40 protein-coding genes (1 of these 40 cut by a window edge) are annotated in these 57,671 nt (G+C 71.2%); 12 read left to right on the top strand and 28 right to left on the bottom strand.

Going from position 1 to position 57,671, the window contains the following annotated elements; translation table 11 throughout:
• Window positions 1-82: 82 nt before the first annotated feature.
• Complete coding sequence (locus ACWDRB_RS42140) at window positions 83-1,075, top strand: HAMP domain-containing sensor histidine kinase (protein WP_449903652.1); 993 nt, start codon at window positions 83-85, stop codon at window positions 1,073-1,075.
• Window positions 1,072-1,728: a response regulator gene (locus tag ACWDRB_RS42135; RefSeq protein ID WP_192791443.1), complete on the top strand. Its 657-nt coding sequence runs from the start codon at window positions 1,072-1,074 to the stop codon at window positions 1,726-1,728. Before ACWDRB_RS42140 ends, ACWDRB_RS42135 begins: the two co-directional genes overlap by 4 nt.
• Window positions 1,729-1,745: 17 nt before the next feature.
• Here the strand turns inward: ACWDRB_RS42135 and ACWDRB_RS42130 are convergent, their stop codons facing one another.
• From ACWDRB_RS42130 to ACWDRB_RS42115, 4 genes are read right to left on the bottom strand one after another with little or no spacing between them, the layout of a single operon-like run.
• Window positions 1,746-3,137 (bottom strand): glycoside hydrolase family 28 protein, encoded by a 1,392-nt coding sequence (locus tag ACWDRB_RS42130; protein WP_449903649.1) that lies wholly within the window; start codon window positions 3,135-3,137, stop codon window positions 1,746-1,748.
• A 9-nt stretch (window positions 3,138-3,146) separates the two neighbouring features.
• A complete protein-coding gene (locus ACWDRB_RS42125; RefSeq protein WP_449903646.1) occupies window positions 3,147-4,142 on the bottom strand; it encodes a hypothetical protein in 996 nt (331 codons plus the stop codon).
• Entirely contained in the window at window positions 4,139-6,631 is a 2,493-nt protein-coding gene (locus tag ACWDRB_RS42120; protein WP_449903644.1) for a family 78 glycoside hydrolase catalytic domain, read from the bottom strand. Before ACWDRB_RS42120 ends, ACWDRB_RS42125 begins: the two co-directional genes overlap by 4 nt.
• A gap of 15 nt (window positions 6,632-6,646) precedes the next feature.
• Window positions 6,647-8,143 carry an alpha-L-fucosidase gene (locus ACWDRB_RS42115; RefSeq protein WP_449903642.1) on the bottom strand — a complete coding sequence of 499 codons (1,497 nt, stop codon included), beginning with the start codon at window positions 8,141-8,143 and terminating at the stop codon, window positions 6,647-6,649.
• A 132-nt stretch (window positions 8,144-8,275) separates the two neighbouring features.
• Here ACWDRB_RS42115 and ACWDRB_RS42110 point away from each other — a divergent pair, with 132 nt between their 5' ends.
• Both ACWDRB_RS42110 and ACWDRB_RS42105 read left to right on the top strand, forming a co-directional pair.
• The gene (locus tag ACWDRB_RS42110) at window positions 8,276-11,203 is read left to right on the top strand and encodes a glycoside hydrolase family 2 TIM barrel-domain containing protein (protein ID WP_449903640.1); all 2,928 of its coding nucleotides are present in this window, start codon (window positions 8,276-8,278) and stop codon (window positions 11,201-11,203) included.
• A 15-nt stretch (window positions 11,204-11,218) separates the two neighbouring features.
• Window positions 11,219-12,841 (top strand): acyltransferase, encoded by a 1,623-nt coding sequence (locus ACWDRB_RS42105; protein ID WP_449903638.1) that lies wholly within the window; start codon window positions 11,219-11,221, stop codon window positions 12,839-12,841.
• Here the strand turns inward: ACWDRB_RS42105 and ACWDRB_RS42100 are convergent.
• Genes ACWDRB_RS42100 through ACWDRB_RS42090 form a run of 3 tightly spaced genes read right to left on the bottom strand, consistent with a single transcriptional unit; the run spans window position 12,778 to window position 18,376 of the window.
• Window positions 12,778-14,001, bottom strand: coding sequence for a GDSL-type esterase/lipase family protein (locus ACWDRB_RS42100; protein WP_449903636.1), 1,224 nt, complete (start codon window positions 13,999-14,001; stop codon window positions 12,778-12,780). The genes ACWDRB_RS42105 and ACWDRB_RS42100 overlap by 64 nt on opposite strands.
• Window positions 13,998-16,676 (bottom strand): family 78 glycoside hydrolase catalytic domain, encoded by a 2,679-nt coding sequence (locus tag ACWDRB_RS42095; protein WP_449903633.1) that lies wholly within the window; start codon window positions 16,674-16,676, stop codon window positions 13,998-14,000. Before ACWDRB_RS42095 ends, ACWDRB_RS42100 begins: the two co-directional genes overlap by 4 nt.
• Window positions 16,670-18,376 carry a hypothetical protein gene (locus ACWDRB_RS42090; RefSeq protein ID WP_449903631.1) on the bottom strand — a complete coding sequence of 569 codons (1,707 nt, stop codon included), beginning with the start codon at window positions 18,374-18,376 and terminating at the stop codon, window positions 16,670-16,672. Before ACWDRB_RS42090 ends, ACWDRB_RS42095 begins: the two co-directional genes overlap by 7 nt.
• A 347-nt stretch (window positions 18,377-18,723) precedes the next feature.
• Here ACWDRB_RS42090 and ACWDRB_RS42085 point away from each other — a divergent pair, with 347 nt between their 5' ends.
• A complete protein-coding gene (locus tag ACWDRB_RS42085; protein ID WP_449903628.1) occupies window positions 18,724-20,595 on the top strand; it encodes a glycoside hydrolase family 127 protein in 1,872 nt (623 codons plus the stop codon).
• Between the two features lie 105 nt (window positions 20,596-20,700).
• On the opposite strand, the gene ACWDRB_RS42080 is transcribed toward ACWDRB_RS42085, so the two are convergent.
• From ACWDRB_RS42080 to ACWDRB_RS41990, 19 genes are all read right to left on the bottom strand, one after another.
• Window positions 20,701-22,314: a hypothetical protein gene (locus ACWDRB_RS42080; RefSeq protein ID WP_449903625.1), complete on the bottom strand. Its 1,614-nt coding sequence runs from the start codon at window positions 22,312-22,314 to the stop codon at window positions 20,701-20,703.
• 206 nt (window positions 22,315-22,520) lie between these two features.
• Window positions 22,521-23,822 (bottom strand): glycoside hydrolase family 28 protein, encoded by a 1,302-nt coding sequence (locus ACWDRB_RS42075; RefSeq protein WP_449903623.1) that lies wholly within the window; start codon window positions 23,820-23,822, stop codon window positions 22,521-22,523.
• Window positions 23,819-25,825 (bottom strand): hypothetical protein, encoded by a 2,007-nt coding sequence (locus ACWDRB_RS42070; protein WP_449903621.1) that lies wholly within the window; start codon window positions 25,823-25,825, stop codon window positions 23,819-23,821. Before ACWDRB_RS42070 ends, ACWDRB_RS42075 begins: the two co-directional genes overlap by 4 nt.
• Complete coding sequence (locus ACWDRB_RS42065; protein ID WP_449903619.1) at window positions 25,822-26,817, bottom strand: DUF5605 domain-containing protein; 996 nt, start codon at window positions 26,815-26,817, stop codon at window positions 25,822-25,824. The genes ACWDRB_RS42070 and ACWDRB_RS42065 overlap by 4 nt, the downstream gene beginning before the upstream one ends.
• A gap of 2 nt (window positions 26,818-26,819) precedes the next feature.
• A complete protein-coding gene (locus tag ACWDRB_RS42060; RefSeq protein WP_449903616.1) occupies window positions 26,820-28,208 on the bottom strand; it encodes a DUF5060 domain-containing protein in 1,389 nt (462 codons plus the stop codon).
• Window positions 28,205-29,647 carry an ABC transporter substrate-binding protein gene (locus ACWDRB_RS42055; protein ID WP_449903613.1) on the bottom strand — a complete coding sequence of 481 codons (1,443 nt, stop codon included), beginning with the start codon at window positions 29,645-29,647 and terminating at the stop codon, window positions 28,205-28,207. The genes ACWDRB_RS42060 and ACWDRB_RS42055 overlap by 4 nt, the downstream gene beginning before the upstream one ends.
• Window positions 29,644-30,825 carry a sialidase family protein gene (locus ACWDRB_RS42050; protein WP_449903611.1) on the bottom strand — a complete coding sequence of 394 codons (1,182 nt, stop codon included), beginning with the start codon at window positions 30,823-30,825 and terminating at the stop codon, window positions 29,644-29,646. Before ACWDRB_RS42050 ends, ACWDRB_RS42055 begins: the two co-directional genes overlap by 4 nt.
• Window positions 30,822-31,862 (bottom strand): sialidase family protein, encoded by a 1,041-nt coding sequence (locus tag ACWDRB_RS42045; RefSeq protein ID WP_449903608.1) that lies wholly within the window; start codon window positions 31,860-31,862, stop codon window positions 30,822-30,824. The genes ACWDRB_RS42050 and ACWDRB_RS42045 overlap by 4 nt, the downstream gene beginning before the upstream one ends.
• A complete protein-coding gene (locus tag ACWDRB_RS42040; RefSeq protein ID WP_449903606.1) occupies window positions 31,859-32,899 on the bottom strand; it encodes an ABC transporter ATP-binding protein in 1,041 nt (346 codons plus the stop codon). The genes ACWDRB_RS42045 and ACWDRB_RS42040 overlap by 4 nt, the downstream gene beginning before the upstream one ends.
• Entirely contained in the window at window positions 32,896-33,891 is a 996-nt protein-coding gene (locus tag ACWDRB_RS42035; protein ID WP_397369523.1) for an ABC transporter ATP-binding protein, read from the bottom strand. The genes ACWDRB_RS42040 and ACWDRB_RS42035 overlap by 4 nt, the downstream gene beginning before the upstream one ends.
• A complete protein-coding gene (locus tag ACWDRB_RS42030; protein WP_449903604.1) occupies window positions 33,866-34,996 on the bottom strand; it encodes an ABC transporter permease in 1,131 nt (376 codons plus the stop codon). Before ACWDRB_RS42030 ends, ACWDRB_RS42035 begins: the two co-directional genes overlap by 26 nt.
• A 6-nt stretch (window positions 34,997-35,002) precedes the next feature.
• Entirely contained in the window at window positions 35,003-36,001 is a 999-nt protein-coding gene (locus tag ACWDRB_RS42025) for an ABC transporter permease (protein WP_449903602.1), read from the bottom strand.
• Between the two features lie 9 nt (window positions 36,002-36,010).
• Window positions 36,011-37,993, bottom strand: a complete 1,983-nt coding sequence (locus ACWDRB_RS42020) for an ABC transporter substrate-binding protein (RefSeq protein WP_449903599.1) — start codon at window positions 37,991-37,993, stop codon at window positions 36,011-36,013.
• 16 nt (window positions 37,994-38,009) lie between these two features.
• Window positions 38,010-40,340, bottom strand: coding sequence for an Ig-like domain-containing protein (locus tag ACWDRB_RS42015; protein WP_449903596.1), 2,331 nt, complete (start codon window positions 40,338-40,340; stop codon window positions 38,010-38,012).
• Between the two features lie 661 nt (window positions 40,341-41,001).
• Entirely contained in the window at window positions 41,002-41,934 is a 933-nt protein-coding gene (locus ACWDRB_RS42010) for a sugar-binding transcriptional regulator (RefSeq protein ID WP_449903594.1), read from the bottom strand.
• Window positions 41,935-42,102: 168 nt separating this feature from the next.
• Window positions 42,103-42,291, bottom strand: a complete 189-nt coding sequence (locus ACWDRB_RS42005) for a hypothetical protein (RefSeq protein ID WP_449903591.1) — start codon at window positions 42,289-42,291, stop codon at window positions 42,103-42,105.
• Between the two features lie 244 nt (window positions 42,292-42,535).
• Window positions 42,536-43,432 carry a nucleoside hydrolase gene (locus ACWDRB_RS42000; RefSeq protein WP_449903589.1) on the bottom strand — a complete coding sequence of 299 codons (897 nt, stop codon included), beginning with the start codon at window positions 43,430-43,432 and terminating at the stop codon, window positions 42,536-42,538.
• 56 nt (window positions 43,433-43,488) lie between these two features.
• Window positions 43,489-44,811 carry a hypothetical protein gene (locus ACWDRB_RS41995; protein ID WP_449903587.1) on the bottom strand — a complete coding sequence of 441 codons (1,323 nt, stop codon included), beginning with the start codon at window positions 44,809-44,811 and terminating at the stop codon, window positions 43,489-43,491.
• Window positions 44,812-45,188: 377 nt separating this feature from the next.
• Complete coding sequence (locus ACWDRB_RS41990; protein WP_449903585.1) at window positions 45,189-46,508, bottom strand: pectinesterase family protein; 1,320 nt, start codon at window positions 46,506-46,508, stop codon at window positions 45,189-45,191.
• A gap of 175 nt (window positions 46,509-46,683) precedes the next feature.
• Between ACWDRB_RS41990 and ACWDRB_RS41985 the strand changes: the two genes are divergently transcribed.
• From ACWDRB_RS41985 to ACWDRB_RS41965, 5 genes are all read left to right on the top strand, one after another.
• Window positions 46,684-47,199: a hypothetical protein gene (locus ACWDRB_RS41985; RefSeq protein ID WP_449903583.1), complete on the top strand. Its 516-nt coding sequence runs from the start codon at window positions 46,684-46,686 to the stop codon at window positions 47,197-47,199.
• Between the two features lie 166 nt (window positions 47,200-47,365).
• A complete protein-coding gene (locus ACWDRB_RS41980; protein WP_449903580.1) occupies window positions 47,366-48,649 on the top strand; it encodes an ABC transporter substrate-binding protein in 1,284 nt (427 codons plus the stop codon).
• A 101-nt stretch (window positions 48,650-48,750) separates the two neighbouring features.
• Window positions 48,751-49,611, top strand: coding sequence for a carbohydrate ABC transporter permease (locus tag ACWDRB_RS41975; RefSeq protein ID WP_355201073.1), 861 nt, complete (start codon window positions 48,751-48,753; stop codon window positions 49,609-49,611).
• Window positions 49,612-49,613: 2 nt separating this feature from the next.
• Window positions 49,614-50,432 carry a carbohydrate ABC transporter permease gene (locus tag ACWDRB_RS41970; protein ID WP_449903577.1) on the top strand — a complete coding sequence of 273 codons (819 nt, stop codon included), beginning with the start codon at window positions 49,614-49,616 and terminating at the stop codon, window positions 50,430-50,432.
• Window positions 50,433-50,463: 31 nt separating this feature from the next.
• On the top strand, window positions 50,464-51,342 hold the full coding sequence (locus ACWDRB_RS41965) for a nucleoside hydrolase (protein WP_449903574.1): 879 nt from the start codon (window positions 50,464-50,466) through the stop codon (window positions 51,340-51,342).
• A 3-nt stretch (window positions 51,343-51,345) separates the two neighbouring features.
• On the opposite strand, the gene ACWDRB_RS41960 is transcribed toward ACWDRB_RS41965, so the two are convergent.
• Window positions 51,346-52,854 carry a serine/threonine-protein kinase gene (locus ACWDRB_RS41960; protein ID WP_449903572.1) on the bottom strand — a complete coding sequence of 503 codons (1,509 nt, stop codon included), beginning with the start codon at window positions 52,852-52,854 and terminating at the stop codon, window positions 51,346-51,348.
• A 257-nt stretch (window positions 52,855-53,111) separates the two neighbouring features.
• Here ACWDRB_RS41960 and ACWDRB_RS41955 point away from each other — a divergent pair, with 257 nt between their 5' ends.
• A complete protein-coding gene (locus ACWDRB_RS41955; protein ID WP_449903569.1) occupies window positions 53,112-55,466 on the top strand; it encodes an ATP-binding protein in 2,355 nt (784 codons plus the stop codon).
• Between the two features lie 2 nt (window positions 55,467-55,468).
• Window positions 55,469-57,583: an ATP-binding protein gene (locus ACWDRB_RS41950; RefSeq protein WP_449903566.1), complete on the top strand. Its 2,115-nt coding sequence runs from the start codon at window positions 55,469-55,471 to the stop codon at window positions 57,581-57,583.
• A gap of 64 nt (window positions 57,584-57,647) precedes the next feature.
• On the opposite strand, the gene ACWDRB_RS41945 is transcribed toward ACWDRB_RS41950, so the two are convergent.
• A protein-coding gene (locus tag ACWDRB_RS41945; protein ID WP_449903564.1) for a LacI family DNA-binding transcriptional regulator crosses the window boundary here: on the bottom strand, window positions 57,648-57,671 show its 3' portion. It continues 1,050 nt past the right edge of the window; 24 of the gene's 1,074 nt are visible here — the last part of the coding sequence; the start codon falls outside the window, past its right edge; it ends in the stop codon at window positions 57,648-57,650.

Genomic DNA, 57,671 nt, shown 5'->3' with positions numbered 1-57,671 from the left:
GGACGGAGCATGTAGGGACGTCCCGCAGGATGGGGGTCAGGCCGGATCGACAACCGGACCGGGAGACAAAGAGGCTGGTGAAATGACCGAGAGGGCGAAGAGGACGACCGGGAGCCCGGCACAGGCGCTGTTCCGGCGGCTGTTCATGATCAACGGGCTGGTGTTCGCGGTGGCCACGCTCGTCCTCGCGATCTCACCGGCCACCGTGTCCGCGCCCCTCGTGCTGGCCGAGGTGCCGGTGCTGATCGTGGGCCTGGCGCTGATGCTGGCCGCCAACGCGCTGCTCCTGCGCCGCAGCCTGGCCCCGCTGGACGCGCTGACCACGCTCATGCAGCGCGTGGACCTGCTGAGGACCGGTGAGCGGCTGACCGACGGCGGCAACAGCGACCTCACCCACGTGATCGCCACGTTCAACGCGATGCTCGACCGCCTGGAGGCCGAGCGCAGCGCCAGCAGCGGCCACGCCCTGGCCGCCCAGGAGGGCGAGCGGCGGCGCATCGCCCGCGAGCTGCACGACGAGATCGGCCAGAGCCTGACCGTGGTGCTCCTCGGCCTGAAGCGGGTGGTCGACCGCGCGCCCGACGACCTGCGCGAGGACCTGCACGGCGTGCAGGAGACCGTACGCGCCAGCCTCGACGAGGTCCGGCAGGTCGCCCGCCGGCTGCGGCCCGGCGTGCTGGAGGACCTCGGGCTGCACGCCGCCCTGAGCGCCCTGTGCATCGACGTCTCGCAGATGAGCGGGGTCCAGGTGACCCGCGCCGTCCAGCACGACCTGCCCGAGCTGGGCGCGGACGTCGAGCTCGTGCTGTACCGGATCGCCCAGGAGAGCCTCACGAACATCGCCAGGCACGCCCGCGCCACGCGTGCCGAGCTGTCACTGGCCACGCACGACGGGCGGCTGACCCTGCGCGTCACCGACGACGGGCAGGGCGGCGCGCGCCAGGACGGGGCCGGGATCCGGGGCATGCGCGAGCGAGCCCTGCTGATCGGCGCCCGCCTGACCGTCGACTCCCCACCGGGGGAAGGCACCCGCGTCCACCTGACCATCCCGAACGATCGGAGCCCAACGCGGTGAGCACTGCCAAGACCAGGATCCTGCTGGCCGACGACCACGCGCTGGTCCGCCGGGGACTCAAGATGATCCTCGACGCGGAGCCCGACCTGGAGGTCGTCGCCGAGGCCGCCGACGGCGCGGAGGCCGTCACGGCCGCGTCGGAGGACGCGGTGGACCTGGCCATCCTGGACATCGCGATGCCGCGCATGACCGGGCTCCAGGCGGCCCGCGAGATCTCCCGCCGCGCGCCCGGCATCCGCATCCTGATCCTTTCCATGTACGACAACGAGCAGTACTTCTTCGAGGCCCTCAAGGTCGGCGCCTCGGGATACGTGCTCAAGTCGGTCGCCGACCAGGACCTGCTGGAGGCGTGCCGGGCCACGATGCGCGGCGAGCCGTTCCTGTATCCCGGAGCGGTCACCGCGCTCATCCGCGACTACCTGCAGCGTTCGCGCGAGGGTGAGCGCATGCCCGAGAGCATCCTGACGCCCCGGGAGGAGGAGATCGTCAAGCTGATCGCGGAGGGCAACTCGGCCAAGGAGATCGCGGAGACGCTCGTCATCAGCGTGAAGACCGTGGACCGGCACCGGGCGAACATCCTGCAGAAGCTCGGCATGCGCGACCGCCTCGACCTGACCCGCTACGCCATCCGCGCGGGCCTCGTCGAGCCCTGATCAGGGGCGGAACCGTCTCATCCCCCGGAGTCCACGCGGCGGCCGTTGATCCAGACGTCGCGCAGCACGAGTCCCGTCACGTCGCGTACGACGTCGTCCTCGGCCATCTCCTCGAACACGCTGCCGCTCACCCGCACGCCCTTGATCGGGTTGCCCGGATTGCCGATCAGGTTGAACGCCCTGGGCGCCCGCCCGGCCCGCAGGCGGCGCACGTCGATGGCGCCCACGTCGGGGAAGTACGGGCCGGTGTCCTTGTTCTCGTAGTTCAGGGCCACCTCGATCACCGCGTCGGCGGCCTGCCCCACCGTGATGTCCCTGAAGTAGACGTCTCTGACGTAGCCGCCGCGGTCGGGGTTGGTCTTGACGCGGATCGCGCGCTCCAGGCGGGGGCTGCTCATCGTGCAGTTCCAGGCGTAGACCCAGCGCACGCCGCCGGTGGTCTCGCTGCCGATCGTCACGCCGCCGTTGCCGTCGCGCATCACGCAGGAGTCCACGAGGACGTTCATGGAGGGCGCGTTCACCCGGCGGCCGTCGGCGTTTTTGCCCGCCTTGATGGCCACGCAGTCGTCGCCGGTGTTGAACTCGCACCGCTCGATGAGCACGTCCACGCAGGACTCGGGGTCGCAGCCGTCGTTGTTGGGGCCGTTCGGGCTGTCCACGGTGACCTCGCGGATCGTCACGTTGGTGCACAGGACCGGGTGGATGTTCCACATGGGGGAGTCCTTGACCGTCACACCCTCGATCAGGACGTTGCGGCAGCGGTAGAGCTGGATGAGGTTGGGGCGCAGGTAGTGGCCCTCCCCGAACACCCGCTCGGCCACCGGCACGCCCTGCTCGGCCATGGCGGCCAGCAGGTTCTTGTCGGGACGCTCGGACGGCGGCGGGTCGCCCGACCAGTCCCACCAGTGCGTGGCGTCGGCCTGGCCGTCGATCGTGCCGCTGCCGGTGATCGCGACGTTCTCCCGCTCGTAGGCGTAGACGAACGGGGAGTAGTTCATCAGCTCGACACCCTCGTAGCGGGTGTGGACGACCGGCAGGTAGTCGGCGGGGTTCCGGCTGAACCGGATCGTGGCGCCCGCCTCCAGGTGCAGCTCGACGTTGTCGGCCAGGTGGATCGCGCCCGTGAGGTACGTCCCCGCGGGCACGAGCACGCGCCCGCCGCCCGCCGCCGCGCAGGCCGCGATCGCCTGCCTGAAGGCCTCGGTGCACATCGCGGTCCCGTCGCCGACCGCCCCGTGGCGGGTGACGGGGAAGGTGCGGCGGGGGAAGCGGGGCGGCCTGATCCGCCGCAGGATCCGCGGCACCCTGGCCCAGCCGTCCAGGTCGGGGGCCGCCTCCGCGCGCCCGGCCAGCTGGGGGGCCAGCACGGCGCCGGCCGCCACGGCCAGGAAGCTCCTGCGGGACTTCATGGTGCGCTCCTATCCATGGGCCAGGGAGATGCCGCGCCGCTCGACCAGCGTGTGCTCGCCGACCTGGTACGGCTCGACCCGCCGTACCGCCGTGTAGAAGTGGTGGGGCCGCCCGCCGTGGGAGACGAGCGCGGGCTTGTGCGCGTACGTGTCGTCGGCCGAGCCCGGCGGGCCCACGTCGATGAGGATCTCGCCGCTCTTGCGCCAGGTGCGCAGGTCGCGGGAGACCGCGAAGCTCTCCCTCGCGTGCCCGTCGAACGAGAGCCCGAAGTAGAACATCACCCACCAGTCGCCGTCGCGCAGCACGCACGGGTCGGAGGCGAAGCGCTCGTCGAACTCGCCCGGACCGCCGTGCGGGACGACCGGGCCGGGCTCCGGGCGCTCCCAGTGTTCGAGGTCGGGGGAGACGGCGTAGCCGATCTGCTCGCGCCAGCCGTCGTAGGTGCGGTTCTTGGCGTTGTAGAAGCAGTAGTAGAGGCCGTCGTGGCGGAGCAGCCACGACTTGTACAGGCCGCCGCGCTCCCACGCGCCGCCGTCCTGCGGGCGCAGCACCGACCCGACGTCCACCCAGGTACGCAGGTCCTCACTGGCCACGAACCCGATGACCGCCGCCCCCATCTCCATGCCCGCCTCGGGATAGGCGTGGTACGTGCCGACCGCCCGGCCGTCCAGCCGGGTCACCTGGCCGGGGGAGTCGAGGCGGTTGTCGCGCACGATCGACGTGAGCGCCGCGTTGTAGCCCCGGTACGGGTGCGCGGGGTCGCGCGGCAGGATCACCTCGCCCGGCGTCCACGACACGAGGTCCGCCGATCGGCTCAGCGCGGTCTGGTAGCCGGTCCCGTCGAAGCCGACGTACGTCATCAGGTACTCGCCGCCGTCGGAGCACACGAACGGGCAGTCCACGAAGAGGCTGTCGAACCTGCCCGGCTCCCGTGACCCCTCGACCAGCAGCCTGCCGGCCTTGTGCGGGGTCCTGACGCGGGCGGCGTCGTACGTGCCGATCACCTGCCTGCCCCGAACGTCCAGCGCCCGGCCGGCACCTCATAGGCACGGGCCCCGAGCTTGACCGCCGCGTCCGGCACGGCGTGCCGGGCGAGCCCGAGGTCGGGCAGCCGCACCTCGGCCGACGAGCCCGGCGGGACCGCCACGTCGAGCGTGAACTCCCCGTCCGCGCGGGTCCAGGACACCTCGACCCCGCCGTACGGGGTCACGGTGCTCGCCCGCACCGACTCCAGGTCGCCGGGGGCGGCAGGCTCGATCAGCAGCCTGCGGAAGCCGTTCGAGCCGGAGGCCTGGCCGATGCCGCCGAGGCCGCGGTAGAACCAGGCGTCGACGGCGCCCAGCATGTAGTGGTTCTGCGACAGGCCCCTCGTCGGCCCGTCCCACGCCTCGGTGAGCGCGGTGGCGCCGTGCCGTACCTGGTAGCCGTAACTGGGATGGCTCGTCGAGGTGGCGAACGCCCACAGGGCGTCGTGCCGTCCCGCCCGGCCGAGCACCCTGAACAGGGCGGGCAGCGCGATCTCGCCGACCGTGATGCCGCCGCCCGCCACCGCATCGGAGATCCGGTCCAGCACCCGCTCGTCGGTGATCACGCCCATGTCGAGCGCCAGGATCTCCGACGCCTGGCTGCGGGAGCCGGCGAAAGTACGGGAGAACGCGGCGGTGACCTGCTCGGTCAGGGCCCGGTAGCGCTTGGCGTCGTCGTCGCGGCCCAGCACGCCGGCGGCGCGGGCCAGCGTGCCCGCGGCCCGCCAGTAGCCCCAGGTGGAGACCAGCGGGACGGGCGTCGAGTCGTCCAGACCGATCCAGTCGCCCAGCCCGTGGCCGAGGACGCCGTCCTCGGCCTTCGACGTGAGGTAGTCGACATAGCGGCGCATCGCGTCGTAGTGCGTCTCCATCGCCGACGGGTCGCCGTACCAGCGGTAGAGCTGCCACGGGATGCGGACGATCGCGCCGCCCCAGTTGGGGTCGTCCCTGAAGGGCGCGTCGAACACCAGGAACTCCGGCGCGATGTCCGGCACCAGCCCGTCCCCGGTCTGCGCCTCGGCGATGGTGACCAGCAGCTCGCGGTAGTAGGCGGCCACGTCGTAGTTGTAGGCGACGACGTCGAACAGCAGGTGGGTCTGCTCCAGCCAGCCCAGCTTCTCCCGGTGCGGGCAGTCGGTGAGGACGCTGTACATGTTGCCCCGCACCGCGCGGTCGATGATCGTGTGGATGTCGTTGACCAGGGCGTCGGAGGTCTCGAACGAGCCGGTGGGAGTGTTGTCCGCGCGGAGCACGAGCGCGGTCACGGCCTCCGGGCCGACGTGTTCGGGCAGGCCCTGGACCTCGACGTAGCGGAAGCCGTCGTAGCGGAAGCTCGGGTGCCAGGTCTGCGGGCCGTCCTTGGTGACGTACGTGTTGAAGATCGGCGCACCGGTGGTGGGCTTCGACTGGATGACCCGGCCGTAGTCGTCGAGCTGGTCGCCGGGCACGAGCCGCAGGTGGCGGCCGGCCGGGAGGTTCAGGCTCAGCTCGGCCCAGCCCGCGACGACCGTGCCGACGTCGAAGACCGGCGTGCCGTCGGTAGCGGCGAGCCTGGCGGTCGCGGGCAGCCGTTCGGTGACCCTGATGGGCGGGCAGGCGCGCGACCTGAGCACGTCCTTCGTGCCGGGGACGACGGTGGCGGGTCGCCAGGCGGAGGCGGTGCGGCGGGCGTCGTGGTCCTCGCCGCCGTACCAGTGGGAGCGCACGGTCGGGCCCTCGGCGGCCCGCCAGTCGGGGCCCGTGACGAACCGGCCGAACGAGCCGTCGGCGTAGTCCAGTTCGAGCTGCGCGATGGCCCGCGGGGCGGCCTTGGAGCCGAAGAACTTCATGTACCGGTCCTGGTGCGGGAAGACGTGCGCGATCCCCGGGCCCAGCTCGACGCCGAGCGTGTTGCGGCCCTCGCGCAGCAGCTCGGTCACGTCGTGGGTGGCGTACACGACGCGCCTGCCGAAGTCCGTGTACGGCGGCTCCAGCACGGCGTCGGTCACCGGCCCGCCGTTCACCGTGGCGACGTAGACGCCGAGGCCCGCCACGTGCAGCCGGGCGCGGACGACCGGCTGGGCCAGGACGAACTCGCCCTTCAGCAGCGGCAGCGGCCTGCCCTCGCCCGCGCGCGGGTTGCCCTCGTCGTGCCAGTCGGGGTGGGTGATCCACGAGGCCGTCCAGTCGTCCGGGCTCAGCAGGCCCAGCTCGAAGCGGGCGGGCGGGCTCCAGCCGGACCATCGGCCGTCGCCGTCGCGGATCCGCACCCGCCAGCGCGCCGCCGTCCGGGAGGTCAGGGGTCGCCCGTCGTACACCACGCGCTGGCCGGCCGACTCGACCTCGCCGGTGTCCCATAAGTCGGGCTCGACCCGTACGTGGTAACCGGTCTGCGTCGTGGCGCCGGTCAGCTGCCAGCTGAGTGTCGGGCGGGTGATCTCGATGCCGAGGGGGTCGATCAGGTCGCACGTTCGCAGGTTGGTCGCCATGGCAGGGGCTCCAGGTCAGGTGATTTTGAGCATGTACGCGGCTTTCGTGGGTGGCGTCGGGGGCAGGTCGGTATACAGGGCCTCCTCGGCCAGCCGCCAGGCGACGGGGCCGTGGCCCAGGAGCTCGACCCGGGCGGGGCGGCGCTCCAGCAGCCCTTCGCCGGTGCCCATACTGGTGATCGCGGCCGTCCCCTCCTCCGGCCAGGCGAGCAGCGTGGCGTACACCGCGTCGCCGCGCCGGGTGAAGCGGATGTCGCCCGGCCGGTAGGCGCGGTCGGCCTCGTTGTAGCCCTCGTACCCCTTCGTCTCGCCCAGGCCCGTGGCGCCCTCGGCGGCGCGCTTCCACGGCGTCGTGCCGTACACGCCCTCGCCGCACACCCGCAGCCAGTCGCCCACCTCGCCCAGCAGGGTGCGGGCGTGCGCGTCCACGGTGCCGTCGGCGCGCTGCGGGACGTTGAGCAGCAGGGTGCCGTTCTTGCTGACCACGTCGATCAGCGTGTGCACGACCTGCTGCGACGTCTTGCGCGGGTGGAACATCGGGTCGTCGTCCGAGCAGTCGAACCACTCGCCGTCGCTGGTGTCGAACTGCCAGGGGTACGGCTGCGCCGCGTCGAGCTGGCGGCGTTCGCAGTCGAGGACGACGGCGGTGCGGTCGGCGTCGGGGACGTCCTTGACGGTCACCAGGCCGCCGGTCGGGCAGGTGTTGTAGTAGTGGGCGAGCAGGTCGAGACCGCGCGTGCTGACCGGCTCCGACTCGACCACGCTGCCCGCGTCGAACGGCAGGCGGCCGTCGTCGAGATAGACCAGGTCGGGGCGGTAGCGGTCGATCGCCTCGCGCACGCGGGCGTAGAAGCGGTCCGCCACCTGGGGCGGGGGCTTGGCGCCCGGGGCGTGCCTGGCCGGGTAGAGCTCGGCCGGGTCGAGGCCCTCCCACCAGGTGCCGGCGCCGTCGCCCTTGGTCAGCCCCCCGTCGTGCGGCCGGCCGGTGGCCGGGTCGGCGCCGTGCGCGACGTCGAGCCAGCGCCAGGTCCAGTTGTTGTGGAAGCTGAGCCCGAACGGCAGCCCGGCCGCGCGGGCCGCCCGCTCCCAGGCGCCGACGATGTCGCGGCGCGGGCCGACGCGGGTGGCGTTCCAGGCGTGCTGCCCGGAGTCCCACAGGTCGAAGTTGTCGCAGTGGGCGGCCAGGGCGACGAAGTAGCGGGCGCCGCTGGAGACGTACAGGTCGATCAGCTCGCCGGGGTCGAAGCGCTCGGCGCGCCAGCGGTGGAAGAGGTCCTTCGCGCCGCCCGCGCCGAAGCGGTCGCGGTGGTGGGCGTGCTGGCGGTCGGCACGGCGGCGCTCCCAGGCCTCGGAGGCGGGTTGCATGCCGTAGAGGTGGCGGGCGTACCAGTCGCCCGAGCTCGCCACGGACTGCGGGCCCCAGTGCGACCAGATGCCGAACTTGACCTCCCCGAACCACTCGGGGATGGGGTGACGGCGAAGCGACTCCCAGTCCGGCAGAAACCCGCGCATGGCCCACCTATCTTATTGAAACGATTTACCTAGGATATATTTATTCAATGTCGGATGTCAATGCATGAGGAGCTGGCAGGCGGGAATCTTCGCGTATAGGGTTAAAACGTTTTGTCGCGGAAGGGCGTGCGGATGGTTGACTTCCACGAAGACCCCGGGCCGGGCTCCGGGCGGCGGGCGGCACGCGCGGACTTCCTCTCCGACGCGCCGCGCCTGTCGCTCAACGGTCAGTGGCGCTTCCGGCTCTCCGGCACGGCCGAGGGCACCGGCCCCTCGCTGCCCGACCCGGCGCTCGACGACACCGGTTGGGAGACGATCCTGGTGCCGTCGCACTGGGTGCTGGAGGGGCACGATCGCCCGCTCTACACCAACACCGCCTACCCGTTCCCCATCGACCCGCCGCACCTGCCCGACGGCAACCCCACGGGCGACTACCGCCTCCGCTTCGACCTGCCCGACGGCTGGCCCGAAGACTGGCCCGGCGGCAGGGCCGTGCTGCGCTTCCAGGGGGTGGACTCCTGCGGCACGGTGTGGCTGAACGGCTCGTTGCTCGGCCACTCGAAGGGGAGCAGGCTGCCGTTCGAGTTCGAGGTCACGGGGCTCGTCCGGCCGCGCGGCAACCTGCTCGCCGTACGCGTGCACCGCTGGTCGTCCGGCAGCTACCTCGAGGACCAGGACATGTGGTGGCTGCCGGGCATCTTCCGCGACGTGGAGCTGCTGGCCCGCCCCTCCGGCGGCATCGACGACTTCACCGTCCGCGCCTCCTACGACGCCTCCGACGGCTCCGGCACCCTCCTCGTCACCGCCGACGCCCCCGGCCTGGTCGAGATCCCCGAGCTGGGCCTCGCGGTCGCGACCGGGGAGGAGGTCACCGTCCCCGGCGTCGAACCGTGGAGCGCGGAGTGCCCGCGCCTCTACCGCGGCACCCTCACGGCGGCCGGGGAGACGATCGACCTCCCGATCGGGTTCAGGACCGTCGAGATCGCCGGCGGGCGGCTGCTGATCAACGGGGCGCCGGTCCTCTTCCGCGGCGTCAACCGGCACGAACACCACCCGGAACGCGGCCGGGCCCTCGACCGCGACACCATGATCCGCGACATCGTGCTGATGAAGCGGAACAACGTCAACGCCGTCCGCACCGCCCACTACCCGCCGCACCCGGAGTTCCTGCGGCTGTGCGACGAGTACGGGCTGTGGGTGGTGGACGAGTGCGACATCGAGACCCACGGGTTCATCTACGCCGGTTGGGAGGGCAACCCGCCGGCCGAGCCGATGTGGCGCGACGCCCTGCTCGACCGGGCCCGGCGCATGGTCGAACGCGACAAGAACCGCCCCAGCGTCGTCATCTGGTCGCTGGGCAACGAGAGCGGGAGCGGGCCGGCGTTCGGCGACATCGAGCGGTGGATCCGGGCCCGCGACCCCGGGCGGCCGCTGCACTACGAGCGCGACCCGAGCTACCGGCACTCCGACTTCTACACCCTCATGTACCCGTCGCTGGACGACCTGGAGCGTATCGGGCGGCGCGAGGAGGACCCGCCGGACGGGGTCGTACCGGGGTCGGCCGACGACGTGCGCCGTCGCGGGCTGCCGTTCCTGCTGTGCGAGTACGCCCACGCCATGGGGAACGGGCCCGGCTCGCTGGCCGACTACCAGGCGATCCTGGAGTCGTACGAGCGGTTCTGCGGGGCGTTCGTGTGGGAGTGGATCGACCACGGGTTGACCGGGCACGACGCGCTGGGCCGCCCGTACTTCCGGCACGGCGGGGACATCGACCACCAGCCGAACGGCGGCCGGTACTGCCTGGACGGGCTGCTGTTCCCGGACCGCACGCCGTCCCCGGGGCTGGCGGAGCTGCGCAAGGCGCTCGAGCCGGTCGGGATCGCGGTGGACGTGGGGGCGGGGGAGGTGGTGGTCGCCAACAAGCACGACCTGATCGACCTCGGACACCTGGACTTCCGGTGGTGGGTGGAGGTGGACGGCGTCCCTGCGTCGAAGGGCGGGGTGCTGCGGGTCCCGGGGTGCGGGCCGCGGGAGACAGCGCGGGTGCCGTTGCCGGAGGTGGCGGTCCGCACCCTGGAGGGCGAGACGTGGATCACGATCGAAGCCGCGCTCGCGACCGCGACCGGCTGGGCGCCGGCGGGGCACGTGGTCGCCTTCGCCCAGTCCCGCCTCGGCACCACCCCCCACCACCGCCCGGCCCCTCCGCCCGCCGACCCGCCGACCCTCGCGGGGCTGCCGTTGGGTGGGGCGGTGTTCGAGCCCAGGACAGGGCGGTTGGTCCGGCTGCACGGGGTCGAGCTGGACGGGCCGGTGCTGGACGTGTGGCGGGCCCCGACCGAGAACGACCGCGGCCAGGGCCCCAGGAACGCGCTCGCCGCCGACTGGGAGGCCGTGGGGCTCGACCGCTTCCTGCACCGGACCGTCGCCCTCGAAAGGCCGGACGAGTGCACGCTGGTCGTCCGCGGCCGGAGCGGCCCGGCCACCCGGACCCTCGGCTTCCTCACCACGTACACCTGGCAGTGGCGCGACGGCGCGCTGCACCTGCGGATCGAGGCCGAGCCCGTCGGCGACTGGCACGACACCGCCTACGGCCACCTGAACGTGAGCCCGCCGCGCATGGGCGCCAGGTTCGCCCTGCCCGGCGGCTACACCGACGTCACGTGGTTCGGGCGGGGCCCGGGCGAGTCGTACGCGGACAGCCGGGACGCCGCGCGGGTGGGCCGGTTCGCGCTGGCGATCGACGCGCTCCAGACCCCGTACGTGGTGCCGCAGGAGAACGGCAACCACGTCGAGACCCGCTGGCTGGAGCTGTCCGGCGCGGGGCTGCCGACCCTGCGCGTGGACGGCGAGCCGCACCTGGACTTCACCGCCCGCCGCTGGACCAGCGAGGCGCTGCAGGCGGCGGCCAGGCCGCACGACCTGCGCGACTCCGGGCGCGTCTGGCTGAACCTGGACCACGGGCAGCAGGGCCTCGGCAGCGCCTCCTGCGGCCCCGCCCTGCCCGAGCGGTACCGGCTGCCGGTCCGCCGCCACTCCTGGTCGATGACGTTGACCGCCTGAGAGGATGCTGATCACATGACGGAACCGACCAAGTTCGACTTCTGCCCGTGGCTGTTCTGGGACCACGCGACCGAGGAGGACCGTCGCGCCCAGGAGAGCCACCTGGAGGAGCTGCGGGCCAGGTTCGACCTCAAGGCGGGCAAGGTGTTCGTCTCGCCGCTGGCCGCCGTGTACGCCGACCGCCTGCGCATGGGCGACCACTGCTACATCGCGGCCCACGCGTACGTCACCCATGACGTCGTCATGGGCGACGACTGCACCGTCAACCCGTACGCCGTGGTGCGCGGGAACATCGTCCTCGGCGACGCCGTGCGGATCGGCGCGCACACGTCCCTGCTCGGCTTCAACCACGGCACCGCCCCTGACCGCCCGGTCTTCCGCCAGCCGACCACGTCGAAGGGCATCCGGATCGGCGACGACGTGTGGATCGGCTCGAACGTGGTCGTGCTCGACGGGGTGACCATCGGCGACCACGCCGTCGTCGGCGCGGGCGCGGTCGTCACCAAGGACGTGCCCGCCTGGGCCATGGTCGCGGGCAACCCGGCCCGCCGCATCCGCGACCGCCGCGCCACCGGCTCGGGGGACGATCTGGAAGGGCTGCTCGCCGGGTTCGCCGCCCGCGCCAGGGAGCAGGCGGAGGACGTGCTGGGGCGCTGCTGGACGGGGGAGCGGTACGTGGACCGCCCGGACGCCCCGCCGACCGTCCGCGCCTGGTGCGACGCGGTGGAGATCGCCGACCTCCTCCTGGACGGCCCGCCCCCGACCCCGGCGCGGGAGGAGATCGTCGCGTTCCTGCGCGACCGCCAGGACCCGGCCACGGGCCTGGTCCCGGAGCTCGGCGCCTCCGGGCCACCGGAGCTGGACGGGGTCGCCGCCTATCACGTGCTCTGCGTCGGCTATGCCCTCGACCTGCTCGGCACCCGGTTCCGGCACCCGGTCCACGCCGTCGCGGACGTCACCTCGCAGGACCTGATCACCTCGCTCGACGCCCTCGACTGGGAGCGCAACGCCTGGACGGCGGGCTCGTGGGTGGACGCGTTCGGCACCGGCCTGCACCGCAACCTCGCCGACTTCGGCGTGCGCGGCGAGACCGAGACCCTGTACGGGTGGCTGCTCACCCGCTGCAGCCAGGCCCACGGGATGTGGGGCGAGCCGGACCCGGACGCGGGCTGGCTGCAGGTGGTCAACGGGTTCTACCGGCTGACGCGGGGGACGTTCGCGCAATTCGGGGTGCCGGTGCCGTATCCCGAGCGGGCCGTCGACACCGTGCTCGCGCAGGCCCGCGACCCGCGCTACTTCGGCCCGGACACCGGCAACGCCTGCAACGTGCTCGACGTCATCCACCCGCTGTGGCTGCTGGGCAGGCAGACCCGGCACCGCCGCGAGGAGGGCGCGGCGTGGGCGAAGGAGCACCTCGTACGGGCGGTCGGCGGCTGGCACGACGGGGCGGGCCTCAGCTTCGCCCTGACCAGGGGGAGCGGCGCGGCCCGCACGCCCGGGCTGCAGGGCACCGAGATGTGGCTGGCCATCATCTGGCTGCTCGCCGACTACCTCGGCGTCTCCGACGCGCTCGGCTACCGCCCCCGGGGCATCCACCGCCCGGAGCCGGCGGCGCGCCTGCCCAGACCCGGCCGCTGACCGGCGGCGTCGAGCAACACGCGCGGTTCGAGCGCGGCGGCCATCGCCCGGTGGCCCGCCGCGCTCGGGTGCAGGTGGTCGCCGCAGTCGTAGCGGGGCAGCAGGCGGCGGGGGTCGGCGGGGTCACGCAGCGCCGCGTCGAAGTCGGCCGGCCCGTCGAACACGCCGCCGTCCCGTACGAACGCGTTCACCGCTTCCCGAGCCCGCTCGCCCGCGGCCGTGTGGTACTCCGCGCCCGCGAAGGGCGGGAGCGTGCCGCCGATCACGCGTACCCCGGCGGCGTGCGCCCGCTCGACGATGCGCCGGTAGGCGGCGACGAGCGGCTCCGCCCGCGCGCCCGCCCCGAGGTCGTTGACGCCCGCCAGCAGGATCACGGCGCCGATCCCCGGCTTGGCCAGCACCTCGGCGGCCAGCCGCGCCTCGGCGTCGCGTCCCGTCCCGGTGGCCAGCACCCGGCCGCCGGACACGCCCTCGTTCACCACGGAGAGCGGCCATGACTCCAGCAGGGCCCGGTCGGCGAGGAGGTCCGGCCAGCCGTGGCCGGTCTCGGAGCCGACCCCGGTCGTGATCGAGTCCCCGAGCACCGCCACCGCCGACACCGGCTCGGGCGCGGTGACGATCAACGCGTCCAGCCAGTGCCAGACCGCCACCCCCTCGACGTACGCGGCCCCGTCCTCGTCGGCGGTGTGGTCACCGGGGAGCGACCGGTAGGCCGCGTCGTCCGGCGGGGCCGTGGCCCGGTTGCGGCCGGTCAGGACGCCGCCGTCGCCCCGCAGGTGCAGGCTGACGGCCAGGCCCTGCCGGGCCGCCACCCGGCCGGGCAGCGGGTCCCCGAGCGCGGTCGCGCCCGGGGCCAGCGTCACCTCCGGCCGCCCGCCGAACGTCACCGTCCGGTTCGACCCCGGCACCAGCGCAGCCCCGGAGCGCGGGACGCCCACGCGGACGTGCCCGAACGTCACCGGCCGGTCCCCGAGCGCGTTGGTCAGCCGTACCCGCAGGCCGGTCCCGCCCGCGCCGGTCCGCACCAGATTGCGTACGGTGAGATCCCGCAGCCCGGCCCCCGCCCGCTCGGCGGCGGCCGCCCACGTGGTCACCGGACGGCCTCCCCCGGGCTGCTCGGTGTCGGTCGCCCACGTGGTCACCAGGCGGCCGTCCGTCATCGCTCCCACGCCGCGGTGAACTCGTAGCGGCCGGACGCGACCCGGCACACCAGCGCCCCGCCGACGACCTCACCGGGCACGGGCGCGCCGGACTCGCGGACAGAAGCCGGATCGGTGGTCGGCACGTGCACCGTGGCCTCGGCCCCCGGCGGGATGCGGACCTCCAGCCGGAGCGTGTTCCCGTCCACTTCCCACCGGCTGCCCAGCCGGCCCAGCGGGCTGTCGTACGAGGCCGCGGCCCACTGGAGCCGCCCGCCGGGCAGCGGCCGGATGAGCGGGCGGCGGAACCCGACGGACCCCTCCTCCTGCCCGATCCCCGCGACCCCGCCGTACAGCCACGCCCCGACGGAGCCCAGCGCGTAGTGGTTGAAGGAGTTCATGGCGACGGGCCCGAAGCCGCTCTCCTCCGTCCACCCGTCCCACCGCTCCCAGATCGTGGTCGCGCCCCGCTTGATCGAGTACCCCCACGACGGGTAGCGGTCGTCGTGCAGCAGGGAGTAGGCCAGGTCGTGGTGGCCGTGCGCCGACAGGACGGGACCGAGCAGCCCCACCCCGGCGAAGCCGGTGGTCAGGCGTCGCCCACGTCCTTCCAGGTCGGCCACCAGGTGCCCGACGGCCGAGGCGACGAGGGGCTCGGGGATCAGGCCGTGCGCGAGGGCCAGCAGGTAGCCCGTCTGCGTGTCGCCCGTGACGTGGCCGTCCGCCGACACGAACGCCCGGACGAAAGCGTCCCCGATCCTCGAACGCAGCTCGGCATAGTGGGCGGAAGCGGTCACGTCGCCCACCACGGCGGCGGCCTTCGAGGTCAGCTCCGCGCTCAACGCGAAGTACGCGGTGGCCATCACCTCGCGCGAGGTCCGCACGCCCGCCTGCAGCCAGTCGCCGTAGTGGCTGCCGGTCCGGTTGCGCCAGATCAGTTCGGGGTTGTGGCGTTCGACGTGGTCCACCCAGCGCCGCATGCTGGGCAGGCTGTCGCGCAGCACCCGCTCGTCCCCGTACACCCGGTACAGGTGCCACGGGACGACGGTGGCGGCGTCGCCCCAGCCGGGCGTGCCGTGCCGCTCGGTCATGACGTGCGGGATCACGTCCGGCACCGCGCCCTCGCCGGTCTGCGCGTACCGCAGGTCCGCCAGCCAGCCGGTGAAGAACGCGGCCACGTCGGCGTTGTAGCAGGCGGTCGGCAGGAACACCTGCGCGTCGGCGGTCCATCCGAGGCGTTCGTCGCGTTGCGGGCAGTCGGTCGGCACGGAGACGAAGTTGCCGCGCTGGCTCCACCGGATGTTGCTCATCAGCCGCCGCACCATGTCGTCCGAGCACGAGAACTCGCCCGCGACCGGCGTGTCGGAGTGCAGCACCCGCCCCACGACCTCGACGTCCGCGTGCCCGCTGACCTCGACGTACCGGAAGCCGTGCACGGTGAAGCGCGGCTCGAACGTCTCCACCGCCGCCCCGGCCGCCACATAGTGGTCGGTGGCCTCGGCCGAGCGCAGGTTGGCGGTGTAGAGGCCGCCGTCGTCGTCGAGCGCCTCGCCGTGGCGCAGCGTGACCCGGGCGCCCTCGGGGGCGCCGCGCACCACCAGGCGGACCCGGCCCGCGATGTTCTGGCCCAGGTCGACGATGGTACGGCCGTCGCCCCGGCGGACGTCCACCGGCACGAGGTCCTGGGTGACGCGGACGGGCTCGGCGGCGGACGGGACGAGGACGTCGTGCGCGGTGTCCACGACTCCGGCGGGGGCCCAGGAGGCGTCGTCGAATCCGGGCAGGTCCCAGCCGGGCTGTTCGAGGCGCGCGTCGTACCACTCGCCCATGAGCAGGTCGGCGTGGCGCAGCGGCCCGGTGCTCTCCCGCCAGCGCCCGTCGGTGCCGACGACCGTACGGGAGCCGTTCTCGTGCTCGGCGACGATCTGGACCAGCAGCTGCGGGCGCCGGCCGTACCGCACCGCCTGCTGCCGCATGTCCCAGCCGAGGCTGCCGGACCACCAGCCGTCCGCGAGGATCGCCCCCACGCAGACGGGGCCGTCGCCGGCCAGGTCCGTGACGTCGTAGACCTGGTACGGCACCCGCTGCCGGTAGTCGGTCCAGCCCGGCGTCAGCTCGCCGTCGCCGACCCGGTGGCCGTTGACGCGCAGCTCGTACAGCCCCCGGGCGCTGCACGCGATCCGCACGGCGGTCGCCGGGGGCAGGTCGAGCACGCGCCGGAAGTACCGAGGCGCGGGCAGGCCCGCGGTGCGGGCGGAACGCGGCTCGCCCTCGTCGGTGGGCGGTTCGAACGGCGGCTCGGTCTCGGGATCGTGCCCGATCCAGGCCGCCACCCACTCGTCCTGGTGCATCACCCCGGTGTCGAACCACGACTCCGCGGCCCCGCCGGGCCCCGTCTCGATCCGGGCCTCGACCGTCCAGGTGTAGCGGGTGAACGACGCCAGCGGCGCGCCGCCGTAGTCGGCGCTGACGTCCTGGCCCTCGACCCAGCCGCTGTCCCAGACCAGGACGCCGCGCGCGTGGACCCGGATCCGGTACGCGTCCTGTGCGTCGCCGCGCCGGTCCGAGGCCAGCCGCCAGCTCAGCCGGGGCACCGGCGTGCCGATGCCGAGCGGGGTGCCGCGGTGTTCGCAGCGCAGGTCGTACGGCCGCAGCGAGCCGCCTGCGGGCACCTCGGGGAGAGACCGGTTCACCATGCCCACTCCTTCGCCGGCCGGGCCAGCTCGTAGTCGCGCCGGGGCGCGGTCGGATGGACCTTGCGCCCGCTGTACATCGGCCGGGCGGTCCCCTCCGGGCTGATGCCGATCACGTCGTCCCCCCGCCAGCGCACGCGGTACTCCCGCCCCGCCGCCACCTCGGTGGTCGCCGTCTCGGGCACGGGGAACGTGACCGTGACGCGCTCCCCTCGCCGTGGCGCCGGGATCGACAGGTAGCCGTCCGGCGCCCACGCCCCGGCCTGGGTCCCGTCGAAGTCCCCGCTCTCGCGGGCGACGCGCACCTTGGCGTACCCGGACCAGTCGGGCACCCGCATCCGCAGCTCGCGCAGGTCCTCGTGGACGTCCAGGTCGACGCGGCCCTCGTGGGGGAGGTGGCTGAGCACGGTGACGTGCCGGGTGGCCCGGGTGAGGAGCAGGTTGACCCGGACGGCGTGGGGATCGGCGGTGACGATCGAGTTCCAGCCCCAGAACAGGCCGCGCAGCCCCGAGCCGACGCAGCACGCCTGCACGTCGGCCGTGTGCCCGCGGCCCAGCTCCACGTCGCAGACGAAGTCGTTGGGCGCGCCGTACCCGGCGAAGGCCCCGCGTACCCGCTCGCCCACCCGCACGTGGGTGACCCAGCCCGGCTCGTCTCCCGAGGTGTCGGGCGCGGACTCCACCCAGCTCAGGTCCAGGAGTTGCGACTCCACGAGGTGGTTGCGCAGGAACCGCTCCACCACGCCCCAGTACGCGGTGTGGCCCGACCCGGCCAGCGTGGTCCCGGTGCCGATCAGGTCCACCAGGGAGCAGCTCTCGTGCTCGTAGCGCTGGTCGGCCAGGTCGCCGGGCGTCCAGCCGAACGCGGTGGCCTGCCCGAGCGCCCAGTCGTAGGCGCGGCGGACGTACGCGGTCAGCTCGTGGTCGCCGACGTGGCGGGCGTAGCGGGCGAGCCCTTCGAGCGTGCCGAGGCGGGTGTGGAAGTGGGCGCTGCGATACGCGCGGGCGGGGTTGAAGCTCCCATCGTCCCCAAAGACTCCGCTCTTGTGCACGATCAGCCGGGCGAACCAGCCGCACAGCTCCAGCGCGTCCTCGTTGCCCGTCGCCTGGTGGTAGCGCAGCAGCGGCATGATGAGCCGGCCGCTGAACGAGGCCGGGTCGGGGGCGAGGTGGAGCGCGATCGCGTTCGGCGAGGGCCAGCCGCCGGGGGTGTACTCGGAGGCGGGGTAGAACCACACGTCCCGCTCCTTGATCGCGATCCGCTTGAGCGCGGCCACGTGCCGGTCGGCCAGCCTTCTGGCCTCGGGGTCGCCGTCGGAGACGTACCAGGTGGTGAGCGAGAGGAGGACCGCCCGCTGGTCGATGAGGTTGGCGTTCGGGGGCCAGCCCACCTCGGGGCGCGCCAGGCGGTAGCTCAGCCCGTCGTCGCCGAAGAAGCCGATCAGCCGCCGCCTGAACCCCTCCTCCACCTCTCGCCAGGTGTCCTTGCCGGTCATCTGCCGGGCGAGCACGCAGGCGTCCAGGAGCCGTCCGTGGCTGGAGCCGTAGTCCCAGTCGCCGTGCCGCAGCGCCGCGGGGCGGGCCAGGAGGTCGGCGCTGAAGTACGGGATGCCGTCCATGTCCTGGTCGGGCAGTCCGGCCACCGCGTTCATGGCCAGCTCGGCCCGTTCTTCCAGCAGCACCGTGTCGGGGATTTCGGGCATGGGCGTCCCTTCGCATAAATATTCATACATGCATAGACGTCCCATCAAGCGTGCGTCGTCCCTCCCGCCCCGTCAAGGTGCACCCCCGCACTTCGGCCGAGGTCCTTCCGGGGAGAAGGGGTGGCCGGGCGCCGCGCCGTTCCCGCCCCACGGCGCGCTCGGCGGCGCCACGCCCCGCTCCAAGCGGCGACGCACGCCCCCGCTCCAAGCGGCGACGCACGACGGGCGGTCGGTGGGTGCCCTCCTCAAGGGACGGCAACCCTGGTCGGCGGGTTCCGGATACAGCATCGTGGAGCATAAATATTCGATCCTTGTTGGATATTTGGCCCTGAGGCAGGATGAGCAGTATGAGCGATGATCGGATGTCTTCGGTCGTACGGCCCGGCCCCGACGCGGTGGTGGCCCTGCGCCCCGTGGCGGGCGGGCGGGTCGAGGGCGGGTTCTGGGGGGCGCGGCAGCGGGTCAACCGCGAGGTCACGATCCCGCTGGGCGGTGAGCGGGTACGCGAGTCCGGCGCGTTCGACAACCTCAGGCAGGCGGGCCCGCATCGCGGCAAGGTGTTCGCCGACTCCGACGTCTACAAGTGGCTTGAGGCGCTCGCCTGGGAGCGCGGACGGGCGGACGACGACGACCTCGCGCGGCCGTACAAGGAGGCGTCCGAGCTGGTCGCGGCCGCCCAGTGCGACGACGGCTACCTGCACACCCACACCCGGCTCACCGGCGCCGAGCGCTACTCCGACCTGGCCTCCAGCCACGAGCTCTACTGCGCGGGCCACCTCATGCAGGCGGCGGTGGCGGGCAGCCGGGCGGTCGGCGACCGTACGCTGCTGGGGGTCGCCACCCGGTTCGCCGACCACCTGGCGGCGGCGCTGCCCCCGGACGCGCTCGACGGCCACCCCGAGGTCGAGATGGGCCTGGCCGAGCTGCACCGGGAGACCGGCACGCGCGCGTACCTCGACCTCGCCGCACGCCAGGTCACCACCCGCGGCCACGCGCTCATCCCGCTCAAGGGCCACCACGGGCCCGGCTACCGGCAGGATCGGGTGCCGGTGCGCGAGGCCGCCACGGTCGAGGGGCACGCCGTACGCGCCATGTACCTGGCCGCGGGAGCGGCCGACGTCGCCGTGGAGACCTCCGATCTCGAGCTGCTCGCCGCCCTGGAACGGCAGTGGCACGACATGGTGGCGACCAAGACGTACCTCACCGGCGGCCTCGGCTCGAACTGGTACGGCGAGGCGTTCGGCGGCCACCACGAGCTGGCCCCGGACACCGCCTACTGCGAGACCTGCGCGGCCATCGGCAGCATCCAGTGGTCGTGGCGGATGCTGCTGGCCACCGGCACGCCCGCGTTCGCGGACCTGATCGAGCGCACGCTCTACAACGCCGTCCTGCCCGGCGTCTCGCTCGGCGGCGACCGCTTCTTCTACGTCAACGCGCTGCGCGTGCGCGCCGGCGCGGACCCCGACGACCTGCGCTCGCCGGCGCGCGGCCGCCAGGACTGGTACGGCACCGCCTGCTGCCCGCCCAACGTGATGCGCCTGCTCTCCTCCTTCGACCACTACCTCGCCACCAGGGACGGCGACGGCGTCCAGCTCCACCTGTACGCGCCCGGCACCGTGCGGGCGGGTTCCGTGGTGCTGGAGGTGGCGACCGGCTACCCGTGGAGCGGCCGGATCGAGATCACGGTCAGGGAGACTCCCGACCGGCCGTGGACGCTCTCGGCCCGCATCCCCGCCTGGGCCGACGCCGCCGGCGTGGACGACCGGCCGGCCGAGCCCGGCACCTACCACCGCGTCCGCAGGACCTGGCGGCCCGGCGACCGGATCGTGCTCGACCTCGGGATCCGGCCCCGGCTGACGGTGGCCGTACCCCGCCTGGACGTGGCCCGCGGCCAGGTGGCCGTCGAGCGCGGCCCGCTGGTCTACTGCCTGGAGCAGGCCGACCACCCCGGCGTCATCGTGGACGACCTGTGCGTGGCGGGCGCGGACCTCCGCGACGGGACCGCCGTCACCGGCCTGCCCGACGAGGTGGTGCCGGTCATCGCGCGCGGCCGGGCCCACGTGCACCGGGAGGAGGACGGCGGCTTCCCCTACCGCACCGCCGCCGCCCCCCGCGAACCGGAGCACGCGGGCCCGGTCGACCTCACGTTCGTGCCGTACTACGCGTGGGCGAACCGGGGGGCGGGCCCGATGACGGTCTGGGCGCCGATGCACGGCTGACACATGATCTCCGGGCGCGCGTGGCCTGACCACGGCCGTCGCCGCGCGCGCCCGGCCATACCTCCCAGGGACCTACTCCTGAGACGCGGCGGTCACCGGCTCCTCTCAGGCTCCCAGGAGATCGTGTAGAGGCCAGCCGTCCTTGTCACCTGCCATGCGAAGGCAGAGCCCTGCGCGGCTGGCCAGCTCGAGCGGCGCGATCCCGGAGACGGCATGGCCATGGGCGAGTCGGTCGAGTGCCGCGCCGACGAGCGGTCCGGCGGTCCGAACGGTGGCGGCCAGCGCGATGGAGCGGGTGGAGCCTCCATGGAGGACGATGTTCCGCTGCCGGTAGAGGCGCCGGAACGTACCCCGCAGATAGCCGTTGACCCGATGAAGAGTTCTTGTCGGGGCGGCGACCAGTTCCCGGGTTCGCTCGAAGGCCGCCGCCGTGGTGAGGTCGCATGCCGGACGGGCCGGCTGAGAGGCCAGCCACTCGGCCAGGCGTCTGGATCGTTCCCGGTTGTTGTCTCCGATGAGGTGCAAATCGCGGCGGAGCCGAGGATCCGCCGCCCGTATCTTGGGCGTGTGGCTCAATGCCGTCAGCTCGGCGCGCGGCCATCCGGCAGTCACCAGCGCGGCTGCCCGGTCGGCGGAGACCACGCGGCCCTCCTCATGATCGGCCTCGTCCGTGTCGCAGAAGAGCAGCGACTCCAAGGCGGCCCACGCGCCTGCGACTGCGGTGCTCGGCGAACTCTCGGTCAGCGGGGCAGCCAACTCCAGCGCGTCGTCGATCCGAGCACCGTCGGAGCCTGACTCCGGAAGCTCGTACAGCAAGCCGACACGTTCCAGCGACAGGACGGTCACCGCAGGGTCGCCACGGTTGAAATCCTGAGGTTCAGCCAGACCGGACAGGAAGATCTGAGGATGGACGTCGAGAAACGTCTGCCCCCGCCGGTAGCGGACCCGGTTCCGGATCCGGTCGAAACGTTCGGTGATCTCATGGAGTGCCGCGACACGGTCCCGGGCGCGGACGCGAAACAGCAGGCCGCCGCTGGCGCGGACCGAAGCGACTCCCGGGAACTCCGTACTGAGCCGTCGGCTCACCTCCTCCGGGGACATCCAGTGGGAGGACTTGGCCGCAACCTGTGCGGCCGGCAGTTTGTCCCGCAGGACGATCATTCCTTCGTACTCATGGTCGCCACGGGCTTCGAGGTCCAGGAACAGCTCAATCAGGTCGACCGCGGTTCCGGTCGCTCGGAGGCGAGTTTTGATCTCGCCGTAGAGATAATCCTGATGAAATCCCATATCGAGCATGTGCGCCGCGATGCACCGGGCGGCACGTTCGACATGGACTGGTCCGGCCGCGAGCAGATCGCGCCATCGGCGCAGGTAACCGTCGGCCACGAGGTCGGCGAGGAGCGTCAGAGTGCGCTGGCTTCGTGCCCCTGGCTTGATCGGGGCGTTGCAGGCCCTATGGATCTCCCGCCGCAACTCCCCATCCCCGATGGCACTGTCGGTCCTGAGCCTGGGCAACAGGGACTCCCGGACGTACCACGCCAGAGTCTTCGGATGGAGGACATGGTGTCCCACCCAGTCCGCTGCCTCGACCGCCTCCCGCATCGCGAGGACCGTCCCGAGATCCCACAACCGCCGGTGCCAGGGCTGCCATGATTCGAGGAGCTCTCCGATGCGGGCGCGGACCAGCGCGTCTGCATCAGTGGGGACGGCGATCGCCACGGAGCTCCTCCAGAGGTACGGGTATGGCAGCCGATGCGTTTGTTTGCGAACGGATGTTGACGGGGACTATCCTCGGTAAGACTTAGGCAGGGGAGTCGTCCTTTCAGGACCGCTCCCCATTGCCTTTTCTCGAGCCCGCTACGGCACCAGTTTGGCCTAACGGCATCACCGCTTTCCCGTGAATCACGCACGCCGATGGATCGTGATCAGCGGCTCACCGTGACGCCGGTGACCGACAGGTCCTCGACGTGCTGTGCCACGTCGGCCCGGAGCACCCCGGTGAACGAGCTGTCCCTGATCGTGATCTCCCTCAGCGGCTGCTCGGGATACCCCCGCAGCAGGTACGCGCTGCGCGTCCGGTCGCTGCGCAGCCCCGCGACGTTGATGTTGCGGATGAGCGGCGCCTCGTCGCCGTTGTGACCGTCGCCGTGGTAGAGATCGATCGAGACCGCCTCCTTGGTCAGCCCGCTGATCTCGATGTCCTTGACGAAGACGTTCTCCACGAAGCCGCCACGCACCGAGTTCGTCTTGATGTAGAGCCCGAAGTACAGGCCGGGCCCGCCCCAGCGGCAGCGGCGGACGAAGACGTTGCGGATCCCGCCGGTCGTGTCCGTGCCGATCGCGACCGAGCCGTACCGGTAACGCATGTCGCAGTCCTCGATCAGCACGTCCTCGCACGGCACCCCGACCCGCCGCCCGTCAGGGCCGCGCCCCGCCTTGATCGCGATGCAGTCGTCGCCCACGTCGAACACGCACCCCGAGATCACCACCGAGCGGCACGACTCGGGGTCGCAGCCGTCGTTGTTGGGGCCGCGCGAGTGGATCGTCACGTTCCTGACCAGGACGTTCTCGCAGCGTACGGGATGGATCTCCCACATGGGGGAGCGGACGATCCGCACGCCCTCGACCAGCACGTTGCGGCACAGGTACGGCTGGATCAGGTTGGGCCGCAGGTAGTGGCCCGCGCCGAACACGCGCTCCTCGACGGGCACGTTCCGCGCGGCCATCCGCTGCAGCGCTGCCCAGTCGTCGGCCTCGTGCGGCGTGCCCGGCCGCCAGCCGAACTCCGGCGTGCCCACCCACGGCCACCAGTGCTCGGGCCCCGCCCCGCCGTCGAGCGTCCCGGCGCCGGTGATCGCGATGTTCTCCTGGCCGTAGGCGTAGACGAAGGGGGAGTAGTTGTAGCACTCGATGGCCGAGAAGCGGGTGTAGACGGCGGGGAGGTAGTCGGCGGGGTCGGTGCTGAACAGGATCGTCGCGCCCGCCTCCACGTGCAGGTCCACGTTGCTGAGCAGGTGGACGGCGCCGGTGGGGTACGTGCCCGCGGGCACCCGCACGTGGCCGCCGCCCGCCTGGTGGCACGCCTCGATCGCGGCGTGGAACGCCCCCGTCCACGTGCCCCCTGAGCCGCCGAACTCCGTGAGGTCGAACCACCGGTCGGGGAACTCCGGCGGCCGCACGCGCTCGCGCAACTCGTCGGCGTACCGCCACGCCTCTTCCTCGTTCATGGAACCTTCCTCATGCGCAGCGCGTGGTAGAGGGGCAGCGCGATCACCCAGGACGGGTTCCACGTGTTCGCCTCGCCCTTGCGCTGCCAGTTGGTCTGGAAGAACCCCTCACCCTGCTCGCCGGGCGTCTCGAAGCCCCAGTCGCCGGGCTCGCGGCAGATGCCCTGGCCCATGGCGTGCAGGATCGTCTCGGCCCTGGCCGCGTACCGGGGCCGGCCGGTCATCAGGCCGAACTCCATCAGCTCGGAGGTCGGGAAGAACACGTCGAGGTGGTGGTTCTGCACGCTGACCGACGGCCAGCCGCACGCCTTGAACCCGCGCCGCTCGAACGTGCTGCCCGCGTCGAACTCCGGCGACCACACGTAGACGAACGTCAGCAGCCAGTCAGCCGCCGCCTCCGCCCACCGCGCGTACAGGTCGCGGCCGGTGAGCCGGTAGAGCTCGAAGGCGGCCAGGAAGTAGTACATCCCGGCCTCCTTGTCCTCGCCGGAGGCGTCCAGCGTGGCGTGCGCGAACGGCCGCTCGAACGTGGCCGCGTGCAGCCGGTGGTAGTGCCCCAGCACCTCCTCGGCCCGCCGCAGCCACACCCGCTCGCCGCTCAGCCGATACGCGCCCAGCATGGCCTGGACGCAGGCGATGCCGGCCGCGCTGACCATCGCCGAGAACGGCCGCCCGTCCGGCGTCCAGCCGATCGGGACGATGCCCTCCTGGAGCCTGGTCCGCCAGAAGAAGGCGGCGGCCTCCTCCACGGCCTCCTCCCACGCGGGCGGGACCGGCAGCCCCGCCTCCCTGAAGTGCAGCGCGATCCCGGCCAGGTCGGCTACCGTCTCGCCGTGGGCGCGGCTGGAGACGAAGTCCGCGCCGTCCTTGCGGAACGTCTCCCACCGGCCGTCGTCGAGCAGGTACCGGCCGTGCCGCAGCCCTGGGGCCGGCGTCCGGCTGCCCTCGACGTAGAAGTCCGCCGCCCGGCGGGTGCGTTCCGGGCGGCCGAGCAGGGCGTCGCACAGCGCGAGCTTGAGGCACTGGCCGGTCCAGCCGTACAGGTACGACCGGGGCCGCCCGTGGCGGGTGCCCTCGTAGGCGAGGTAGCCGTGGCCGGTCCAGCGCGCGTCCATGGCGTTGGCCTTGAGCCGGACGATGTCCTCCCGGCCGAGCGGGCGGGCGCCCTCGTCCTCCTGGTGGAGCCGCGTATGGACGAGCTTCCTGAAGCCGTGGCCGCGCGGCTCGACCGGGCCCCAGTCGAGCGTGTGCCTGGTGGTGATCGTCTCGCCCGGGGCCAGGGTCCGGTAGCCGATCGGGTCGTCCGCGACCTCCGCCTTGCTGACGTAGCAGACGTCGGGCCTGCCGTCGAACATGATCACGCCGGTCATCGCCGCCACCGTCAGGCCCGGTGACCTGATGAGGCCCAGGGAGTCGTAGGTGACCCTGCCCTCGGCGTCGCGGCGGGGGGCAGGGTGGGCGAAGAGGCTGACGTACCGGCCGTGCCAGGCGGCGTTGACGGCGGGGATCGGCAGGCGGTCCTGCTCGCACACGAACCCGCCGCCCGGCTCGACGCGGGGGACCCTGCGGTGGGGGGCGGAGGAGGGGTTGCCGTTGTAGAGGACGCCGGGCATGGTGACGTTCGCGTCGTCGGTGGGGAGGGGGAGCAGGAGGCCCGCCGCCACGTCGGTCACCTCGTGCTCGGAGTCGTTGTGCCAGGTGGCGGTGAGGGTGAGCAGGCCGCCGGGGGTGAAGGCCAGCTCCAGCCTGGCCTCGAGCGGCCCCGTCCGCGCCGTCACCACCAGGGCCTCGCCCAGGGGCGCGAGGTGGACGGAGCCCGGGTGCTCGATCCGCCAGGGGCGGCCGGTGGAGGCGGTGAGCAGGCCGCGCAGCGGCGCCCGCAGGTGCGGGCCGTCCGCGTCGCGGTGGCGCAGCCGCACCTCGGGGCCGCCCTCGCCGGGCACCACCTCGACGACCTTCCCGCCCGGCTCGGTGAGGGCGGCGACAACAGCGGACGCCGTCACGCGTGCCTCCTGAGGCGGACGGCCTGGGCCCCGGTGGCCGGCAGCGGGACCGTCAGCGTCCCGCCCTCCTGGACCCCCAGCGAGCCGACCGTCATCTCCCACGTGTCGATCACCTCGACCTCGTACCGCCCGGCCGGCACCTCGTACACCCGCTCAGGGAACCGGTGCTCGCCGCAGTACTCCAGGTAGAACTCTCCGGGCACCTCCAGCATCGGCGCGTCCCGATCCCGGTAACGCGCCTGCGCGGGCGTCTCGGCGATCACCTCCCGCAGCAGCCCCAGCCGCGCCACGGCCGCGCCCGCCAGCGTGCCGCCCGCCTCCGACCAGGTCAGTCCCTCGTCGTCGAGGTACGACTCCCCGTGCGTGACGTACCGGCGCCGCACCGACCCGTCCCAGGCCTGGGCGACGACCTCCTCGGGGGTCAGGCTGTGCCATGGATCGTCCGAGTCCCCCTCGTACCCGCACATGTCCATGAGCACCGGCTTGTGGTGGTCGCGCGTCCCCACCCAGGCGTCGCGCGGGCTGCGCGCGGCCACGCTCCCGTGCGTGAACGCGCGCCGCCACAGCAGCGGCGAGCCCGCCTCGGCGGTGATCGACAGCGGGTGGTGCCCGGGGTCCTCCTCGGCGACCAGGTCCGCGAGACGTACCCAGTCATGTTCGGAAATTTCGGGGAAAAGGGTGGGGTCGGTGGCCAGCGACCACCACACGTTCGCGTGCGCGGCCAGCCGCGGCACCACCTCCGCCACCAGGCGGGCGGCCGCGTCCACGTCCCCGATGCCGTCGGAGGGGTGCAGCAGGACCAGCTCGGCCGTCACGCCGATCGCGCCCAGCTCCGCCACCCGCTCCTCCAGCGAGTCCAGCGAGCACCGCGTCGCGAACGCCGCCATCCGCACCCGGTCGAACGGCGACGACTCCAGCGTGGCCAGCGTCCGCGCCCGCCGCTTCTCGCCCTGCAGGTGCCAGCCGAGCGCGGTGGTGGCCAGCGAAATCATGATCACACCCTCGTCATTCGCAGCGCCAGGTACGGCCGGCTTGGCAGCCCGACGCGCGCCCGGTCCCGGTGCACCCCGTCCACCGGGGTGATCGTCATGTTCCAGGCGTCGATCAGCTCCACCTCGTAGTTCCCTTCCGGGAGTTCGACGGTCACGGAGGAGGGCCGGCGCCGGCCGAGGTAACGGAGCAGGACGCCGTCGCGTCGGGCCTCCATGACCTCGCGCAGGAACGCGATCCTGGCCGGGCTCTGCCCGCGCAGCTCGCCGCCGTTGCCGACCCACGGCCGGCCCGGCCCGCCGGTCACCACCTCGCCGTGCCCGACGTACCCGCCGCGCACCATGCCCTCCCAGAACCGGTCCACCAGCTCGGGCCCGCTGATGTTGCCCCAGCGTTTGCCCGCGTCCCCCTCATAGGAGATCTCGTCGATCACCACGGGCTTGGGGCACGTACGCAGCCACTCGTCCGTCAGCGTGGCGTCCCAGTGCTGCACGCTCTGGTGCGTCACCCACGGCTTGGTGAAGTCGTACAGGGAGGCGACCTCGTACATCCGCGTCCCGTTGTGGATCGACCGCAGATGCTCGTACGGGTCCAGCCGCACGACGGTCCGCAGCAGGTCGTCCCAGTCGGCGACGGTCTTGGCGTGGTTGAAGTCGTACTCGTTGGCGACCGACCACCACACGTTGCGGTAGGCCGCCAGGCGGGCGACGACGTGGCGCAGGTACGCGTGATCGGCCTCGCGCCCCATGTCCTCCACCCCGCGAAGACCCTCGTCGTACGGGTGGAAGAGGATCACGTCGGCCTCGACCCCGATGTCCCGCAGGTCCCGGATCCGGGCCTCCAGGTGCCGGAAGAACACCGGGTTGAAGCGCGTCTTGTCCAGCCCGCCGGGGTCGTCCCCGGCGAAGGGCACCTCGGGCGGCGACATCCGCCCGGTCGGCAGCACGCACATGCGGAGCTTGTTGAACGGCGAGGCCACCAGCGTCCGCAGCGTCTCGCGCTCGCGCTCCTCGTCCATGTCGTGCGTCCAGTGGTAGCAGGTCGTCCCGAACGGCAGGTACGGCGTCCCGTCGGCGTACGCGAAGCCCGTCCCCACGGCCCGCACGGGACCGTGGTTGCCGGCGGACGCGGGCGTCACCTCGAAGCCGCCCGCGTGCCCGTCCAGCTCGCTCACGTTGCTGACAGTCGTGAACCGCCACGGACCCACCGCGTCCGGCATGAACCGGACGCGGTAGACACCGTCGCCGTCGTAGAAGCCCTCGGCCTCCACGACGCGGTTGCGGTACCGGTACCGGGCCGACAGGCGAACCTCCGCGAAGGGGTTGCCGCCCGCCGGTCCGGCCAGCTCGATCTCGTGGACGCCCCAGCGCTCCACGGTGTCCGGAGAAATCACCAGTCCTTCCCAGCGGCGGCCTGCGCCTTGATGTAGGCGGGGATGTCCTGCTGCTCGGAGACGGTCAGCGACTGCTCGGCCGTCATGCCGTCACGCAGCACGTGCTGGCGGAAGACCGAGTACAGCGGCAGGTCCCAGAACTCGGTGTTCTGGTAGTTCGACACGGTGGCGTTCTCGCCCCAGTACACGCCCGAGGTGTCGATGCCGGCCAGCTCGGGGACGCTCTTGCCGAAGTTCGACACGACATTGTCGGTCTGCAGGACGGCCTTGATGCCCTGCTTGGACAGCTCGGTCTGGGCCTCCTCGGAGACCAGCCACTTGACGATCTGCAGCGCCTGCTCCTTCTTCGCCGAGGACGGCGGGATGAACGCGGCCCGGGTGTTCGGCTGGTAGATCGCCTTGGAGCCCCGCTTGAGCACCGGGATGGAGGTGACCCCGATGTCGACGTTCTTGGCCTGCTCCTTGAACGACTCCTCGTCCCCGTCCTCGATGAACAGCTCGCTGCCGGCGTACATGTTCAGCCGCGACAGCGTCTCGACCGCCATGGCCAGGTGCCCCGGCCGGCTCATGTCGCCCTTGAAGAAGTCGGTGACGGTGGTGAAGTCGTTGCGCGGGATCTCCAGGAAGCGGTACAGGTTCTCCACGTACTGCTTCCAGCCGTTGCCGCTGATGCTGACCTTGACCTCTTCGGGCTTCGGCTCCTCGCTCGTGGTGGGCTGGAACGGGTAGAGGCCGAGCTGGTTGAACTCCAGGTACTGGTCGGGGTGCTGCATGTAGCCCTTGTAGTGGTCCAGGCCGTCGTCCCTGGTCAGCTTCTTGGCCATGTTGTACGCCTCGTCGTACGTCATGCCGGGCTTGGGGTACTTCACCCCGAACTTGTCGAAGATCTTCTTGTTGTAGAGCAGCACGTGCTCGTCGATGAACAGCGGCACGCCGTAGACCCCGCCGTCGGAGCGCGACTTGACCAGCTCCACGCTGGCCTTGTTGAGCTTGCTCAGGTCGATGCCGGCCTTCTGGAGGTCGGGGGTGAGGTCGCCGACCCAGCCCATCGGCTCCAGGTCGCGGTCGATGCGGGACTTCGGGTCCTCGATGATGATGTCGGGGGTGACCCCGGCGCTCTTGAGGTTCTCGTAGCGTACGGGGAGGTCCCACGTCGCGTACTTGATCTTGACGCCGGGGAACGCAGCCCGCAGCCTGTTCCCGATGATCTCGTCGAAGACCCTGGTCCCCTGCCTGTTCCCGTCGACGCTCGACTCGAACGGCTTGTAGTTGGCGGCGAAGATGAACAGCTCGTCGTCACAGACGCTGAACGGCTGGTTGTACTTGTTGGGGACGTTCTTACATTCCGCGGCCGAGGCGCCCGCCGAGGCGTTCGCGGGGGTGGCGACGACGGTCAGAGCGAGCGCGAGCAGCGCGAGCCCGCGGGTCTTGTGCTTCATTCAGTTTCCCCCTTGGAAGGCGTGTAGCTGCACTGGCGCACGACATTCCGCCGGACGCCGCTCCTGAATTCGGTGATCGTGTGCTCGGGCCAGTTCGACAGCAGGCCCACGGCGTCACGCAGGTAGGACTCGTTGAAGACGACGTGCCGGATGTTGTTGCGGTTGTAGGAATAGACCATGTGGATGAAGCCGTCGCTGCTCTGCGTCATCACCGGATAGGTGAACTGCGGCCCCGACTGCGCCTCCACGTCGACGGAGTTCTCCCAGGTCCGGCCCTTGTCGGGAGACAGCGACACCCGCATGGGGGAGCGGTGCTCGACCCAGGGGTTGTAGGCCAGCACCAGCTTGCCGTCGTCCAGTTTGAGCGCGGCGATCCGCGAGTTCGGGTTGCCGATGGGCTCGGCCACCGGCGCGCTCCACGTGCGGGCGAAGTCCGTGGACTCGCTCTTGTAGATCGCGCCGTCACCGGTGCGCATGTAGGCGACCAGCTTGCCCGGCTCCACCTCGACGACCGTCGGCTGGATCGAGCTCTTCGCCGTCTTGATCCAGCTCGTGTGCTCCTCCGGATACGCCTTCCACGTGCTCATGTCCTGGCTGAAGACGTAGAAGCCGGAGCTGGACCCCGCCTCGTCGTAGATCGGCAGCAGTACTTCGCCGTTGGACATGCGGATCGGGTTGGTGCCGACCATCCACCCCCACTCCTTGCGGAGGTAGGTGGGCTGACTCCAGGTGTGGCCGCCGTCGTCCGAGGTGATCAGCCGGATCGGGGCCTGTTCCCAGCCGTGTCCCTCGATCGTCACGAAGAACAGGTAGAGGCGCTTGCCGTCCGACCACAGCACCGGGTTGCCGTCGGCCTTGCCCGGCTCGTCGAACACCACCTCCGGCTTGGACCAGGTCTTCTTGCCCACCGCCAGGCGCGACAGGTAGAGCGCCTGGTTGGGCGCTCCCTCCGAGGTGCCGCCGTAGTAGACGGTCAGGATGTCGCCCGTCGGCGCCTGCGCGATCGCGGCCGCGTGCACCTTGGGCACGTTCGGGTCGGGGGCGGCCACGTCCTGGCGGCAGGCGTACGAGCCGGTCGGCTCCACCCGCACCACGCCGCCGCCGTCATCGGTGACGTACGACGGGACGGCCACGGCCACCGCCAGCGCGCCGTACAAGATGCTCTGCCTGAATCTCATGGCTGGTCAATCTCCAGATATTTGATGGTCTTCCGCAGGTAGGAAAAGGCGACGTGGAGGCGTCCGCCGCCGCCGTCGATGACGCTCGGGTAGGAGTAGCCGAGCTCGTTCTGCCAGTACTCGGGGTCGGCGTCCTGCAGCACCCGCCGGTGCGGCCACCGGGCTCCGCCGTCCTCCGACACCGCGAGGACCAGCGGGGTGCGCAGTGCCTTCCTGCGCCGCTCCCCGTTCTTGGTCACCCATCTGAACTGGTCGCGCTCCAGGCTCGCGTCGTTGTAGACGAGCGCGAACCGGCCATCCACCCTCGTGAGCTGGACGGAGGAGTCGTTGTTCGGCAGGTCGGTCCGTTCGGGAGCCGACCACGTACGGCCGTCGGCGGAGGCCGAGGCGTGGACGCGGCCCGCCTTCCGGTCCCTGAACAGCGCGAGCAGCCGGCCGTCCGGCCGCCGCGCGATCGTCATCTGCACCAGGTCGCGGCTGCCGGGGACCGGGTGCTCGGCCCAGGTGCGCCCGCCGTCCGCGCTGACCTCGACGACGCTGCGGTCGCCGGAGGCGCCGCAGTGGTAGGCGGGCAGCAGCCAGGTGCCGTCGTCCAGGATCAGCGGCGGGTGCCGCACGAAGATCCCGGGCTCGGCGAGCAGCACCCGGGGTTCGCTCCACGTGCGCCCGGCGTCCGCCGAGGTCCTGGCCACGACGTGCGCGCTCTTCTGGTCGTACGGCTCGCTGGAGGTGTGCAGCAGCCAGAGCAGCCCGTCCGCCTCGAACAGCACCGGGTTCTGCTCGCTGCGCTCCGGGTCGGCGGCGATCACCTGGGGCGGTTCCCAGCGGTCGCCGGCCAGCCGCGACAGCACGACGTCGGTGCCGGGGTGGCCCTCCTCGGGGCCGCTGAACCAGGTGCACAGCAGGTCGCCGCCCTGGGTGCGCAGCAGGTTGGCCGCGTGGTTGTCCGGGCCGTGCGGCGCGGGCAGCAGCGCCTCGCGCGCACCCGGAAGGTCCGCCGACGGCCTGACGACGCCGTCGAAGCGCGGATCACTCATGCCTTCACCTCCCGTACGTCCGGGTCCGGCACGCCGCGCAGCTCCAGCTCTTCGGCCAGGTGGCAGGCCACCCGGCGGCCCCCGATCTCGCGCAGCGGCGGCGGCTCCGTACGGCAGGTGTCCCTGGCGTACACGCAGCGCGGATGGAACGGGCAGCCCGGCGGCACGTGCGCCGGGTCGGCGATGTCGCCCAGCAGCTTGATCCGCTCCCGGTGCCGCTTGGCCGCCGGGTCCGGGTCGGGCACCGCCGACAGCAGCGCCTCGGTGTACGGGTGCAGCGGCCGCGTGTACAGCTCCTCGGTGGGGCCCTGCTCGACGACCTTGCCGAGATACATGACCGCGACCACGTCCGAGACGTGCTCGACGATGCCCAGGTCGTGGCTGACGAACAGGTAGGCCAGGCCCGAGTCCTCCTGCAGGTCCCTCAGCAGGTTCAGGATCTGGGCGCGGACCGACACGTCCAGCGCGCTCACGGCCTCGTCGGCCACCACCAGCCGGGGTGACAGGGCCAGCGCCCGCGCGATCCCGACCCGCTGCCGCTCGCCGCCGCTGAAGGCGTGCGGGTAGCGGTTGGCGTACTCGGGGCGCAGGCCCACCCGGTCGAGCAGCTCGCCGACACGTTCGTCGATCTCTGCCTTGGAGCCGTACCTGTGGGCGCGCATCGGCTCGCCGATGATCTCGCGCAGGGTCTTGCGCGGGTTGAGCGAGGAGTGCGGGTCCTGGAAGATCATCCGCACCTGCGCCCGGTACGGCTTGAGCTCCTTCTCCTGCAGCCCCGCCACATCGATGACCGAGCCGTCCGGCTGCCGGTAGAGCATGCGCCCGCCGGTCGGGTCGTGCGCCCGCACGATGCACCGGCCGAGCGTGGTCTTGCCGCAGCCGGACTCGCCGACCAGGCCGAGCGTGCTGCCGGGCTCGATGGCCAGGTCGACCTCGTCCACCGCCTTCACCGCGCCCACCTGGCGGCCAAGCAGCCCGCTGCGGATGGGGAAGTGCTTCGTCAGCCCCTCGATGCTGAGCAGGGGTTCCGTGCTCACGCTTCCTCCTCGTAGAGCAGGCAGGAGACCTCGCGGTCGGCCATCGGGACCCGGCGCGGCAGCACGACGTCGCATTTCCCGGCCACGACGGAGTCGCAGCGCGGGTGGAACGGGCAGCCGTCCGGCCGCGCGTACGGCGGGGGCACCATGCCCTTGATGGCCGTCAGCCGGGTCCGCGAGGCCCGTCCGAGCCGGGGCATCGAGCGCAGCAGCGCCCGCGTGTACGGATGCCGGGGCGCGGCCAGCACCTGCTCGGCCGCCCCGTACTCCACGACCCGGCCCAGGTACATGACCGCCATGCTGTCGGCCACCTGCGCGGCCACTCCCAGGTCATGCGTGATCATCATGATCGCCATGCCGAAGTCCGCCTGCAGGTCCCGCAGCAGCTCCAGGATCTGCGCCTGGGTGGTCACGTCCAGCGCCGTCGTCGGCTCGTCGGCGATGAGCAGGCTCGGCCGGCACGACAGCGCCATCGCGATCATCGCGCGCTGCCGCATCCCGCCGCTCAGCTCGAACGGGTACGCGTCCACCCGGCGCTGCGGCATGGGGATGCCGACCCGGTCGAGCATCTCGATCGCGCGCCGCCGGGCGGCGGCCTTGCCGACGTTCTCGTGCAGCCGGACCGCCTCGACGATCTGGCTGCCGATCGTGTGCACCAGGCTCAGCGAGGCCATCGGCTCCTGGAACACCATCGCGATGTCCCGCCACCTGACCTGCCGCAGCAGCCGGCGGTTCGCGCCGACCAGCTCGACGGGGCCGCTGTCGCGGTGCAGCGTGATCCGCCCGCCCTCGATGTGGCCCGGCGGGTCCACCAGGCGCAGGATCGAGCGGGCCATGACGCTCTTCCCGCAGCCGGACTCGCCGACGATGGCCAGCGTCTCACCCTTGCGCACCCGCAGGTCCACGCCGTCCACCGCGCAGACCACGCCGTCGTCGAGCAGGAAGTGGGTACGCAGGTCCTCGATCTCAAGCAGCACGTCGTCTGCGGCCACGCCGGACCCTCCTGTTCCCGTACGGGTCCGCCGCGTCACGCAGACCGTCACCGAAGAAGTTCATGGCCACCACGACGATCACCACCGCCACGCCCGGCGCCAGCAGCCAGGGGGCGTTCGCGACCACGCGGATGTTCTGGGCGCCCTCCAGCAGCACGCCCCAGCTCACCGCCGGCGCCTGCAGGCCGAGCCCGAGGAAGCTCAGGCTCGTCTCGCCGAGGATCATGCTCGGGATGGCCAGCGACAGCGACGCGATGATGTGGCTGGCGAACGACGGGATCATGTGCCGGAAGATGATCGACAGCCGGCCCACGCCGTCCAGCCGGGCGGCCATGACGAAGTCCTCCTCGCGCAGCGACAGGAAGCGTCCGCGCACGTCCCTCGCCAGCCCGGTCCACCCGATCAGCGAAAGGATCACCGTGATGGCGAAATACCTGGTCAGCGGCCCCCAGTCGGTCGGGAGCGCGGCCGAGAGCGCCATCCAGAGCGGCAGCGTCGGGATCGCGATCAGGAACTCGATGACCCGCTGCACGGCGTTGTCCACGCCGCCCCCGAAATATCCGGATATGCCGCCTATGAGCATGCCGAGTAAGAAGCTGGCCGCGACCCCCACCAGGCCGATCGACAGCGACACCCGGGCCCCGTGGATGAGCCTGGACAGCAGGTCCCGCCCGTTCTGGTCGGAGCCCAGCAGGAAGACCGGCTCGCCCTTGGTGACCGGGCCGATCAGGTGGAGGTCCGACGGGATCAGGCCCAGCAGCTCGTACTCGTCGCCGTGCACGAACAGCCCGACGTCGATCCGCTGCCCGGGGTCCTCGGTGTAGCGCTGCTCGTACGTCTTCGGGTCGCGCTCGGTGCGGTAGCCGTGCACGTACAGGCCGAGGTCGCCCGAGAAGCGCAGCACCTGCGGCGGCGCGTACGTCATCGACGTGTTCGCGGTCGAGCTGGACATTGGCGCGAAGAACTCCGCGAAGATCGCCACGAAATACACCGGCACCAGGATGGCCATCCCGGCCAGCGCGAGCCGGTGCCTGCGGAACTGCCGCCACATCAGCCGCCACTGCGGCAGCGTTCCCACTTCCTTGGTCGGTCGCCTGAGGAACATGCGGCGCTACTCTCTCTTGTACCGTTTACGGATTCGCGGGTCCCACCACGCCAGCGCCAGGTCGCTCACCACGGTTCCGATCACGGTCAGCGTGCTGAGGATCATGATGAAGCTGCCGACCAGGTACATGTCCTGGTTCATGACGCCGTTGAGCAGCAGCGGGCCGCCGGTCGGCAGGCTCATGACCACCGACACGATCGTCTCCCCGCCGATCAGGCCGGGCAGCAGCCAGCCGACCGTGCTGAAGAACGGGCTGAGCGACATCCGCACCGGATACTTCAGCAGCAGCTTCCACTCCGGCAGGCCCTTGGCCCTGGCCGTGTGCACGTACGGGCGGTAGAGCTCGTCCAGCAGGTTCGCCCGGGTCACCCGGATCATGCCGGCGGTGCCCGACACGCCGATCACCACGATCGGCACCCACAGGTGGCCGAGCAGGTCGAGGACCTTGCCCAGGTTCCAGGCGGCGTCCTGGAACTCGGGGGAGAACAGGCCGCCGACGCTCTGGCCGAAGAAGCGGAAGCCGACGTACATGAGGACCAGCGCCAGCATGAACTCCGGCACCGCCATGCCGATGAACCCCAGGAACGAGAAGCCGTAGTCGCCCCACGAGTACTGCTTGACCGCGCTGTAGATGCCGATCGGGAACGCGATCGCCCAGACCATGAGCAGCGAGCTGATCGACAGCACCGCCGACAACGCGACCCGCTCGCCGATGAGCGTGGAGACCGCCTGGTTCCAGGCAAACGATTGACCAAAATCGCCGTGCAGGAGGATCGCCGTGATCCAGCGCCAGTACTGCAGCAGGAGCGGGTCGTCGAGGCCGTACCGGTGCCTGAGGTTGGTGATCTCCGCAGGGGTGAGGCCCTCGCCGCCGGCCTGCGCGTTGGCCACGAGCGTCGAGACGTAGTCGCCCGGCGGCAGGTTGATGATGACGAACGTGACGATCGAGATCGCCCAGAGCGTCACCACCACGTACACCAGGCGGCGGCCGAAGTAGCCCAGCACGTCGGCCCCTCAGAGGGAGTACTGCTCGGGCTGGGTCGGCCCGGGGGTGGTAGGTGCGCCGGCCATCGAGTCGGGCACGTTCTTGAAGCTGTTCGACACGATGCCGTACTCGTCCGGGTACGTGCTGATCCCGATCGCGTAGAACTGCTGCGCCGCGATCTCGATCACCTTCCTGGCGGACTCGATCGCCTTGGTGGTGTCGGGCTCGGTGCGCATCGTGGTGAATGCCTCCAACTGGTCGCGCACCTCCTTGGGCGGCTCGTCGCCGGCCTTGCCCTTGCTGCCGTACCACTGCGCCCAGCGGATGGCGTAGCGGGCGCTGCCGGAGTTGCTCGGCACGTAGTAGTGGTCGCCGCCGGTGCCCGTGATGATGTCGAAGTCGCTGCAGGTGTACGTGGAAACCTGCGGCTGGTTCGCCATCGTGCGCTCGGTGAACAGCGTGCCCGCGACCGGGTCCACCCGCAGCCCGACCCCCACCGCCTCCCAGCCCTTCTTGACGAACTCCAGCGCCTCGGTGTGGTGCGGGAACTCGGTGCTGGCCATGACCGTGACGATCAGCGGCTTGCCGTCGGGGCCCAGGCGCTTGCCGTCGGCGTCCTTCTTGGTCAGCCCGGCCTTGTCGAGGTGCTCGTTCGCCTTCGCCGCGTCGAACTCGGTGTACTGCTTGCCGAACGCCTCGTTGTGGACCACGTTCCGCTTGGACGGCGCGGCCTGCCACGGTTCGCCCTGGCCCGCGTACACGCCGTCGATGATCTCCTTGCGGTTGATCGCGTACGACAGCCCGATCCTGAAGTCCCTGTTCTGGAACAGCTTGCGCAGCTCGTCGTCCGCGATGTTCTGGTTGAACTGGATGATCATCGTGTTGCTGAGCCGGCTCGGCACGTCGAACAGCCGGTACTTGCCCTTGGCGGCGTTCTGGGAGACCAGCGGCTTGTTCTCCGGAGTGTTGAAGTTGCGCAGCTGCATGCCGATCTCGCCGTTCATGATCTTCAGCAGCTCGACCTGGACGTCGCCCAGCACCTCCGCCCGGTAGCGGTCGATGTACGGGAGCTGGCGCCCCTGCTGGTCGACCTTCCAGTAGTACGGGTTGCGCTCGGCCACCAGCGCCGTGCCCTTGCCGATCGGAGTGCTCACCTTCCAGGCGTGCAGCGTGGGCTGGTCGGCGTTGTGCCACGGGTCCTGCTTCTGCATGAACAGCTGCGTCCAGTCCTCCAACTGCTCGTCCTTGGCCAGCTGGTCGACGTCCGGGTTGTACTTCTTGTGGAACTGCTTGAGGTAGTGCTTGGGCAGCAGGAACCCGATCGGGCCGGGCCGCTCGAACGTCGCGACCGCGATCTGGAACAGCAACCCCGCCTTCGGCTCCTTGTAGACGTAGCGGACGGTCCGGTCGTCCACCTTCTCGACCTTCACCCGCTCGGTGGTGCTGCCGTTCTCCAGGTAGAGGTCGTAGATGCCGGTGGTGTGCAGGTCGTGGTACGTGGCCACGTCCTCGAAGGCGAACATCAGGTCGTCGGCGGTGCACGGCTGGCCGTCCGACCACTTGAGGCCCTCGCGCAGGCGGAAGACGTATTCCCGGCCCCCGTCCTTGACCTCGAACTCCGCCACGTTGGCCACGATGTCGTCAGGGCCCTTCTGGCCGTTCGTGCCGGGCTTGAGCCTGACCAGGGGCTCGTACCCGAGGGTGTTGGTCAGCCAGTCGATGTCGTCGTCGCCGACGAGGGCCGAGGCCCAGGTGCCGCCGTACCTGCCCGGTTCCTTCAGCGGCGTGACGACGAGGGGGTTCTTCGGCAGGCGCTGCTCCAGCGGCGGCAGCTTGCCGCTCTTGACCAGCTGCGCCAGCGCCGGGGACTCCTTGGCGGACATGTCGGCGGCCTGGACGGCGCCGCCCGTGTCGGGGCTGGTGTCGAGGAAGCTGCAGCCGGTGGCGGTGGCCAGCAGGAGAAGGCCGCCGCCGCGGAGGAGGTTCCTCCTCGTGAACGGTTGGTGGGTCATGGGGGGTACTCCAGTTCTAACGATTGACCTGCACCAGGCTGAACCTGGCCGTGGTGTAGGCGTGGACCGCGTTCGCCTCCTGGTTGCCGTCGACCGCGAGGCCGATGTAGAAGCGGCCGGTCCGCATCACGATGCGCTCGTAGCCGATGCGGTCCCAGTTCAGCGAGTTGGACGACAGGAAGGCCTCGAACTCGTTGTCCCCGGTCAGCAGGCTCCGGCAGACCAGGCGCAGCCAGTACGGTTTCTTCGGGTTCAGCGGGTCCTCGCCGGCGGCCGGCCAGATGCCGACGCTGGGCTGCTTGCCGTTCGAGGCGACCCTGACGGCCTTGGCGCGCATGCCGGCGCCGTCGTCACCGCTCGCGGACAGACCGATGCCGGCCAGCATGAACGGTGAGTTCGGCGCGAGGTCCTGACGCACCATGATGCCCGCGACGGCGTCGACGTGCCCCATGCTGATGCTGTCCACCCGCGCGGTGATCTCGATGACCTCGCCCCGTTGGCTGAACCCGACGGCCTGATAGGCGAAGTGGAAGGAGTCCTTCCAACCGGCGATCTTCCCGGACCCCTTCAGCGTGAACACGCCGTCCTTCAGCGCCGTGCTCCCGGGGATGGCCACCTCGCCGATGTCCTTCGCCGTCCACGGCTTGTGGGTCATGGTGCGGGTGACGTGGATCGGCACCAGCGACGAGGTGGTCGCCGACCCTGTGCTGTCGGTCGCGCGCGCCGTCAGGGAGTAGGTGCCGTCGGTCGCGTCCGCCCAGGTCGCCTGGTACGGCGCCGCGGTGGCCTCGCCGATCTTCTTGTCGCCGTGGAAGAACTCGACCTTGGCGATGGACGCGCCGTCGAGGGCCTTGGCGTCGGCCTGGACGACGACGGACTGCTGGTCCGTGGCCGCCGCGAACACCTGGTCGATCTTGGGGGAGAGAATCGCCACCTCGGGGTTGCGGGCCCCGGCTCGCTGGATGGAGTTCAGGTAGCGCTCCAGGTTCGTGTACCCGCTGCCGTCCACCGTCTTGGCGTCGTCGGCGTTCTCCGGGTTCAGCCCCTGGGCGGTCTCCCACTCGTCCGGCATGCCGTCGTGGTCGCTGTCGGCGGGAGCGGGCGCCTCGGGCGGCGCCGGCAGCCAGCCGCCCACGTCCTTCTGGGAGTTGATGTGGCGCCCCGTGCCGGTGCGCGCCTCGTTGATCAGCCTGGCGTCGATGGCGTCCCGTCGCGGCAGGATGGCTCCGGCCTGTTCCAGGACCGTCGCGAACGCCTGCTGCGCGGGCTGCTCCGTGATGCCGTTCTCGAACTCCACCGGCCTGGGCCGCAGCGTGATGCCGCCGGTCGGGTAGGTGATGCCGAGCGTGTTGTCGGCCGTGAGGTCGGCGTGGCCCTCGACCGTGTTGCCGCTGACGTGCCACTCGCCGAACCGGCCGGGGGCCACGATCGTCCTGGCGATCGGGGGCAGCGTGTTGGGGCCGGGCTTGTAGTAGTTGCCGATGATGTTGATGCCGTTGGCCCACTCGCCGCCGTAGCAGGTCGTGATCCCGGGGTTGTAGATCACGTTGTTGCGGTGGTCCACCACCAGGCTCATGCCCTCGGTGAAACTGAAGCGCGGGTTGCGGCCGTTCTCGTGGATGAGCAGGTTGTGGTGGTAGGTGATGGTGTCGCCGCCCCACAGGCCGCCCATGCCGTGCCGGCCCTTGGGGTGCACCGAGTTCACCAGGCCCTCGGAGATGATGCACCACTGGACGGTCACGTTGGTGTTGCCGTAGACGGAGAAGCACTCGTCCACGCCCCAGCTGAAGGAGCAGTGGTCGATGATGATGTCCCGCACGCCACGGGCGCCGAAGGTGTCGATGGCGGTGCCGAGTTCGTCGCCGCCGCGGAAGCGCAGGTGGCGCAGGATGATGTTGCTGCCCTTGATCTGCGTCTCGTTGCCGATGACGGTGATGCCGTGACCGGGGGCGGTCTGGCCGGCGATGGTGAGGTTCGAGCCGGTGATGTCGAGGCCGCCCTTGATCTTGATGTTCCCGGAGACCCGGAAGACGACCGTCCCGTCGGACTTCGCCACCGCCTCGCGTAATGACCCGGGGCCGTCGTCGTCGAGGGTGGTCACCTCGTACACGGCGCCGCCCCGGCCGCCGGTGGTGTACATCCCGGCCCCCTCGGCGCCGGGGAAGGCGGGCACACCCTTCGCCCTCACCTTCGGCGCGACGGTGGGCGTGGGGCTCGGGCTGGGCGGTGCCGCCACGCCGGAGGTGCCCGCCCATGCCACGGCGGGCGGAACCAACGCCGCGGACCGCACGAAATCCCGGCGACTGAATTCTGATTGCTGGCGATCGAAGCCTTCGGCCTCGCTCATGCGAAACGCTCGCTTTCTGCCCCGAATGGACAGGGCTGTGCCGTCTTTCGGCACGACTCCGGACCACGCTGTCGCTAAGTGAGAATTTTTATTCAGCCATGAATGGAGTGGATTCATCACATCGTGAACGACACCGTTGTGACTGTCAAGAGCGCTTTCCAACCCGCCAGATCCAGCGTCAACCCCCGCAGCGGGCCCACCCGAACCCGCCCACCCACCTCACACCGCCCCCGGCCGCCCGGCCTGCCCCGGCCTCACAAGCCCGACGTCGTCCGCCCCCACGAGCCTGAGGCCCTCACGAGCCCGACGCCTTTGGGCGCGCACGCCGACGGCCTCCGTCGCGCGGGATCGCCGACCCGCCACCCAAACCCGGCGGCCTCCTGCACCTAAGCCCGGCAATCTCCGCCGCCCAGCCCCGGCGACCTGCAGCACAAAGCTGACGGCCCCGCCGCCCAAGCCCGGTGGCCCTTCCGACACGCAACCCCGGCGGCTTCCTCCGGCATGCAAGCCAGGCGACCTCCGCCGCGCAAGACCTACGGCCCCTCCGGCACGCGGGTGCGGCTCGGCGCACGAGGCACGGCGCCCAGCCGGCTCCTCACCGGCCCTCAGGCAGCCGCGCCCAACTGGGCCCCAGCAAGACCGCTCCCTGGCCAGGCGAAGGTCAGTCCTTAAGGAGTTGCTCAGCCACACCCACATCCGTGATGAGCGTGTTCACCCAACCCCCACGCAACGCCGCCCGAATGGCCGCCGTCTTCCGGCGACCCCCCGCGATGGCGATCCGCCGCGGCACCCGCAGCAGATCAGCCGCCGAGATGCCAAGAATGCGATCCTCGAGCGGCGACGCGATCAGCCGTCCCTCGGCGTCGAAGAAGCGCAGGCACACGTCACCCACCGCCCCCAACTCCCGCAACGTCTCGAAGTCCTCCTCCGAGATGGCGTTGCCGCTGTCACGCAGCAGCGGCGACGGGTCCAGGCTCCCGATCCCCACCAGCACCGTGGTCAGCCGCGACCAGGCATCCACGACCTGCCGTACGACGTGATCGTCCGAAAGCGCCTGCCGGGCGGCCGCGGACCCGACCAGGCCGGGCGCGGGCAGGAAGACGGGCTCGGCGCCCGTGAGGTCGGCCAGGTGGGCGGCCAGACGGGTGGCCTGGACCTGCGCGGACCCCTTGCCCACCCCGCCGATGAGCTGGACGACCTCCTCCGCCACCTGCACCGGACGGCGCTGCATGGCCTCCACCGTGGCCAGCAGGCTGGCGCTCCAGGACGAGATGCCCAGGTGTTCGCCGCCGATCAGCGTGGCGTCCAGGTACGTGGCGCCGGCCGAGCCCAGCGCGGCCACCACGTCGTGGTTGTCGCCGGTGGCGTCCACGACGATGATCTGCTCCACGCCGTACTTGCGCTCGAGGTCCTCCTCCAGTAACGCGTGCACGCCGCTGGGCACCACGACCACCGTGCGTACGATGCCGATCTCCGCGGCCTCCTTGAGCAGCCGCGACACCCGCGGCTGCGAGATGCGCAGCTGCGCCGCGATCTGCGGCTGGCGCACCCCGTGCTCGTGGTAGAGGCGGGCGACCCGCACCAGAAGCCGCATGCGTTCCGACTCCTGGCTGAGCCGGCGACCGCTGAACCTCATGGGCTCACCGCCGGAGCGGCCCTTCTCGAACTGACTGTCAGCTCCCACGATCGCTGGCCTCCGCTTCGGCTCCGCCGCTCATGCTGGTCCGGTGGCGAGCCCGGGCCACTGCCGAGTGCCATTCTGCTAGCCCGCGGCCACGCTCGCACCACGATGTCCCGGGTACGTGGCACGCGCCACGACCCGCCACCCAGGACAGCACCCGACGGGACCGTACACCGACCGCGCCACCGCCACCCCCGCCAGCTCCACCCGCCAGCCACGCCGCCCCAGCACCGTCTCCCCGCCGCCCGGTCGCCGCAGCCGCCCCAGCATCGTCCCCCCGCGCCCAAGCCGCCGTCGCCGGTTCAGCACCACCGCAGGACCCGTTCGACCTGGTCGGCGCCGTGCCGAGGCCGCCGAACGACCCCAGCATCGTGTGCAGCCCACTCCTCCGGCCCAAGGTCGCGAGCCGGGCGAGCCCCGCCCGAGCCGCAGACCGCCGACAGGGTGCCCGCTCCCGCTCCCGCCCTCGAACGTCAGCGAGCCCACGTCGCACCCCTCCCTCCCACCGTCGCGCCTACCGCCGGGCGAAGGCCTGCAGCTTCGCGAAAAAGTCCTCGAAGATGAACCGCGAGTCGATCGAGTCGTACGTACGGATCGCCCGATTTTCGAGGGAGAAGTCGTACGACCCGTCGTGGCGGAAGTTCGGGGCGGGGCGCTCCACCCACGTCCCGCAGTCGGGATGGAGCATCAGCTCGATCGCAGGGGAATCGCCGAGCGCGCGGAACTCGATCGACGGCCCGCTGTGCTGCTCGTTCCACTCGACGAGCTGGCGCACGAGGTACTCGCCGATCTCGCCGTACGGCGCCACCTTCGCGTCGAGCTCGGCGTATCCGACCGCCGTCATCCGGTACGTCGGCGCCGGGACCTGCCAGACCTTGACCGCCGAGGAGAACACGACATTGGCCGCCACGATGTCGTTGGACAGGTTGAACTCCGGCCGGGCGGGCAGGCCGCCGCGCCCGTCGTACCCGTTGCCGCCGATCCAGATCACGGTCACGTCCCGCTCGGCGATGCGCGGCTCCAGGAGCAGGGCCGAGGCCATGTCGGTCAGCGGGCCGAGGAAGGCCACGTACAGCGGCTCGGGGACGTCCCGCATGGCCTCTTCGATGATCAGGTCCGCGCCGGGCGACGGGACCGGGGTGACCACGTCGGGCAGCGCGTACGGGGCGCCGTCCTCGACCCTGACCGTGCCGTCGAGCTTCATCAACCGCAGCAGCAGGTCGATTTCCGCGCGGCTTTCCTCCAGGCTCGACCGGGTGCGGCGATTGCCGAAATGCGCGGCGATCAGCCCGCGAATATCGAGGCTCGGTGAGAGCAGGGCGTGCACGATGGCGAATTGGTCGTCCGCCTCGTTTTTGGCGTCGGTGTTGACGATCACTCTGCGCCGGTGGGAAAAGGTACGGCCCGCCATGCACACCCTTCCATCTATCTTGAATATCTATTCAAGTACGTATCTATATTCCGATATTATGTTGTGACATTTGTGGTGTCAAGGTCCCAGAGGATGACGGACAGCGCGAACGGCGAGATGGTGTGGTCGTCGTGCGTGGCGTCCTCAAGGAGATCCCACCGTCCGTGCTCGGGCCGCCCGCCGGCGAGCAGCGCCACCCGGTCGCGTACCGGGGCCTGGTAGACGCGGTGCCCGACCCCGTTGAAGCAGCACTCGTCGAACCGGTTGAGGATCTGCACCTGCCCACGCCCCGGACCGACGGACGCCAGCACGTACATGTCGAGGAAGTCGTCGGAGGCGGCGGCGTAGAAGCCGGGCAGCGCCTCCTTGGTCTGCTCCCAGTCGCCGGTCGTGGGGCGCGGCTTCGGCGAGGCGGGACGCAGGAAGAACGGCAGCGACCCGGCCGTGGGATAGCTGCGCGTGACGCGCGGGTCCAGCGCCGCGAACACCGTCGTCGCCCAGCCCCCGCCCGACAGGCCGATCATCTCGACGGAGGCCGGCCGGTACGTGGCCTGCGCGTAGTTGAGGGTGATCGTGAGCGGTTCGAGGAAGAAGGTGAGGGCGGAGAACTCGGTGCTCTCCCAGGGCGGGAGCTCGCGGTGGGAGGGGTTCGGCAGCAGCTTCGCCGGGTCCTTGGGGTCGGCGATCTGCTGCTGGTTCCAGTGCTGGAACGGCATCGCGTACGCCATCACCCGATAACCGCGGTCGAGCAGGGCCTGGACGGTGCGGAGCATGGTGTCGAACGGCTCGCCGTGGCCGTTGTGGTAGAGCGCGAGGCGCCGGTTCCAGGCGCGGCGCGGGACGATGTCGTACACCTTGGCCGAAACCTGGTAGCCCAGGGGGACCGTCAGCCGGTCGATCCGGCGAACACCCGTCAGGGAGGCGAAGTCGGGAGCCGACACATCGGTCTCGACGATGGGGAGCGTCTTCGGCTGTCCCGCGCCCTTCCAGATGTAGTCGATCATGCCCTTGCGTTTGGCGGCGATGTCGGCGGCCGACGCGATTCCGATCAGCGGCTCGATGTCGACGCCTGCGACGGCGGCCGGCAGCGTCTTGTACTCGGGCCCGAACCTGGCCGCCACCTCCTGATTGACCGGCGCCACCGGCCGCGGTGCCCCCTTCCCCCCGCGCACCCCCTCATCCAGCCCACCCGTTCCCGCCGCACTCCCGCTCCCGGCCGCACTCCCGCTCCCGGCCGCGCTCCCGCTCCCGGCGCGGCCCACGACCCCGGCCCCCGCACCGGTACGACTCGCCGCCTCGGCCGGCCCCGCGACGACGGCCGCCCCGATACCACCCAGCACCCCGCCCAGCAGAGCACGCCTACTCGCCAACTCGTCCATCTCATCCATTCCTTCCACTACGTCAAACCCGTGATCTCAGCACCCGCCACCACCCCGACCCGGCTACCGGGAGGCGCACTGCCCTAGCTCAGTGGCCGGAGCCGTATCGCCCCGATCCGATGGCCGGGACGCGCCGCCTTGGTCCGGTGGCCGGGAGGTGCACCTCCCTGGCTCGTTCTCTGGGAGGCGTGTCGCCTTGGTTCGGTGGTCGGGAGGTGCACCGCGCCTTGGTCTGGCGGCCAGGAGGCGCACCGCCCTGGTCCGGTGGCCGGGGTACACCGCTCCGGTCCGGTGGCCTGGAGAGGTACCGCGGCGGTCCTTTCGCCAGGAGAGCGCATCGCCCTGGTTCGGTGGCCGGAGGTGCACCGCTGCCCGGCTCAGCGTGGCCGGGGATTCCAGCCGCCCAGGACGAACGACGGGTCGCTCCACTTCTCCGCCTCGGCGGTCGTCAGTTGGCGAGAGCAGGGCAGTCGTTGCGCGGTGTCGATGGCGCGGCCCGTGGTGAGGTCGGTGCTGCCGTACTCCCAGAAGGAGAGAGTCTGTGCCTGCGCGCAGTCGTTCGGGTCGATGGCCCAGCCGACAGGGGCGATGTGGCCGTCCATCTCGGTGTCGATGAACACCGCCTGGCTGTGCGTGAACCGCCACACGGCGCTGCGGCTCAGCACCACCGAGCCGTCCGGTACGCCAGGGGCGCGCGTCAGCTTGGTGCGGACGAACACCGCGCCCGGCCGGGTCGCGTCGTTGCGGCTCTGCGAGATGTAGCCGGCGTCCGTCGACTCCAGCACCGAGTCCTGGATGAACACCGTGCCAGTGCCCCACACGAAGTCGGTGTCTCCGCTGATCCGGCTGCCGGTGACGAACCCCTTGCCCTGCAGGCGCAGGGTGTCCTGGTGGCTGCGCAGGTCCACGCGTTCGAGTGCGATCCGCTCGTTGTTGCCCCGGAACGCCTCCGCCTGCGAGCCGCCGTCGGGGGTCGTATTGTGAAGTGTGAGGTTCTGAATCCGGAAGTCCGCCGCGTCCACCCCGAACATGGCGCGCCAGCAGTTGTGCAGGTCCGAGGTCTCCAGCACGCGGCGCGGGCACACATCGGCGGGGCCGCCCTGACGCAGCGCGGCGTCACCGTTGCGCAGATCGTTGTTGGCGTACTGGATCACGGTCCGGCCCGCGCCCGCCCCGCGCACGGTGATGTGCGGCCGGTCCTCGCGTACGTAGACGATCTCGGTGTAGACACCCGGCCGGACATCGATCGTCACAGGCGACTGATTGCCGGTCGGCACGGCATCGACGGCGCCCTGCACCGTACAGAAGTCCCCGGTCCCAGTCCCGGAAACCGTCAGGTGCCGGCTCTGAACCCCCCGCTTCCGGGTTCTGAAGCCCCACCTTCCGGCTTCCTGCACCCCGCCGAACCCCGTGAACACCTCGGGGTCGACGGTGACGTAGTACTCCTGCCCGTACTCGAGCTGCCGGTGCAGGTACACGTTGGCCGTGTTGCCGTCGATCATGATCGATTCGTACGAGAAGTCGTGCGGCAGGCCCGTGTCGGAGACGGCGGCGCCGATGTTCTTCTTGTCGGCTTTGGCCGCGGCGGCTTCGACCCGATCGACCAACGCGCCGTCGGTGACCCGGCGCACCTCGATCGCGCCAGAGGAACCCAGCGTCGGGGATGCTGGGAAGCTGATCTTCAACGGCGCGTCCACGCAGGTCCCCCTCGCCCGCCCCGGCACCGAAAACCGCACCCCCGCCCCACCGGCCGCGTCTGGTCCGCTGAGGGTTCCCGCCCCATCGGCCACGTCTGGTCCGCTGAGGGTTCCGGCCCCATTGGGCACATCCCGTCCGCTGAGAGCCCCCGCCCCATCGGCCACGGTTGGTTCCGTGATGGTCCTCGCCGCCTCGGTCGTGCTTGGTCCGTTGACGCTTGCCGCCCCGATGGCGGCTGCGGCTCCGGTGGTCGTCGCTCTGTCGATGGCGGCGTTGGCTCTGCTGCTGGTGGTCGTGGCTCCGTCGATGATGGCTGGGCCCCTGTTGGTGGTGGCCGCTGCCGCGGTGGTGGTGGCTGTCGTGCCGGCGCTGGTGGTCGCTCCGTTGGAGGTGGCTGTGGTTCTGGTGTGGGTGGTCGTCCCGCCGGTGGTGGTTGTGGCTCGGCGGTGCCGGTCACGGTGGACGGGGGCGTGTCCGGTGGTTGTCCCGTCGGTGGTGGTTGTGGCTCTGCTGGTGGTCGTCCTGGCGGTGGTGGGTGAGGTGTTGCTGATGGATGTGGTCTCGGCGCTGGCTAGGGGGGTCGTTCCCGGGGAGGTGAAGGGTGGGGGAGCGGGGGATAAGGCGAGCGCTGCGGTGAGGAGCGCGGTGATCGGGGCCTTCACATTCACCTCTCTGAGAGCGAATGGATAGTTGGCTTTGAATATATATGTAGACGTCTCGACAAGATCGGTCAAGAGCGGGAGGTCTTGTCGGTTCGTGGGGGTTCGTGGCATGCTGGGCGGCCATCGTGGATGTGACACGTGTAGAGTCGGCGCTTGACCTGGTCAGCGGCCGGAAGGCTTGAAGGAGCAAAGCCATGAAGAAGAGCCTGGCCCTGATGAGCCTCCTGGCCGTGCTGGCGGCCGGGTGCGGATCCGGAGGAGGCGGGGGCGGGGGAGATTCGGCGTCGAAGACGCTGCGGTTCGTCGGGCCCGAAGATCCCAAGACGTTCCAGCCGGTCATCGACGGGTTCCAGGCCAAGAACCCCGGCGTGAAGGTCGCGTACACGCAGATCCCCTTCGACCAGCTCAACAGCACGCTGCAGCAGCGGCTGGCCGCCAAGGACGACACGATCGACGTCTACACCGTCGACCAGCCGCGCGTCGCGGCGCTGGCCACCCGGGGGTTCCTGGTCGATCTGAGCGACTGGAAGGACCGGGTCAAGCAGGCGGCCCTGCCCGCCCAGTACGAGGTCAACGAGCACAACGGCAAGCTCTGGTCCGTCCCCATCTGGACCTCCGACCAGTTCCTCTTCTACAACAAGACCCTGCTGAAGAAGGCCGGGATCACCCCGCCGCCGAGCGACCCCGCCAAGCGCTGGACGTGGGAGCAGACGATCGAGGCGGGCAAGAAGGCACAGGCCGAGGGTGGCGCCCAGTGGGCGTTCATCCCCGAGCAGATCGAGCAGTACTACCAGCTGCAGAGCCTGGCCGAGTCGCTCGGCGGCGGCTCCGGGATCACCGGGCCCGACATGCTGACGCCCGACCTGACCACCGACGGCTGGGTGAAGGCGATGACCTGGTACCGCGACCTGTTCGCGAACAAGCTGGCGCCGCGCGGGGTCGGCTCGTTCCAGACCTCGCCGCTGTTCAGCGAGGGCAAGGTGGCCTTCTTCGCGGGCGGTCCGTGGGACGTAGGCGTCTTCTCGGGGGCCAAGGACCTCGACTGGGGCGTGGCGCCGTACCCCTACTTCAAGGGTGGCAAGCAGGTGACGCCGACCGGCTCGTGGTCCTGGGGCATCAACCCGGCCTCGGAGAACCAGCCGCTCGCGCGCAAGTTCCTCGAGTACGCCTCGCTCGACCCCGAGGGCAACCTGCTGACCACGAAGGCCACCACGATCATCCCGTCGAACCGGGCCGCCTTCGAGAAGTACGTCCCCACCCTCGACGCGCTGGGCGGTGACAAGAGCAAGGGGGTCGGCGAGATCCTCACGTACGACGCCGACAACACGGCGGTCGCGCGGCCCAGGTCGGTGGGGTACATCCAGTTCGAGGACATCATGACCAAGGCGTTCGCCGACATCCGGAACGGAGCCGATCCCAAGACCCGGCTCGAACAGGCCACGCAGGAGGTCAAGACGGCCTGGGCCCAGCTGCGATGACGGGCGCGTCGGACGGGCACCACCTGTCGTCTGGAGGCGGAGGCGGAGGCGGAGGCGTGGCGGGCGGGCGGCCGTCGTCTCGGCGTAAGCGGAGCGGCCGGGTGGTTGGGCGGCCGGTGCTGGTGTCGCTGGCGTTCCTGGCGCCCGCCCTGGTCGCGCTCCTCGTCCTCCGGCTGATCCCCGCCGTCATGGCGTTCGCCAGCAGCCTGAGCCACACCAGCCTGGTCACCGGCGAGACCACGTTCGTCGGCCTGGGCAACTACGCCACGCTCTTCGCCGACCCGACGTTCCTCCAGAGCGTCCGCGTCACGCTCGTGTTCAGCCTGATCGTCAACCCGCTGCAGATCGCCGCCGCCCTGGCCCTCGCGGTCCTGTTCACCCGCCGCTTCGCGGGCGTCCGGTTCCTGCGGGTGCTGGTGATCCTGCCGATCGCGGTGCCTCCGGCGGTCTCGGCGGCCATCTGGAGCGTCGCGTACCGGCCGGACGGCCTGCTCAACTCGGTGCTGAGCGTGCTGGGCATCCCGCCGCAGCCGTTCCTCACCTCGCCGGGCCAGGCCCTGTGGTCGCTGATCGTGCTGCTGTCGTGGATCGGCGTCGGCTACTGGATGATGTTCCTCATCGCCGGGCTCCAGGACATCCCCACCTCCCTGTACGAAGCCGCCGCGATCGACGGCGCGTCGGCCTGGGCGCGCTTCTGGCACGTCACGCTGCCGCTGTTGCGCAGGCCGCTGGCGTTCGTGCTGGTGGCGGACACGGTCTCGAACTTCCTCGTCTTCGCCCCCGTACAGATGCTGACCAACGGCGGCCCGCAGGGCTCCACCAACGTCACCATGTTCGACATCTTCACCCGCGCCTACTCCGTGGGCGACCTGAACCTCGCCCAGGCCGAGGTGATGCTGCTCGTGCTGCTCGTCCTGGCCGTGGTGATCGTGCAGTTCCGGCTGCTCCGGGGGAGGGACTGACCGTGTCCAGACGTCTGTACGCCCTGCTGGGCACGATCATCGGCCTGGCCTTCGCGCTGCCCCTGCTCTGGGCCCTGTCCAGCTCGTTGCGCGGCGGCTCGGAGATCTTCCGGCACATCTCGCGGCTGTCGTGGGAGACGCTCGTACCGGCCGTTCCCACCCTCGGTAACTACGGGAGCCTGGTCACCGGCGACTTCGGCCGCGCGATACTCAACTCCCTGCTCGTGGCGCTGGCCACCGTGGCCGTGGGCCTGCTGATCTCGGCGGCGGCCGCGTTCGGGCTGTCGGCGGTGCGGTTCAGGGGCCAGGGGGCGCTGTTCGCGATCGTGGTGCTCAGCTTCCTCATCCCCTTCGACGCGATCGCGATCCCGCTCGCCACGCTGTTCCGCGACTGGGACCTGACGAACACGTACGCCGGGCTCATCCTCCCGGGCCTGGGCCACGGCCTGGCCATCTTCCTGCTGCGCCAGTTCTTCCTGGCCATCCCCAAGGACCTGGTGGAGGCGGCGCGCATCGACGGGCTCGGCTGGTTCGGCGTGTTCGCCAGGATCTACCTGCCGCTCTCGCGTCCCGCCCTGGTGAGCGCGGGCCTGACGCTGTTCATCTTCCAGTGGCAGTCGTACGTCTGGCCGCTGCTCATCGGCACCGACGCCGAGCACCAGCTCGGCCCGATCGCCTTGGCGAACATGCGTGGCCAGTTCACCATCGACTACGGGCAACTGTTCGCGGGCTCGATCGTGCTGACGGTCATCCCGCTGCTGATCATCCTGCGCTTCCAGCGTCACTTCACGCAGTCCATCGCCACCACAGGCCTCAAATAACCTCCGAGAACAACCTCCGAGAAGGGTCTCCATGAGTTCTTCGACCATGCGCGTCATCTTCGACACCGACATCGGCTCCGACGTGGACGACGCGCTGGCGCTCGCCGTCCTGCTCGGCTCGCCGGAGGTGGACCTGGTCGGCTGCACGACCGTCTACGGTGACACGTTGCTGCGGGCGCGCCTGGCCAAGCGGCTGGTACGTCTCGCGGACCGGTCCCTGACCGTCATCCCGGGGGCGGCCAAGACCCTCACGGACCGGCCCGTCTGGTGGGCGGGTCACGAGGGCAGGCTCTTCACCGACCTGGAGACCGAGGCGGTCGACTCCGGGGACGCGGCGGCGTACCTGGTGGACCAGGTGAGCCGCGCGCCCGGCCAGGTGGACGTCGTGGCGGTCGGGCCCCTCACCAACCTCGCCAACGCTCTGACGGCGTCGCCGTCGTTCGCCCGGGACGTCCGGCACCTGTGGATCATGGGCGGCCGCTTCAACGACCCAGAGCCGGAGCACAACCTGCGCTGCGACCCGGAGGCGGCGGCCATCGTCTTCGGCTCGGGGGCGCCGATCACGGTGACCGGCCTGGAGATCACCACCACGGTCCGGATGGACGCCGCCGACGTGGCCGCCGTCGCGGGGGCCGGGGCGCTGGGGGAGGCGCTGAGGGCGGAGATCGAGCAGTGGTGGCGGTTCTGGAACGAGGAGTGGAACAGCCCGCACGACCCGATCACGGTGCTGAGCATGCTGGCGCCGGACCTGTTCGCCTTCAGCCCGGAGGGGCGGGTGGAGGTGGGGGCGGACGGCTCCAGCACGTTCGTGCCCGGGGGCGGCCGTACCCGGGTCACCGTCTCGGGCTCGCCGGAGCCCATCGCCCAGGAGATCGTCCGCCGCATCGTGGCCGCCGCCACGAAGGCGTGATCATCATGACAGCCGGCAGGCCGTCTCCTGCGAGTACGCGTACTGAGGCTGCTCGGCGACCGCGTCGCGGCCCTGGTACTTCCACTGGCACACCGCCGTCGCGGTGATGGGTTTGGTCGTCATGCCGAAGCACGACAGCGAGCTCCAGTTTCCGGCGGCCATGCTGTAGCCCTGCGCTTTGCAGTATTCATGGGCGTCGTTGAAGGTGATCGAGCCCTGGGAGGGCGCCGGCGGGCTGCTCGGGGGCGGCGTGGTTCTGGTCGGCCTGGTCGTGGGCTTGCGGGTCGGCTTCTTGGTCGGCTTCTGGGTGGGCTCGACGACCGGTGCCTTCGTACGCGGCGCCCTGCGGGTCGGGCTCGACGTGCCGCGCGGGACGGCGCTCGTACTGGGCACGGCCTCGGCCGCCGACGACCGCTCGATCTCCGCCGGGGCGGGTGTGTCCTGCGTGGTCGGCGTTTCAGGCGCGCTGGAGGAAGGCATGGCCACGGGCACCGACGCCACCGCGGTCGCCGCGGTCGTCCCGGTCGCCTTGCTGCCGGACGCGGCGGGCACGAGCGCGAAGTAGCCGGCTGCCGCGGCGGCGACGAGCAGGGTCGCGCCCGCCGTACCCATGATCAGGCCCCGCCTCCGGCCGTCCTCCTTCTGCACGGCGACGGCCGGGCGTCCCGGCCGGCTCACCGGAACGGTGTTCCAGACCGGGGACGGCAGAGCGCGCAGGCGTTCGATCACCTGAGCGGCGGTGGGCCGCCGGGCCGGGACCTTGGACAGGCACTCCTCCAGCAGCGCCCGCACCGCCCCGTCCAGCCCGCCGAGGTCCGGCTCGCCGTGCAGGATCGTGTGCAGGACGGCGGGGATCGACTCGCCGGTGAAGGCGTGCTGCCCGGTGGCCGCGTAGACCATGGTCGCGCCCCAGGCGAACAGGTCGCTCGCGGGCCCGACGTCGCCGCCGGAGATCTGCTCGGGCGCCATGTAGGCGGGGCTGCCGATGGCCTGGCTGCTGACGACCGACTGGCTGAGGTCCAGCGCCCGGGCGATGCCGAAGTCGATGACGACCGGCCCCTCGGGCCCGAGCAGCACGTTGCCGGGCTTGAAGTCGCGGTGCACCACGCCGGCCTCGTGGATGGCCATCAGGGCGGTCGCGGTGTTGATCGCCAGCCGCTGCAGGGCGGCCGCCCCGCGCGGCCCGTTGTCGCGTACGGCGTCATGCAGCGACGGCCCGTCCACGAACTCGCTGACGATGTACGGCCTGCCCCCGTGAAACCCGCAGTCGAGGATCTGGGCCGTGCAGAAGGGCGCCACCCGCCTGGCGGTCTCCACCTCGTGCAGGAACCGTTTCTGCTCCCGGTGGTCGGCCATCAGGTGCGGGTGCAGGAGCTTGACCGCCACCGGGCCGCCGTCGCCGCCGCGCCCCAGGTAGACGGTGCCCTGCCCGCCCACCCCAAGCCGCCCTTCCAGGCGGTGGGACCCCACCGTCCTGGGATCCTCGGCCAACAGGGCCAACACTTCGGCCACCAAGCCTCCAGCCCGTCAGTGGGCCAAGATCGTATCAGAGCACCGCCAAGGTCGGTTAAGTGACGAGTCAGACACTCAGCGCAAAATTTGTTCCACGCGCGAGGCCGGGGTTGCCCATGATTCGGTACAAGGTCCAGATATGCCCGTTGACCAGGCATATCGTCCGGGTCATCGGCGCCCGTCCTGGGCATATGTTGGTTATATCGGCTCTTGGTCGCGTACGGTGACCCACTCGCTGGAGCCGATGCGAGGCATCGATGACCATTGCCACGTTGCGCGCCTCGGCGCAGACGTACGCCGGCGGTCTGCCCGCTGAGGTGACCAGTTTCATCGGGCGTCGGCACGAAGTAGCGGCGATCAAGCGCTTGCTCTCCGAGGCCCGGATGGTCACCCTCACCGGTCCGGGCGGCGTCGGCAAGACCCGGCTGGCCCTGCGCGTCGCCACCGACCTGCGGCGGGCCTTCCCCGACGGGGTCTGGCTGGTCGAACTCGCCGAACTCGACAACCCGGCCCTGCTGCCCCAGGCCACGATCGCCGCGCTGAAGATCCAGAGTCACACCGCCCGGCCACCCCTCCAGGTGCTCACCGAGCACCTGCGCGGGCGGCGGACGCTGGTCGTCCTGGACAACTGCGAGCACGTCCTCGACGAGTCCACCATGATGGCCCAGGCGCTGCTGCGCTGCGCCCCGGACCTGCGCATCCTGGCCACCAGCCGGCAGCCGCTGGGAGCCGTCGGCGAGCAGGCGTTCCCCGTGCCGACGTTGCCGCTGCCGGGCTGCGACTCCCAGCCTGACACGGCGTCCGCCATGTCCGACGCGGTACGGCTTTTCGCCGAGCGAGCCACGGCCGTTCTGCCCGATTTCACCGTCACGAGCGAGAACCAGGACATGATCGAGCAGATCTGCCGCCGCCTGGACGGTCTGCCGCTCGGCATCGAGCTCGCCGTCGTACGGCTGCGTGTGCTCTCGCTCCACCAGCTGCTCGACCGGCTGGACGATCTGTTCGGGCTGCTCAACACGGGGCCGAGTGCCACGGTGTCCCGCCACCGGACGCTCCGCGCCCTGATCGACTGGAGTCACGGGCTCTGCACCGAGCACGAACGCCGGCTGTGGGCGAGCCTGTCGGTGTTCACCGGCAGCCTGGACCTGGAGGGGGTCGAAGCGGTCTGCGCCGGGGCCGGCATCGCCCATGACGAGATCCTCGATCTGATGATCGGCCTGGTGGAGAAGTCCGTCCTGATCCGCGAGGAACATCCGTACGGAGTGCGATTCCGGCTGCTGGACACGATCCGGCAGTACGGGCGTGAGCGCCTCGTGGCCTCCGGGCAGGAGCAGGAGCTGAAACGCCGGTATCGCGACTACTACCGGCGGCTCTCGCGTGAGGCGCAGGCGCAGCTGTTCGGCCCGTCGCAGGCGCAACTGCTGACCCGGCTGCGCGTCGAGCACCCCAACCTGCGCACCGCCCTGGAGTACTGCCAGGCCGAGCGCGCCGGGCTCTGCATCGACATGGCGAGCGACCTGCTCGACCACTGGATCACCAGCAGCCACCTGGGCGAAGGCCGCGACTGGCTCGAACAGGGACTCGCGCAGCCCGCCGCCCGGTCCGAGGTCAGGGCCCGGGCACTGTGGGCATGCGGCTCGCTCGCCATCATCCAGGGCGATCAGGCCTCGGCCGTCGGGTTGCTGGCCAAGAGCAGGACGCTCGGCGAGAAACTCGGGCTGGAACCGGTGCTCGGCTACGTCGCGCTCTACTCCGGAATGGTCGCCATGCACGCGGGAGACACCGAGTCGGCCGTCAAGTCCTTCGAGGAGGCGGTGACCCATCATCGCGCCGGCGGGGACCCGGCGGGCCAGGTCCAGGCGCTGACCTGGCTCTGCCTGGCGCACTCGTTCCTCGGCGGCTCGGACAGCGCCGTCGCCGCCGCCGAGGAGGGCATCGCCATCTGCGACGCCCACGGCGAGAGCTGGCACCGGGCGTACACGACGACGGCGCTCGGCATCGAATGCTGGCGCCAGGGCGACGTGCGGCGCGCGACCGCCTTGGAGCAGGAGAGCCTGCGCGTCTTCCACGCTCTGGACGATTCGGTCGGGGTCGGGCTCACTATCGAGGTGCTGGCCTGGATCGCCGCCGCGCAAGAGGAGTACCCGCGGGCCGGCGCGTTGCTGGGCGTTCTGCGCAACGTCTGGGAGGCGATCGGCACGCCCCTGCTGGGATTCGGCCACCTTGTCCGGTACCACGACGAATGCGAGGACCGTACCCGCCGCGCCCTTGGCGAACCGGCCTTCCAGACGGCCGTCAAGCGCGGGACCAGGCGCTCCGCCGACCAGGCGCTCGCGTACGCCCTCATGGAGGAGGCGCCCTCGCGCGGCCCGTCCGGTGAGGAGGACCAGTACACGCCGCTCACCCCGCGGGAGACCGAGATCGCCCAGCTCATCGCCCGGGGGATGCGGAACAAGGAGATTGCGGCGGCGCTGGTGATCGCTCAGCGCACCGTCGAGGGCCACATCGAGCACATTCTGTGCAAACTCGGCTTCAACTCCAGGACCCAGATCGTCGGCTGGGTCGCGGAGCAGGCCCGCCGCACCGGCGAGAGGCCGCCCGGCGGCGAGTGATCATGTCCGTGAAAGACACGATCTGGAGCGCTCCGGACGCCGAGGAGCCGGCGGCGGACCGGCGGCAGGCCGAGGCCTCTGGCTTCGTCGGACGACGGCACGAGATCGCCCAGGTCAGGCGGCTCCTGGCCAAGACCCGCCTGCTGACCCTGACCGGCGTGGGCGGGGTCGGCAAGACCCGGCTGGCGCGCCGCGTCAGCGAGATCCTGCCCCGGAGGTACCGGGAGGGCGTTCGGCTGGTGGAGCTGGCCGCCATCGAGGACGAGGACCTGCTGGCCCCCGCCGTGGCCGCCTCCTTGGGCATCCACGACCGCACACCGGACCTCGAGGCCCAGCTGATCGAGCACCTGGCGGACAAACAGCTGCTGCTGGTGCTGGACAACTGCGAGCATCTGCTCGGCGCGTGCGCCCGGCTGGTGGAGCAGCTGCTGTACGGCACCTCGCGGCTGCAGATCCTGGCCACCAGCAGGCAGTCGCTCGGAGTGTACGGCGAGCGGGTGCTGCCGGTGCCGTCCCTGCCGATCCCGCGGCCCGGCGACCGTACCCGCGACATCGCCCGGCGCGACGCCGTGCGCCTCTTCACGGAGCGGGCGGCGACGATCCGGCCGGGCTTCCACGTCGACGCGGCCAACGCCCGGGCCGTCGCCCGGCTGGCCCGGCGCCTGGACGGGATCCCGCTGGCCATCGAGCTGGCGGCGGTGCGGCTGCGGACGACCTCCGTGGAAGACCTCGTGAACGAGCTCGACGAGCGCCTGGACGCGGCGGCCCTGCCGGCTGGAGAGGTCGGCCCCGGCAGGCTGGCACGCCACCAGACCCTGCGGGCGACCATGGAGTGGAGCTTCGGACTGTGCTCGCCCGGCGAGCGGCGGCTGTGGGAACGGCTGTCGATGTTCCCGGGGGGAGTGGACGTCGAGACCGCCGAAGCGGTCTGCCCCGGGCAGGGACTGGCCCGCGAGGACGTGCTGGATCTGATGATGGGGCTGGTGGACAAGTCCATCCTGGGCGTCGCGGAGCCGCACGGCGTCGGGGCCCGCCACCGCATGCTGGAGACCATCCGCGCGTACGGCCGCGAACAGCTGCCCGCCGCGCACGCGGAGGCGCTGCGCGAGCGGTACATCGAGCACTATCGCCAACTGGTCGAGCAGGTGCGCGTGGACCGGGTGGAGCCGGGCCAGATCGATCGCATGCGGAAGCTGGAGCCGGAGCTGCCCAACGTACGCGTCGCCCTCGACCTCTGCTTCGGCCGCTCCGGCGACGCCGCCGCCGGTCTGGAGATCGCCGCCGAGCTGTGGGCCAACTGGCTCGTCGCCGGTGGTCTCAGCGAAGGCCGGTACTGGCTGAAGCGCGGCCTCGCGCTCGTACCCGGATCGAGCGTCGCCAGGGCGATGGGCCTGTGGGCCGACGGGCTGCTCGCCCACTACCAGGGCGATGCGGCGGCGGCCGACGCGCGGGAGTGCCTGGCGCTCGCGCGTCAGTTGAGGGACGAGAGGGCGCTCGCGTTCGCCGTCCAGCTCTCCGGGGTCGCGGCGTTGTCCGAGGGCGACGTCGAGGGCGGGCTCGCGCTCCTGGAGGAGGCCCGTGCCCGGCACTGGGCGAGAGGTGACGTCCACGCGGTGGGGGTCACCCTGTATGTCGCCGGCCTCTTCGCCGCCACGATGCGCCCGGACCGGGCCGCCGAGTACGGTGAGGAACTCGTGACATTGTGCGAGAGGCGTAACGCTACGCTCTTCCGCGCGTACGCATTGTACGCGGTCGGCATGGCCCGCTGGGAGCAGGGCGACTTGCAGCAGACCGAGGCCAGGATGCGGGAGGTGGCCGCGTTCTGGGGCGCCGCGAACGACCGGTGGGGCCTTCCGCAGTCCCTGGAGGTGCTGGCCTGGACGGCCGCGGCACGTGGCCGGTACGAGCGGGCCGCCCGGCTGCTGGGAGCCGCCCATGTCCTGTGGGAGGCGGTGGCCGCCTCTCCGGCGCGGATGCGGTACCAGGCGAGATCGCACCAGGAGTGCGCCGAGCGGGCCCGCCGGGAGCTGGGGGCTCAGGCGTTCACGGCGGCCTTCCGGGACGGCACGCGGCTCGGGCTCTCCCGGGCGATCGCGTACGCACTGGAAGAGCCCTGACAAGCCGCTGCCCGCGGCACGCGTGGCCGGCTGATCAGCGGCTGCGTGATCAACGGCTGGGGGATCAGCGGTGCAGGCGAGGCTCGGG

The sequence above is a fragment of the Nonomuraea sp. NPDC003707 genome (assembly GCF_053587055.1).
This window is presented reverse-complemented; position numbering and strand designations above follow the sequence as displayed.

Excerpts from the sequence above, each read along its gene's own strand:
- ACWDRB_RS42140 (WP_449903652.1), top strand. The coding sequence starts at position 83 with ATGACCGAGAGGGCGAAGAGGACGACCGGGAGCCCGGCACAGGCGCTG.
- ACWDRB_RS42130 (WP_449903649.1), bottom strand. The coding sequence starts at position 3,137 with ATGAAGTCCCGCAGGAGCTTCCTGGCCGTGGCGGCCGGCGCCGTGCTG.
- ACWDRB_RS42120 (WP_449903644.1), bottom strand. The coding sequence starts at position 6,631 with ATGGCGACCAACCTGCGAACGTGCGACCTGATCGACCCCCTCGGCATC.
- ACWDRB_RS42115 (WP_449903642.1), bottom strand. The coding sequence starts at position 8,143 with ATGCGCGGGTTTCTGCCGGACTGGGAGTCGCTTCGCCGTCACCCCATC.
- ACWDRB_RS42110 (WP_449903640.1), top strand. The coding sequence starts at position 8,276 with ATGGTTGACTTCCACGAAGACCCCGGGCCGGGCTCCGGGCGGCGGGCG.
- ACWDRB_RS42105 (WP_449903638.1), top strand. The coding sequence starts at position 11,219 with ATGACGGAACCGACCAAGTTCGACTTCTGCCCGTGGCTGTTCTGGGAC.
- ACWDRB_RS42100 (WP_449903636.1), bottom strand. The coding sequence starts at position 14,001 with ATGACGGACGGCCGCCTGGTGACCACGTGGGCGACCGACACCGAGCAG.
- ACWDRB_RS42095 (WP_449903633.1), bottom strand. The coding sequence starts at position 16,676 with ATGGTGAACCGGTCTCTCCCCGAGGTGCCCGCAGGCGGCTCGCTGCGG.
- ACWDRB_RS42090 (WP_449903631.1), bottom strand. The coding sequence starts at position 18,376 with ATGCCCGAAATCCCCGACACGGTGCTGCTGGAAGAACGGGCCGAGCTG.
- ACWDRB_RS42085 (WP_449903628.1), top strand. The coding sequence starts at position 18,724 with ATGAGCGATGATCGGATGTCTTCGGTCGTACGGCCCGGCCCCGACGCG.
- ACWDRB_RS42075 (WP_449903623.1), bottom strand. The coding sequence starts at position 23,822 with ATGAACGAGGAAGAGGCGTGGCGGTACGCCGACGAGTTGCGCGAGCGC.
- ACWDRB_RS42065 (WP_449903619.1), bottom strand. The coding sequence starts at position 26,817 with ATGATTTCGCTGGCCACCACCGCGCTCGGCTGGCACCTGCAGGGCGAG.
- ACWDRB_RS42055 (WP_449903613.1), bottom strand. The coding sequence starts at position 29,647 with ATGAAGCACAAGACCCGCGGGCTCGCGCTGCTCGCGCTCGCTCTGACC.
- ACWDRB_RS42050 (WP_449903611.1), bottom strand. The coding sequence starts at position 30,825 with ATGAGATTCAGGCAGAGCATCTTGTACGGCGCGCTGGCGGTGGCCGTG.
- ACWDRB_RS42045 (WP_449903608.1), bottom strand. The coding sequence starts at position 31,862 with ATGAGTGATCCGCGCTTCGACGGCGTCGTCAGGCCGTCGGCGGACCTT.
- ACWDRB_RS42030 (WP_449903604.1), bottom strand. The coding sequence starts at position 34,996 with ATGTTCCTCAGGCGACCGACCAAGGAAGTGGGAACGCTGCCGCAGTGG.
- ACWDRB_RS42020 (WP_449903599.1), bottom strand. The coding sequence starts at position 37,993 with ATGACCCACCAACCGTTCACGAGGAGGAACCTCCTCCGCGGCGGCGGC.
- ACWDRB_RS42015 (WP_449903596.1), bottom strand. The coding sequence starts at position 40,340 with ATGAGCGAGGCCGAAGGCTTCGATCGCCAGCAATCAGAATTCAGTCGC.
- ACWDRB_RS42010 (WP_449903594.1), bottom strand. The coding sequence starts at position 41,934 with ATGCGGCTTCTGGTGCGGGTCGCCCGCCTCTACCACGAGCACGGGGTG.
- ACWDRB_RS42005 (WP_449903591.1), bottom strand. The coding sequence starts at position 42,291 with ATGCTGGGGCGGCTGCGGCGACCGGGCGGCGGGGAGACGGTGCTGGGG.
- ACWDRB_RS42000 (WP_449903589.1), bottom strand. The coding sequence starts at position 43,432 with ATGGCGGGCCGTACCTTTTCCCACCGGCGCAGAGTGATCGTCAACACC.
- ACWDRB_RS41995 (WP_449903587.1), bottom strand. The coding sequence starts at position 44,811 with ATGGACGAGTTGGCGAGTAGGCGTGCTCTGCTGGGCGGGGTGCTGGGT.
- ACWDRB_RS41980 (WP_449903580.1), top strand. The coding sequence starts at position 47,366 with ATGAAGAAGAGCCTGGCCCTGATGAGCCTCCTGGCCGTGCTGGCGGCC.
- ACWDRB_RS41965 (WP_449903574.1), top strand. The coding sequence starts at position 50,464 with ATGAGTTCTTCGACCATGCGCGTCATCTTCGACACCGACATCGGCTCC.
- ACWDRB_RS41955 (WP_449903569.1), top strand. The coding sequence starts at position 53,112 with ATGACCATTGCCACGTTGCGCGCCTCGGCGCAGACGTACGCCGGCGGT.
- ACWDRB_RS41950 (WP_449903566.1), top strand. The coding sequence starts at position 55,469 with ATGTCCGTGAAAGACACGATCTGGAGCGCTCCGGACGCCGAGGAGCCG.